This is a genomic window from Microbacterium sp. T2.11-28 (assembly GCF_950097975.1).
In the GTDB taxonomy this organism is placed as follows: domain Bacteria; phylum Actinomycetota; class Actinomycetes; order Actinomycetales; family Microbacteriaceae; genus Microbacterium.
In genome coordinates, this window is sequence record NZ_CATNHF010000030.1 from 112,243 (window position 1) to 167,603 (window position 55,361).

The following is a 55,361-nucleotide window of genomic DNA, read 5'->3' on the forward strand; positions in this document are numbered from 1 at the left end:
ACCTGGCTCACGCACACCTCCCCCGCCGACGTCCCCGACCTCGCGTCGACGACGTCGACGACGGCACCGACGGAGCCGACGGAGGCGACCGAGCTGACGGCACCGAAGCCGAAGCCGTACGGACCGCACTGGTCCGCGACCCTCGGTCCCGGCGCGCTGACTCCCGACGGCTACCAGGACGCCGTCCGGGCCGGACTCGATGCGATCGCCGCGGGCGAGGTCGCCAAGGTGGTGCTCGCCCGCGACCTCGCCGGCACCGTGCCTGCCGGGGCCGACCTCCGCCGCCTCGTGCGGGCGCTCGCATCGTCGTACCCCGACACCTGGACCTACGCGATCGACGGCCTCATCGGCGCGAGCCCCGAGACCCTCGTCACCGTCTCGGGCGGCACCGTGACCGCGCGGGTGCTGGCCGGCACGGCCGCGCGCGGAGCCGACGCCGACGCCGACACCGCCGCGTCGGTGGCGCTCGCCACGAGCACCAAGGACCTCGACGAGCATCAGTTCGCCGTCCAGAGCGTGCTCGGCGCCCTCCGGCCGCACACTTCCGCGCTCGTGTCGGAGGAGCAGCCGTTCATGCTGAAGCTGCCCAACGTCTGGCACCTCGCCACCGACGTCGAGGGGACGCTCGCCGGGCACGCCTCCGCGCTCGACCTCGTCTCGGCCCTCCATCCGACGGCGGCCGTCGCCGGCACGCCGACGCCTGCGGCGATCGGGATCATCGCGCGCCTCGAGCCGTTCGATCGTGGACGCTACGCCGGCCCGGTCGGCTGGATCGACGCCGACGGCGACGGCGAATGGGCGATCGCGCTGCGCTGCGCCCAGTTCCACCTGGCTGCCTCGTCGCCCGCGACGGTCCCGCTGACCGCGTATGCCGGCGCCGGCATCGTGGCGGGCAGCGATCCCGAGGCGGAGATGCTGGAGACGCGCGTGAAGTTCCGGCCCATCGTCGATGCTCTCGCCTGACCCCCTGCCGCGCAGGAACGCCCGGGCGTAGACTCCGCGCCATGTCGTTCCCGGGCGTGACGGCCTACGACGAGTTCATGGGGCGTTTCTCCGCGCCTCTCGCCGTGGCGTTCGCCGACTGGGTCGCCCTGGATCCGTGGGCGCGGGTGCTCGACGTCGGAAGCGGGCCCGGTGCCCTGACGGCCGTCATGGCGGCGCGGAACACCCCGCGCCGGGTCACCGCGATCGACCCGTCCGAGGACTTCATCGCCGCCCTCCGCGAGCGGTTGCCCGATGTCGCAGCGGTGGTCGGCACCGCCGAGGCGCTCCCGTTCCCCGTGAACTCCTTCGACGCCGCGCTCAGCGAGCTCGCGGTCCACTTCCTCACCGATGCCCCCGCCGGCATCCGCGAGATGGTGCGCGTCACACGACCCGGCGGCACCGTCGCGGCGTGCGTCTGGGACTTCGAGAACGATCGCGCGCCGCAGTCGGTGTTCCTGCGGGCGGCGCGCGAGGTCTCCGGAGCCTCCGCCCGTGACGGCAGACCCGGCACCCGGCGCGGACACCTCAAGCTGCTGCTGACCGAAGCGGGATGCCGCGACGTGGTCGGCGGCGAGCTGTCGGCGTCGGCGGCCTACGAATCGTTCGACGAGTGGTGGGATCTCCACCTGCTCGGGGTCGGCTCCGCCGCGGGCCGGCTCGATGGACTCGACGCCGCCGCGGTCGAAGAGGTCCGGCGACGCTGTCACGCCTCGCTCGGCGACGGCCCGTTCCGGGTCGAGGCCGTCGCCTGGACTGCCCGCGGCACGGTGTAGCGCCGCAGCCCGGCGCGAATGCCCCGCAGCGCGATCAGGTCGCCGCCAGCCGCGCCTTCTCGGCCTCGACGTCGAAGGTCGCGGCCGGCCACTGCGGGTCGATCTCCTCCAGCACGTCCAGCAGGAGCGCCTGCACCGCCAGCCGCGCGTACCACTTGGCGTTGGCGGGGACCACATGCCACGGCGCCTCGTCGGTGGACGTGCGGTCGAAGACCCGCTGGTAGGCGTCCATGTAGGCGGGCCACAGCTGACGCTCGTCGACGTCGCCCGGGTTGTACTTCCAGTGCTTGTCGGGACGCTCGAGGCGCTCCATCAGCCGCGCTTTCTGCTCCTCCGGGGAGATGTGGAGCATGACCTTGACGATGTGGACGCCGCCGTCGGTCAGCCGCTTCTCGAAGTCCACGATCGCCCCGTAGCGGCGCTCGATCTCCTCGGGCGGGGCGAGCTCGCGCACCCGCCCGATGAGGACGTCCTCGTAGTGGGAACGGTCGAACACGCCGATGTAGCCGGCCTTCGGGACCTCCCGCTCGATGCGCCACAGGAAGTCGTGGGCGAGCTCCTCCTCGGTGGGCTTCTTGAAGGCCTTCAGATGGATGCCCTGCGGGTCGGTGGCGCCGATGACGTGACGGACGATGCCGCCCTTGCCCGCCGAGTCCATCGCCTGCAGCACCAGCAGGACCGACGCGGGCCGCTCAGCCCCGTCCGCCTCCTCCGCCACCCGGCTCTGTGCGAACAGCCGCTCCTGCAGCTCGTCGAACTGCTCCGCGCCGGTCTCGAGGTCCGCCTGGGCGTGCTTCTTCGCACCCTCGTAGCCGGGGGTGGCGTCGGGGTCGACGTCGGCCAGGCGGAATCCCTCGCCGACGCGCAGGAGCGTCGTCGGGTCGGCGGTCCAGTGATGCTGACTCTTCGCTGTCATGGACACATCATGTCGGACGGCGCCGTGCGCGTCACCGGGTGAGGGCGACCTCGATGACCTGGATGCCGGAGACCGCGCCGGTGAGCGCCTGATCCAGCGCCGTCCGGGTCTCGACGCGCTCGTACTGCGCGCCGTAGGCGGCGGCCAGCTGATCGATCCGCACCTCCTGCGGGGTGTACAGGACCCGCGTGCGCGCGGACTCCCCCGCCACCGCGGCCACCTCGAGCCCGTCGAAGATCGTGCCCCCGCCGTCGTTGCCCACGATGATCTGCACGCGCGGCGCAGTCTCGCCGACCGGCAGCAGCAGCGCGCCGACGTCGTGGAGGAGCGCGAGGTCGCCCACGAGCACGCGGGTCACTCCCGGCCGCCCGTCGCTCTGGCTGGCCAGCGCGACGCCGATGCCCGTCGCCACGGTGCCGTCGATCCCGGCGAGGCCGCGGTTGGCGTGCACCGGCACCTTCTTGCCGGGCAGCACCTCGTCCGCCACCCGCACGAGCCGCGACGCGGCGAACAGCAGCCGGTCGTGCGGCCAGGTCGCGCGCCACACCGCATCGACGAGGACGGCCCGGTCGATGGGGGCGCGGATGGCGCCGAGCTCGGCGGCGATCGCGCTCAGCCGCTCCTGCGGCACGGCGGACGCCAGCCCGTCGGCGTCGGGGGCGGGCGGGCTGAGATCCACGGCCTGCGCCCGCGACGCGCGCATCCAGGCCCCCAGCCACTCGCGATCGGCGTCGCCGGCCGCGGCGACGACCGCATCGGCGGGGATCGTGCACCCGTTGAGGTTGAGCGGCTCGCCGGGACCGCGCACCGCGATCACCTCCACCTCGGGCCGCGACAGCAGGGCGACGACCTCTCGGCTGAGCGTGGGGTGCCCGAACACGACCGCGCGCTCGACGCGGCCGCCGAGGCCGGCATCGGCGAGCAGCCGCCGGTAGCCGTGCACGAGATGACGGCCGAAGCGCGCGCCGCTGACGACCTCGGCCACCAGCGGCCATCCGCCGCGGTGGGCGAGTTCCTCCGCCGCGGGTCCGGCGTCGGCGCCCGCGACGACCACGGTGCGCGGTCCGCGCTCGAGCACGAGCGGATCGGTGTCGGGGTCGGTCGGCAGATCGGCCTCGCCGATCCCTCCGCCGCCCTGGTACAGCGCACCGGACGGGTCGGCCTCGACCGGGTCGGCGTCCACGCGGTCCTCGGCCGGCACGGCCGGCGTGTGCTCGTCCGCGGGCGCGCCGAGCCACGGCGGCACCGCGCCGGCGAGCGGCTCGCGGTAGGGAAGGTTCAGGTGCACGGGCCCGGCCTGGCGGGTGCCCGCTCCGAGGGCGGCGGCCATCGCGTCGTCGGCGACGCCGCGGAGCATGGCCGACTGCTCCCCCGTGCCGTCGTCGATGCTCTCGGGCACCGGCAGGTCCGCCTCGTACCGCGTGCTGAGGCTGTACATGCCCGGCTGGCGGGTGGTCTGGTTGGCGCCCACCCCGCGCAACTCCGGCGGACGGTCGGCGGTCAGCAGCAGCAGGGGCACCCCGGCGTGGTGGGCCTCCAGGGCGGCGGGGAGGAGGTTGGCCGTCGCGGTGCCCGACGTGCACACCACCACGGCGGGCGTCCGCGTCTCGCGCCCGATGCCGAGTGCGGTGAACCCCGCCACCCGCTCGTCGATGCGCACGTGCAGGCGGATGAGCCCGCGCGCCTCCAGCTCCGCGGCCACCAGCGCGAGCGCCTGCGAACGCGAACCGGGGCTGACGATCACATGGGCGACACCGAGCTCGACCAGTCGGCCGAGCAGCGCGGCCGCGGCGTCGGTCGCCGGCGCGCGTCCCGCCGTCGGATCCGCACCCATGTCAGCTGTGGGTGCCGCGGGGGCCCGGCGTGCCGTCGACATCGCCGTCCGCGGGCGGACCCGGATGATCGGTCCCGTCCTCATGACCGGCGTCGCCCGGCTCGTCGGCCTCGGAATCGAGTGCGGCGAGCTCCTCCTCCAGGCGGCGGATGCGCTCGTCCTGGTCGCTGATGGTGCCGATGCGCCCGAGGAACTCGGGGTCGTCGTCAGGCGCGCGGAACATGATCGCGCTCGCCCGGCGCGCACGGCCGATGGCGAACCAGAGGATCCCTCCCACCACGGGGAGCAGCACGACGATGACGAGCCAGACCGGCTTGCTCACGCCGCGGTGCCGCGTGGGCGGCTGGAGCGCGCAGTCGACGATGCTGTAGACCCAGAAAGTGATCGCCAACAGCGCCAGGATGAGGTACACACGCGCCACGTCTCCATCCTAGGCTCCGGGGGGAGACCCGGCCTCCGAAGACGCTGGGTGCTCGGCGTAAGCTGGAGGCATGCGTGCGCGGTCGGCTCTGGTGTACTCGGTCCTGCGACTCGCGGCCTTCTTCGTCCCGTTCGGGATCATGATGCTGATCCCGGTCATGCGGGAGCTGTACTGGCTGTCGGCCATCTTCGCCGCCCTCATCGGGCTGAGCCTGTCGACCCTGTTCCTGCGCCGGCCGCTCGACGACCTGTCGGCCGACCTCGCGGCCCGCCGCTCCCGGCGACCGGAGGGCGCGCGGCGGCGCGAGCCCAGCGACGAGGACGTCGAGGACGCCGTCGGCGACGACAGTCCGGCGCACTGACGCCCTGCGGACACCGCGAGACGGCTGCGCGGGCGGTTCCCGCGCGTCAGCCGACGAAGGCCCAGAACAGGAACCCGGCGTAGGCGAGCGATGTCAGCGACGTGACGCTGAGCGCGACGACCAGCTCCCGCGGGTCGCGGTAGGTCCACACGATGAGCACCGCCGCCAGCGCCGGCAGCAGCCCCAGCAGCGACAGCCACGCGATCGGGTACACCAGGGCCAGCACCGCCGCGATCGCGAAGGGCACCAGGATCAGCACGGTGAACAGGATCTGCGTGGCGCGCTTGCCGATCAGCACCGACAGCGTGCGCTTGCCCGCGAGGCGGTCCTGCTCGAGGTCGCGGAGGTTGTTGGCCAGCAGCACCGCGCAGGCGAGCAGCCCCGCTGCGACCGCGCCGAACCACGCCTCATCCGGCACGGCACCCGCCTGGACGAAGGTCGTGCCGAGCGTGGCCACGAGCCCGAAGAAGACGAAGACGAACAGCTCGCCGAGGCCGTAGTAGCCGTACGGGCGCTTGCCGCCGGTGTAGAACCAGGCGGCGACGATGCACACGGCCCCCACGAGCAGGAGCCACCAGTGGCCGGTGCGCACGACGATCGCGATGCCCGCTGCGGCGGCGATCCCGAAGAAGGCGAGGGCGACGGCGAGGACGGCGCGCGGGCTCGCCTTGCGCGATGCGGTCAGCCGCGCCGGACCGACCCGGTGGTCGTCGGTGCCGCGGATGCCGTCGCTGTAGTCGTTGGCGAAGTTGACGCCGATCTGCAGCGCCAGGGCCACGACCAGGCACGCGAGCGCGATGACCCAGTGGAAGCGGTTGTCGATGACCCGCGCCGCACCCGTGCCGATCACGACCGGGGCGATCGCCAGCGGCAGGGTCCGCAGGCGTGCCGCGGCGATCCAGTCGCCGAGCGTCGCCGGGTCGACATGACGCGGGTCGCCGGAGGCCTGCGCCTTCTGCGGGTTGCCGCGCGGACGCTGCTTCTTCGCGCCGCCGGACTTCTTCTTACGGGTGCTCGCTGCCACGATCGATCATCCTATTGCGCCGCCGTATGGGCGCCCGTTCACACCGCGGCGCGGGCCGCCGCCGCCCGCAGCGCTGCCCGGTCCGGCTTGCCCGAGGGCAGCAGCGGGATCGCCGGCACCGGCAGGATCGCGCGCGGGCGTGCGGGGGCGCCGAGCGCCTCGCCGACGGCGGACCGCACCTCGCGCAACAGGGCGACGACGTCCGTCCCGGCGAGATCCGCCGCGGGGACGGCGATGACGGATGCCTCCCCCCACCGCTCGTCCGCCACCGCGACCACGACGGCACCGCTGAGGCCCGGGAGCGTGCGCACCAGCCGTTCGACGCGGTCCAGCGACACGTTGACGCCGCCCGAGACGATCACGTTGTCTCGGCGACCGGTGACCCGCAGCACGCCGTCGAAGGTGCCGAGGTCGCCCGTCCGGTACCACCGCCGCCCCGCGGCGTCGTGCACGAAGGCCGCCGCCGTGCGCTCCGGCTCGCCCAGGTAGCCCTCGGCCAGCACGGGTCCGGCCACCTGCACCTCGCCGTCGTCGATGCGGACCGCGACACCGTCCAGGGGCACGCCGTCGTACACGCAGCCGCCGCTCGTCTCGCTCGCCCCGTAGGTGCGGACCACCCGGACACCCGCCGCCTGCGCACGCTCGGCCAGCGGCGCCGCCAGGGCCTGCCCGCCCACCAGCACCGCCTCGAAGCGCCGCAGGCCCGTGCGGACGCCGTCGTCCTCGGCGTCGAGGAGGGTCTGCAGCTGCGCCGGCACGAGCGAGGTGTACATGGGCACGGCGGCGCCACCGTCGCTGGAGGCCATGGCGCCCGCGGCGGCGGCGAAGGCGTGGGCGGAGAACGAGCCCGCCAGGATCGCGGGCTCCCTGCCCGAGACGAGCGCGCGCACGAGCACCTGCACGCCGGCGATGTAGCCGGCCGGGAGCGCGAGGAGCCAGGCACCCGAGCCGATCCGGTCCGCCGTGGCCAGCGCACTGGAGGTCAGCGCCGATCTGCTGAGCACGACCGACTTGGGGTGACCGGTCGACCCCGACGTCGTGACGATGACGGCCGTGCCGGAGGGCACCTCACCGGCCGGCACGCCGCCGCCGAGGGTGATCGCCGGACCGGCGCCGAGGACCGCCCCGCGCAGCCCGCGGAGCACCGCGCGAGGGTCGTCGCCCTCGACCGGCTCCGCTCTCATCGCCTGCGCCCCATCCCGCCCCGCCTCAGTAGTGGTACGGGAACGCGGACCAGTCCGGGTCGCGCTTCTCGAGGAACGAGTCCCGCCCCTCCACGGCTTCGTCGGTGCCGTAGGCCAGGCGCGTGGCCTCGCCCGCGAACACCTGCTGGCCGACGAGACCGTCGTCGACGGCGTTGAACGCGAACTTGAGCATGCGGATGGCGGTCGGGGACTTGGTGAGGATGGTCCGCGCCATCGCGAGCGCCTCCCGCTCGAGCTCCGCGTGCGGGGCGACGCGGTTCACCGCGCCCATCTCGTAGGCGCGCTGGGCGGAGTACTCCTCCGCGAGGAAGAAGACCTCGCGGGCGAACTTCTGACCGACCTGGCGGGCCATGTAGGCCGAGCCGTACCCCGCGTCGAACGAGCCCACGTCGGCATCGGTCTGCTTGAAGCGCCCGTGCTCGGCCGAGGCGATCGACAGGTCGCAGACGACGTGCAGGGAGTGCCCGCCCCCGGCCGCCCACCCCGGGACGACGGCGATGACGACCTTCGGCATGAAGCGGATGAGGCGCTGCACCTCGAGGATGTGGAGCCGTCCGGCCCGGGCGGGGTCGGTGACCGCGTCGGTCTCGGAGTACTTGTAGCCGTCCCGTCCCCGGATGCGCTGGTCCCCGCCGGAGCAGAACGCCCAGCCGCCGTCCTTGGGACTCGGACCGTTGCCGGTGAGGAGGACCACGCCGATCCGGGGATCCTGCCGGGCGAGGTCGAGCGCCCGATAGAGCTCGTCGACGGTGTGCGGGCGGAAGGCGTTGCGCACCTCGGGGCGGTCGAAGGCGATGCGCGCGACGCGGCCGTCGAGCGAGACGTGCGACGTGATGTCGGTGTACGCGTCGCTTCCCGGCGCCGGCGCCCACTCGGCCGGATCGAACAGCTCGGAGACGGACGAAGACGCGGAGTCGGCCATGTCCCCAGCCTACGCGGAGCGTCACGCGGCGACGCGGCCGGGCCGCCACGCCCTACCCTGGACCGGTGACCCTGCAGACCCGCCTCCTCGCCCTGGCCTCGGCCACCGCCCTCGCGCTCTCCCTCGCCGCCTGCACCGCGACGACCGAGCCCGCAGAGACGCCCACCCCCACGACCGCTGCGGCGGTGACGGAGGGCGCCTGCGCGGACGACTCCGGCGTGACGCTGTCGGTCGACGCGTCGGCCCTGCCCGGAGGTTCGGCGCAGGAGTGGTGCCGCCCGGCCGACGAGCAGATCGCGGTCGCCGACCTCCTGGAGGATGCCGAGGTCACCCTCCAGGGCACCGACGAGTACCCGGACTTCATCTGCCGTGTGAACGGGCTGCCGTCCGCCGACGAGCCGCTGGGGTCGACGGAGGATCCCGAGTACGTCGAGACGTGCGCCAGCACTCCCCCCGGCTTCGGCTACTGGGCGCTGTGGGTCAAGCCCGCCGGCGGTGAGTGGGCGTACGCCGAGGAGGGCGTCGCCACGCTGCGCGCCCAGCCCGGCGAGAGCATCGGCCTGCTGTTCACCCTCGACGGTGCGCCGGCCGCGCCCACGTCGTGAGCTTCCGACCCGGACCGCTGCGAGCGGCGGCCGCACTGGCCGTCGGCTTCATCGCGGTCCGGGTCGTCTACCGGGTGCTGTTCCACGGCGCCGACGGCGCGGGGACGCTCCTGCTCGACCTGCCGGCGCTGCGGCTGCCCCCGCCCCTCGGTCACGTGGAGCTGTTCGGGCCGGTGACCTCGGGCGGGCTGTGGACGGCCGCGTCGTCGGCGCTGCCGATCGCGGGCGTCATCCTCGCCTTCGGAGTCCTCAACGCCCTCCTCGACGTGCCGCGGCTGCTGGCCCGCGGCGCGCGCACCGGCCCGCTGCGCGGTCTCGCCCGCGCGCTCTCGGTCGCGTGGGCGACGCTGCCGGCGCTCGTGGACGCGGTGCGCGCGGTCCGCTTCGCGCAGCGGCTGCGCGGCGAGCGCCCGGGGGCGCGGATCCTCGCGCCGGTGCTGGAGCGCACGATCGAGCGCGCCACGGCCGTGGCGGCGGCGCTGGAGCTGCGCGGCTACGCGGGGCGGGCTCTCGACGGGGACTGCGCGCACCCCGTCGACGTCACCGAGCTCCGGGCGGGATTCGACGGCCGCACGCGCGGCGGGAGTCGCCGAGACGGCACGGTCGTGCATGCCCCCGCCCTGGCGCTCGCCCCGGGCGAGATGGTCGTGCTCGGCGGACCGACCGGATCGGGCAAGTCCACGCTCCTGCGCGCCCTCAGCGGCCTGCACTCCCACGTCGACGGCGGCACGCTCTCGGGCGAGGTCCGCGTCGTCGGCCACGACCGCGCGACCACGCCCCCGCGCGACACGGCGCGGACGGTGGGCGTCGTCCTCCAGCATCCGCGCGAGGCGTTCGCCACCGAGCGGGTGGACGACGAGATCGGACTGAGCCTGGAGCTGCGGGCGGTCGCGCCGGTCCTGCGCGCCGCGCGCGTGCGCGAGGTCGCCGCCCGGGTGGGGATCGTCCCGCTGCTCGGGCGCCGCGTGCGCGGGCTCTCCGCCGGCGAGGCGACGCTCGTCGCGATCGCCGCCGCGATCGTGGAGCACCCCGTGCTGCTGCTGGTCGACGAGCCCCTCGCCGACCTCGACGCGGCCTCCCGGCGGCGCATCGTCACCCTCCTCGGCGCGCTCGCGCACGAGGCGGGCATCTGCGTCGTCGTCGCCGAGCACCGCACCGACGCGCTCGCCGGCGTCGCCGACCGGGTGCTGTGGATCGACGGCGGCGACGTCGGCGAGCGCGCGCGCACGGACAGCGGCGTGCCGCATCCGGAGCCGGGGGTGCGTCCTCGCGAGGCGGACGCGGCGGATGCGGAGGTGCTCGAGGGTGCGGGGGTGCGCGAGGGTGCAGGGGTGCTCGAGGGTGCAGGGATGCTCGAGGGTGCAGGGATGCTCGAGGGTGCGGGGGTGCGCGAGCGTCCCGTGGTGCTCGAGGGTGCAGAGGTGCTCGAGCGTCCCGTGGTGCTCGACGCGCCCGGCGTGACCGTGCGGCACGGCGACCGGCTGGCCGTCGACGGCGCCGCAGTGACGCTCCGCGCCGGCGAGCGCGTCGCCCTCGTGGGCGCGAACGGCGCCGGCAAGTCGAGCCTGCTGGCCGCGCTCGCGACCGGCACCGGCGGCGCTCCCTCCCCCGGGCGACGGGTCGCGCTCGTCCCCGACGCGTCCGACGACCTGTTCGTCCGCGAGATCGTCGGCGCGGAGTGCCGTCGCGTCGACCGGCGCGCCGGCGCGACGCCGGGCACGACGCTCTCCCGGTTCGCTGCGCTGCTCGGCCGGGACGACGACGCGCGCACGCTGAGCACACGGCACCCGCGCGACCTCTCCGCCGGCGAGCGCCGCTGTCTCGCGATCGCTCTGCAGACGGCTCACCGCCCGGCCGTGCTCCTCGTCGACGAGCCGACGCGCGGACTCGATCCCGCCGCCCGCGACCTCGTGCAGCGCACCCTGCGGGCAGCGGCGGATGCCGGGACGGCGGTGATGTTCGCCACCCACGACGCGGCCTTCGCCGCCGGCCTCGCCGACCGCGTGATCACGATGACGTCCGGAGCGCTGACGTCCGGAGCGCTGACGTCCGGGGCGCTGACGGCGGATGCCGAGGGGCCGCTGTGGGACGATGCGGCGCCCGAGTCCCACGCCGCGGCGCAGGAAGCCGAGGCTGAGGCGCGGGATCGCCCGGTGCAGGCGCGGGATCGCCCGGTGCAGGCGCACGACCGCCCGGTGCCGGCGCACGCGCCGACCGCGGCGGCGGCGACCCCCACGCCCGTCCGGGGCCCGCGCCGACGGGGGCTGCGCGGGCGCGCGATCGCCCTCGTCGGCGCCCAGCTGGTCGCGGTCGCCGCATTCCTGTGGCCGCTCGTGGCGTCGGCCGTGCCCGCGCAGGCACAGGCGGCGGTGCCCTACATCGCGCTGTCGCTGGCGCCGCTGGCGGTCGTCCTCGTGCTCGCCGCGCTCGATGCGTCGGTGCGCTCGGCGCACACGCTCGCGCTGCTGGCAGTCCTGGCCGCCGTCGGCGCGGCCGTACGGATCGCGAGCACCGGAGTCGGCGGCGTCGAGGCGCTGTTCGTGCTGCTCATCCTCGCCGGCCGCGCCTTCGGCCCGCGCTTCGGGCTGCTCCTCGGGGCGGCGGCGATCGCACTGTCCGCGGTCATGTGGGGCGGGATCGGTCCCTGGCTGCCGTTCCAGATGTTCGCCTGCGGCTGGGTCGGGGCGGGCGCCGGCCTGCTGCCGCGGCGCGTGCGCGGTGCGGGGGAGATCGCCATGCTGTGCGCCTACGGCATCGTCTCGTCGTACCTCTTCGGCCTGGTGATGAACATGTGGTTCTGGCCGTTCGCCGTCGGCGCCGGGACGAGCATCTCGTACGTGCCGGGCGGGTCGCTTGCCGAGAACCTCGGCAACTTCCTGGTCTACTCGCTCGTCACCTCCACGGCGACCTGGGACACCCTGCGCGCCGTCACCACCGTGATCGGTCTCCTGCTCGTCGGCCGCGCGGTGCTGTCGTCGCTGCGCCGCGCGAAGCCCGTGGTCTCCCCTGTCGTCTCCTCGGTGGCCTCCCCGGTCGTCTCCTCGGCGACCTCCCCGGTGACGCGACAGGCCTTCACCCGCCGGTGACCGCCGGGTAGCGTGGCCGTCGGAGGCGCCATGCTCACCATCGGATCGATCGTCATCCGCGTCGACGACCTCGCCGCGGAGATCGCGTTCTGGACGGCCGCGCTCGACTACGTCGCCCGCGAGCCGATCGACGAGGACTTCGCCCTGCTCCACCCCGCCGCGGGACCGGGCGCCGGCCCGAACATCTCGCTCGACGCCGTGGCCGCGCCGCGTATCCTCCCGCCGCGCATCCACCTGGATCTCTACGCCGAGGACCAGTCCGCGGAGGTCGCGCGCCTGAGCGCCCTCGGCGCCCGCGAGGTGCACTGGGACAAGCGGCCTGCCGATGCCGATTACGTGATCATGGAGGACCCAGAGGGCAACCGGTTCTGCGTGATCGACGCCGCCGACTGGTCGGGCTGGACGGCGCACCGTGGGAAGCTGGAGGGGTCATGAAGATCAGGAACTCCTCCGACTGGCGCGATGCCATCCCGTTCGACACCCCGCTGCGCGCGTCGGAGGCGGTTCCTGGCGAAGCGACCCGGTGTGCGACCTGCGGCCCGTCCTCCGAGGTGCGGGAGCGCGAGGAGCTCTGGGTCGTCAAGCATCGGCACCCCAACAACCCGGCGGGCTTCGTCCGTCTCTACTGCCTGGCGCATCGCCCGGTGATCGCCACCCGGCCCGAACCGGCGGCGAAAGCTCCGCGCGAGCGCCGCGCGCCACGAGCCGCCTCGTCCACCCGGGTCGCGGCTCCGACCGTCCCGGAACGGCCGGCGGTCTTCTGCCCGGACTGCTTCGTCGAGGTGCCGGCCACTGGCGTGTGCGGCATGTGCGGTCAGCGGGTGGGCTGAGCGTCAGTCGTCGGGCGCCGGGGTCGAGGGCCCCGGTGACGGGCGTGAGGTCGCGCCGTCGTCGACCGGCCGTGCGCCGTCGAAGGGCGTCAGCGTGGTCCAGCCGGACTCGGCGCGTGTGAGGAACAGGCGCAGCGGCTCGGCCTGCAGCATCTGATCGCCGTCGCCGTAGGGCCGGCCCGAACAGGAGTCGGCCGTCGATCCCACGCGCAGGCTCGTGCCGGCACCGCCGTCCACCGTGCCCTTCTCGACCTCGGCGACGCGCACGGTGTAGGCATTGGCGTCGTAGCCGAGGATCGACATCGTGCCGTCGCGCTCGATGCCGGTCGCGACGATCACGAGGTCTGCGGCGGCCGCCCGCTGCTCGTCGGTCTCGTAGGCGACCCATGACGCGCAGGCCACTCCCTCGCCGACCAGCGGTGCGGCGCTGCATCCGGCGACGGCGCACAGCGCTCCGGCGATCAGCGCCGCGGTCAGGATCCTTCGCATTCTCCGCCTCCACGAGGACAGTGTCGCGACCACCGCCGACATCTCGAAAGAGTGCCGACGAGTTATCCACAGATCGAACAAATCTTCGAAACTCGGCTCCTCGAGGCGCGAGGATGGGGTCATGACGAACACCGGATCCGGCCTCGAGGGCCACACCGCCGCGGCGGACGCGTTCGTCACGCGCGCAGTCGAGGCGCACCGTGCGGTTGCGCGGTCGCAGGCCGCGCTGACGGCGGTGTTCGCAGAGGCGCATCACTGGGCGCGCGAACTGGCCGAGTCGTTGCCCGGCGCCTCTTCGAGAACAGGTGACCTCGAGCTGCGCGACCTGGCGGCGCAGCTCGGCGCGGCACTTCACCTGTCCGACCGCACCCTCCAGGGGCAGCTCGATGCCGCAGCCTCACTGGCGCACCTGTTCCCCGCGACGCTGGCCGCGTGGAGCGCAGGAGAGGTCAGCCGCGCACACGTCGCCGCGATCGTCGAGGCGGGTGCCCCCGTGGTCGACGATGCGGCGCGCGAATGGTTCGAGACGCGGGCGCTCGCCCTGGCTGTCGACGTGACGGCCGCGCAGCTCCGACCGGCCGCGCGAGCGCTGGCCGAGCACGCGCACCCGGAGTCACTCCACGACCGTCACGAGCGCGTCCGCAGCGGTCGCCGAGTGGTCGTGAACGATCTCGACGACGGCATGGCGCGCATCCTGGCGGATCTTCCGGCGGTGCTGGCCTACGGAATTCGGGATCGACTGACGGCGATCGCACACGAGGTCGACGCGGCCGAACGCGTGGCGGACGGACACGGCGACGATGGCGGCATGGCCGGGACCGACGAGACCGACCAGATCGACGACGACGGTGAGAACCGCTCGGGCGAAGCCGGACGCCGGACGATGGACCAGCTGCGCGCCGACGTGTTCGCCGACCTCCTGCTCGGCGGCGCTCCCACCGCCCACAACACCGCCCACGGCACCGGGCATGCCGACGCCGGCGGCGACCTGGGTCGCATCACCGCGCAGGTGCAGGTGACGGTGCCGGTGCTGACGGTCCTGGGAGCGTCTCGGGAACCCTGCCTGCTCGCGGGCTACGGTCCGATCCCTCTCTCGCAGGCGCTCGAACTCGCCGGTGCCGCGTCGGGATGGGATCGCGTGATGACGAGCCCCGTCGATGGATCGGTGCTCGCTGTCGATCGCTACCGCCCCTCCGAGCAGCTGCGCCGTTTCCTGCGGGCCCGCGACGAGCACTGCCGGTTCGTCGGGTGCCGCCAGCCGGTTCATCGCTGCGACGCCGATCACACGGTCGACCACGCGCACGGCGGCGGGACCAGCGAAGACAACCTCGCGACCCTCTGCCGTCGGCACCACGTGCTGAAGCACCGATCGCAGTGGCGTGTCGAACAGCTCGGCCGCGGGCGGCTGCGATGGCAGAGCCCCGCGGGACGGTCGTATGTGGATCGGCCCGCACCGACCGTGCGGTTCGTCGCCGACGCCGACCCGCCACCCGGTCTCCAGGACTGAGCACCGGGCCGGGCCCCGTACAGTCGAGCCATGGCCTCCAGCTCGCCCACGTACGTCTTCTCCGCTGACACCGAACGCGTCGACCGCGCGCTCGTGCACCGGTGGCTCAGCGAGGAGGCCTACTGGGCGAAGGGTCGCCCGCGCGAGAAGCACGACGCCGCGATGGACGCCTCCCGCAACTACGGCGTGTACGACAGCGACACCGGAAGACAGGTCGCGTACGCGCGCGTCGTCACGGACGGCGTGTTCTTCGCGTGGCTGTGCGACGTCTTCGTCGACGCCGAGCTGCGCGGCCAGGGCATCGGCGCGCGGCTGATCGACGGCGTGATGGCCGAACTGGACGGCCTCCGCATCCGACGGGTGCTGCTCGCCACCGCCGACGCACAGGGCGTCTACCGGCCGTTCGGGTTCGACGAGCTGTCCGGGCCGCTCGCCTGGATGATCCGCACCCGCGAGGGATAGCGCGAGGGATAGCGCGAGGGATAGCGCGTGGATAGACCGGGACCTCAGACCGAGAAGTACTTCGCCTCGGGGTGGTGGAAGACGAACGCATCCGTCGACTGCTCCGGGTGCAGTTGCAGCTCCTCGCTGAGCTCGACGCCCATCCGCTCCGGGCGGAGCAGCTCGACGACCTTGCGACGGTCCTCCATGTCGGGGCACGCGGGATACCCGAGCGAGAAACGCGCACCGCGGTACTCCAGTTTGAAGAGACCGGCGGTGTCGGCGGGATCCTCGGCCGCGAAGCCCAGTTCCGAGCGGATCCGTGCGTGCCAGAACTCGGCGAGCGCCTCCGTCAGCTGCATCACGAGGCCGTTGAGCTCGTAGTAGTCGCGGTACCGGTCCTCGGCGAACAGTTTCGCGGTCACCTGATCGATGCGCGCCCCAGCGGTCACCAGCTGCACCGGGAGCACATCGACGGCGCCGGACTCCCGCGAGCGCACGAAGTCCGCCAGGCACAGGTGGCGATCGCGCCGCTGCCGCGGGAAGTGGAAGCGCAGCCGGTCCTCTCCCGGCGCGCCGCCGGACCCGCCGTCCGGTGCGAGCAGTCCGCGGGCGCCGATCACGCCCGCCGGGTCGTCGCCGTGGTGGAGCACGACGAGGTCATCGCCCTCCGCCACCACCGGGAAGTAGCCGTAGGCGACCGAGGCGTCGAGCATGCCCTCGGCGAGGATGCGGTCGAGCCAGTAGCGCAGCCGCGGGCGCCCCTCCGTCTCGACCAGCTGCTCGTACGAGAGCCCGTCCTCGCCGCGCCCGGGCTTCAGGCCCCACTGCCCCATGAAGGTGGCGCGCTCGTCGAGGAAAGCCGCATAGTCCGCCAGCGCGATCCCCCGCACGATCCGCGTCCCCCAGAAGGGCGGGGACGGCACGGCGTTGTCGGAGGCGACGTCCGACCGCGCCGGCATCGCCTCCGGCTCGGTGAGGGTGAGCAGCGACCCCTCGCGATGGATGCGCTTCTTCAGCGGCGGAAGGCCGACCGCGTCGGGGCTCTCGCCCCGCGCCACCCGCACGAGCGGCTCCATCAGCGCGAGGCCCTCGAACGCGTCCTTGGCGTACCGCACCTCGCCGTCGAACTGCCCTGCCAGGTCGTCCTCGACGTAGGCGCGGGTGAGCGCCGCGCCCCCGAGGAGCACCGGCCACCGGCCGGCGAGCCCCCGCGCCTGGAGTTCCTGCAGGTTCTCCTTCATGACGACCGTCGACTTCACGAGCAGCCCCGACATCCCGATCACATCGGCGTCGTGCTCCTCGGCGGCGGCGATGATGTCGGCGATCGGCTGCTTGATGCCGAGGTTGACGACGTCGTAGCCGTTGTTGGTCAGGATGATGTCGACGAGGTTCTTGCCGATGTCGTGGACGTCGCCGCGCACCGTCGCCAGGACGATCCGTCCCTTGCCCGACGCGCTCGACTTCTCCATGTGCGGCTCGAGGAGGGCGACGGCGGTCTTCATGACCTCCGCGGACTGCAGCACGAACGGCAGCTGCATCTGCCCGGCGCCGAACCGCTCCCCCACGACCTTCATCCCCTCCAGGAGGTGGTCGTTGATGATCTGGAGCGGCGCGATCCCGTCCGCCCGGGCGAGGTCCAGGTCGGCCTCGAGGCCCTTCAGCTCCCCGTCGATGATCCGCCGCTGCAGCCGCTCGCCGACCGGGAGCGCGGCGAGCTCGGCCGCCCGCTGATCGCGCAGCGCCGCCGTGTCCACACCCGCGAACATGTCGAGCATGACCGCGAGCGGGTCGTAGGTGAGGTTGCCGTCGGCGTCGTACTCGCGCCGATCCCACACGAGGTCCAGCGCCACCCGGCGCCGGTCGTCGGGGATCGAGGCGAGCGGGACGATCTTGGCGGCGTCGATGATCCCGGAGTCCAGCCCGGCCTGCGTCGCCTCGTGGAGGAACACCGAGTTCAGCACCGACCGGGCGGCGGGGTTGAGCCCGAACGACACGTTCGACACGCCGAGGGTCGTATGGATGCCGGGGTACTTCGCGACGAGTCCGCGGATGGCCTCGATCGTCTCGATCGCGTCGCGCCGGGTCTCCTCCTGCCCGGTCGCGATCGGGAACGTGAGGCAGTCGACGATGATGTCCTCGACCCGCATGCCCCACTCGCCCACGAGCGCGTCGACGAGCCGCGACGCGATCCGCAGCTTGTCCTCGGCGGTGCGCGCCTGACCCTGCTCGTCGATCGTCAGCGCGATGACGGCCGTGCCGTGCTCCTTGACGAGCGGCATGATCCGGCCGAACCGGGACTCCGCGCCGTCGCCGTCCTCGTAGTTGACGGAGTTGACGACCGGCCGGCCGCCGATGAGCTCCAGGCCCGCCTCGATGACGGCGGGCTCGGTGGAGTCGATCACGAGAGGCAGGGTCGACGCCGAGGCGAAGCGCGAGACGACCTCGCGGATGTCGGCGACCCCGTCGCGGCCGACGTAGTCGACGCAGACGTCCAGCAGGTGCGCGCCGACGCGGATCTGGTTGCGCGCGATCTCGACGCAGTCGTCCCAGCGCCCGTCGAGCATCGCCTCCCGGAAGGCCTTCGAGCCGTTGGCATTGGTCCGCTCGCCGATCGCGAGGTACGACGCGTCCTGCTGGAACGGCACGTGCTGGTACAGCGACGCCACGCCCGGCTCCACCGTCGTCGCGCGCCCGGCAGGCGCCGGGAGCGGACGGAGCCGCTCGACGACCGCGGCGAGATGCTCGGGGGTGGTGCCGCAGCAGCCGCCGACGAGTCCGATGCCGAACTCCCGCACGAACTGCTCGTGGGCGGTCGCCAGCTCGGCGGGGGTGAGCGGGTAGTACGCGCCGTCGGCCGTCAGCACCGGCAGGCCGGCGTTGGGCATGCACGCGATCGTGACGGTCGAGTGCTTCGACAGGTGCCGCAGGTGCTCGCTCATCTCCGCCGGGCCCGTCGCGCAGTTGAGGCCGATGGCGTCCACGCCGAGCGGCTCGAGCGCCGTCAGCGCCGCGCCGATCTCGGAGCCCATCAGCATCGTCCCGGTGGTCTCGACGGTGACCTCGACGAAGATCGGCAGCCGCACGCCGCGGGCGACGATGGCCTGCTTGCACCCGTTGACGGCCGCCTTGGTCTGGAGGAGATCCTGCGAGGTCTCCACGAGGAAGGCGTCGGCGCCGCCGTCGATCAGCCCCTCCGCCTGGAGCGCGAAGGTCTCCTTCAGGTGCGCGTACGACGTGTGGCCGAGCGAGGGCAGCTTGGTCCCGGGCCCCATCGAGCCGAGCACCCACCGCATCCGGCCGTCGACGGCCTCGGCCGCTTCGCACCGCTCCCGCGCGATGCGGGCGCCCGCCTCGGCGAGCTCGTGGATGCGGTCGTCGATGCCGTAGTCCGACAGGTTCGACCAGTTCGCGCCGAAGGTGTTCGTCTCGATCGCGTCGATGCCGACGGCCAGGTAGTCGTCGTGGATCCGCGCGATCAGGTCGGGGCGCGAGACATTGAGGATCTCGTTGCAGCCCTCGAGCTGGCGGTAGTCCTCGAGCGTCGGCTCGTAGCGCTGGAGCATCGTCCCCATCGCCCCGTCGGCGATGACGACGCGCGACGCCAGGGCGTCCAGGAGCGCCTGCGACCGCTCCGGCCGCGGCGCCGCGTCGATGTCGAGCGGGTGGCGGAGCGGAACGGTCGAAGTCACCGGCCGATTCTCCCACGCTGGCGAGAGGCCGCGGCGTGGGAGAACCGGCCGGTGACGTCGCGTGTCGGACCGGCAGCCGGCGGCGGCAACGTGGCTGCCTGCTGCGAGGGACAGCGGGCCGGCGTCGCCGCGAGGCGGCGCACGACTTCTGTCGCTCCGATGCCTCTCACCAAGCGGTCAATGCCGACAGGTCAAGGGCGAGCCGGTTGCGGGATTTCGCAAGGCGCTCGCTCAGACTCGCGACTTCCCGGCGTTGCGCGGATGATCCCCGACCAGCACCATGCAACCGAGGCAACGCAACCGCCCTCCACGCGCGACATCTGGGAGCTAATCATGACGACGCGCACTCTTGCGATGACCGCGCCCGGGACCGCCAACTCGACTATCCGGCGCCGCCTGAATGTCGCCTTGGCCAGCGTTGTGCTCGTCGCGGGCTTACTGTTCACCCCGACAGCGGCACAGCAGTTGGCGATCCAGAAGTGCGTGACATCCCTGGGCTACACATGGCTCACTGCGGTCGCGGGCGGGCCATTCGGTTTTACGATCGGCGGCGTGGCAATTGCGCTCTGGGGGTGCTCATGAACGGGAAGGCATCACCATCGGACTACGGACCCCGCATGATCATCGCGGCAGTCGGCCTCGCCCTCGCGGTCGTGCTCGGCATCGCATCGCGGGACGTCGTCTGGGCGATCGGCCTCGCGACCCTGTCGATCGCGTGGGGCGTGTACGCCGTCGTGAGGCGCCGGCGCGACTCCGCGCGGCCGCCCCGGCCACCCGAGCCGCCCGAAGAAGGCGGGTGACTCAGCGTGCGCGGCGCGCCTTCAGGAACCCGTCGATCGTGTCCCAGAGGGCGATGGCGCCGATGCCGAACCCGGTGAGCACCGACAGGATGCCGTAGACCTTCTCGGCATCCGGCGCGGGCACCACCGTGAGCCAGAAGTCCTGGTTGAGCAGAGCGTCCTGCGACAGCAGCCAGATCGCCGGCACGACGACCACGAGGTTCAGCACCGTGTTGGCGACGGCCAGACCCGCCGTCCAGCGCCGGCTGATGTACAGCACCACCTGGAACGCCGCCTCGATGGCGAGGACGAGGAGGAGCCCGCCCATCCACCAGGGCCACAGTCCGGGGTCGAGGAACGACATCCAGCGCTCGTCGACGTAGACGAGCCCCACGAGCTGATCCCAGACGAGGACAGCGGCGGCGAGCGCGAGGAACACCAGGCTCACGACCATGTCCGCGAACCGCGCGCGGGTGGCGTGGATCTCCGGCAGATCGTCGAGCGTCCACGGGCTCGTCACGCCGTCCGCCTTCGTGCCGGCTCCCTCGGACCGCTCGATGATGAAGAACACGAGGGCCGTCCAGAACGCGAGGTGCACGACGACCGTCAGCGTGCCCCCGATGGTCGAGCCGATCACCGCGCCGAGCGGTGCACCGGCGAGCGTCTGCCCGAGCGCGATCCCGAACGCCGCGATCGGCGGCACGATCCACAGGAGCAGCTTCAGCAGCCGCCACCAGTCGAGGTAGTAGCGCGGACCGATGAGGTGCAGCGGGCGGTCGATCATGCCGGCGGCGAGCTTGTCGGGGTCGCCGAGTGCGGTGAGCACGGCCCGCTCTGCCGTGTCCGCGGGCTCGCCCGACTCGATGCGGGCATCGAGCTGATCGGCGATCAGGCCGCGCAGCTCGGCGGCGACGTCGCCCCGCTGCGACTCCGGGATGGAGCGGGTCACCGCCTGGACGTAGCGCTCGGTGAGCGTGGCCGATGCCGGCGGGGTACGGGTGTCGTTCATGTCAGTCCTCCTCGGGGAGTGCGTCGATCGCGACCGCGATCGCGCGGAAATCGTCGGTGAGCGCCTGGGCCAGGCGCCGCCCCTCGGCGGAGGTGCGGTAGAACTTCCTCGGCCGCGCCTCGTCGGTGTTCCACTCGCTGGTCAGGTGCCCCTGCTTCTCCAGGCGGCGCAGCAGCGGGTACAGCGTGTTGGCGTCGGTGTCGAAGCCGCGCGCCTGGAGCGCTTCGAGGAGCCCGTAGCCGTACCCGGGCTCCACCAGCAGCCGCAGGCATGCCAGCACCACCGTGCCGCGGCGCAGCTCCTGCAGGTGGATCGTCTGCCCGTCGACATCGGGCATGTCCTCATCGCTCATGGTTCACACTGTACTGTGTGTCACACACTATCGTCAAGGACACAGTGCTGTGTGTGCGAAGCACGCCAGGATGGGTGCATGAGCATCCCCCCGCTGACCGAGCTGCGCGACGCCGCGCACGTGGTCGCCCTCCCTCTCACCTCCCGCTTCCGCGGCGTCGATCTGCGGGAGGCCCTGCTCGTGGAGGGACCCGAGGGATGGACCGAGTTCTCCCCGTTCACCGAGTACGACGACCACGAGGCGGCCACATGGCTGAGCGCGGCCATCGACTTCGGCTGGCGTCCCCAGCCCGCGCCCGTGCGCGACGCCGTGCGGGTCAACGCCACGATCCCGGCCGTCGAGGCGGGACGCGTGCCGGCGGTGCTCGCTCGCTTCGAGGGATGCCGGACCGCGAAGGTGAAGGTGGCCGAGCGCGGTCAGCACCTCTCCGACGACGTCGCGCGCGTCCGCGCCGTGCGCGACGCGCTCGGGGCCGAGGGGCGCATCCGCGTGGACGCCAACGGAGGCTGGAACGTCGACGAGGCCGAGCGCGCCCTCCACGCGCTCGCCGAGTTCGACCTGGAGTACGCGGAGCAGCCCTGCGAGAGCGTGGGCGAGCTGGCCGAGCTCCGCCGGCGTCTCGCCGACTGGGACATCCCGATCGCCGCCGACGAGAGCGTCCGCAAGGCCTCCGACCCGCTCGAGGTCGCCCGCGCCGGGGCGGCGGACCTCCTCGTCGTCAAGGTGCAGCCGCTCGGCGGCATCGCCCGCGCGCGCGCCATCGTGGAGGCCGCCGGCCTCCCCGTGGTGGTCTCCAGCGCCCTCGACACGAGTGTCGGACTCTCGATGGGGGCCATGCTCGCGGCGTCGCTGCCGGACCTCGACTACGACTGCGGCCTGGGCACCGCCGCCCTGCTCGCCGCCGACGTGACGGCCGACCCCCTGCTCCCCCGGGCCGGCCGGATCGAGGCGCGTCGCGTTGAGGTCGACAAGGACCTGCTGGCGCGCCACGCGGCCGATCCGGCTCGGCGCGAGTGGTGGCTGGCCCGGCTCGAGCGGTGCCACGCGCTCCTCGCCGCGGGTGAGGACGCGGGCTAGACGCCGGGCGCCTCGACGAGCGCGACCACCAGCCGCTCCAGTCGGGCGTTGAGCAGCTCGTTGATCTCGGCCTGCGAGCGGCCTTCGAGGGTGGCCCGCGTGCAGGTGTCGTCCGACACGTCGAGCAGGAGCTGCGCCGTCTCGCCGAGGGGCAGGCGCAGGCGCAGTCCGAAGCCGTCGACGACGTGGGAGATGATGCCCTCGACGCGGTCGCGCATCGCCTCCTGCCACGCCAGGTACGCGGATACCAGGCGCTCGTCGCGCAGCGCCTGCGTGCGGATCTCGCTGATCAGCTGCGGCTCCATGCGCTCGCCCAGCGAGGCGCCGACCACCTGACGCACGAGCCCTGACGGGTCGGCGAGCCCGGCGGGATCGAGGTCCCGCACCCGGCCGGCGACCTCCTCGAGCTTGGCCTCGGCCAGCTGAGTGATGAGGGCGAGGAAGAGCTCCTCCTTCGACTCGAAGTTCGAGTAGAAGGCGCCCCGGGTGAACCCCGCCCGCTCGCAGATCGTCTCGACGGACGCCGCGTCCATGCCGACCTCGGCGAACACCTCGTGGGCGGCGTCGAGAAGGCGCGCCCGCGTCTGCTCGCGGCGGCGGGATGCCGGACGCTCACCGATGTCGGTCATGCGTGCCTCCCACCCCGTCGTCGTCGCTTCCACTTTCTCACCTCATCCTCAGCCTTGCGGCCTCGCACGCCTCTACGATACATCTATGTATCGGATACATCGCTGTATCGATTCGTCCTGATCCGATCACCTCCGGAGCGCTCGTGTCCACACTGCTGTACTCCCTCGGCCGCTGGTCGTACCGTCACCCGTGGCGCGTCCTGGTGTCCTGGCTCCTCCTGCTCGCCGTCGTCGGCGGAACCGTCGGCGTCGGCATGGCCACCGGCTTCGTGAAGGGCACCGACAACTCGTTCTCCATCCCCGGCACCGAGGCCCAGGAGGGCATCGCACTGCTGGACCGCACCTTCCCGCAGGCCAGCGGCACCAGTGCGCAACTGGTCGTGGTCGCGCCCGAGGGCGAGCGCGTCGACGAGGCCCCGGTCGAGGGCGTGATCGCCGACGCGATCGCCGACTTCGACGCACTCGACGGCGTGCTGGCCGTCACCGACCCGTTCGACGAGATGGTCGACGGACTCGTCTCCGACGACGGCCGGGCGGCCATCGTGCGCCTGCAGTTCGACGGCCAGGCGACCGACGTGTCGGCAGAGACCAAGGACGCGCTCACCGCCGTCGCCGACCAGACACGCGCCGCCCTCCCGGACGGGTCGCAGGTGGCGATCGGCGGCGACCTCTTCTCCACCTCCGTGCCCGCCCTGAGCCTCATCGAGGCGGTCGGCGTGCTCATCGCCCTGTTCGTCCTCATCGTCACGTTCCGCTCGCTGGCGGTGGCGTGGTTCCCGCTCGCGAGCGCCCTCATCGGCGTCGCTCTCGCGATCGCGCTCATCTACGTCTCGACCGCGTTCGCCTCGATCTCCTCCACCACCCCGATGCTCGCGATCATGCTCGGTCTGGCGGTGGGGATCGACTATGCGCTGTTCATCGTCGCGCGCCACCAGGACCAGGTGCGCACCGGCGTCGATCCGGAGGAGTCCGCGGCGCGCGCCACCGGCACCGCCGGCTCCGCGGTCGTGTTCGCCGGCGTGACGGTGCTGATCGCGCTCATCGGGCTCGGCTTCGCGGGCATCCCGTTCCTCACCACGATGGGCATCGCCGCCGCGGTGGCCGTCGCGATCGCCGTCGTCGTGGCCCTCACGCTGACCCCCGCGCTGCTCGGGTTCGCGAAGGGCCGCGTGACGGGCTGGCCGCGGCCCTCCCGCCGCACCTCCCGGCGAGCGGCGGCCCGTGCCGCGAAGCCCGCGCGCGGGTTCGCCGAGCGCTGGGTCACGGCCGTCACGCGGCGCCCCGTCGTCACCACGCTCGCCGTGGTCATCGGCCTGGGCGTCGTGGCGGTCCCGGCGGCCAGCCTCCACCTGGCGCTGCCGAACGCGGGGGTCCAGCCCCCTTCCAGCGAGGCGCGCCAGGCCTACGACCTCACCGCCGAGCATTTCGGGCCGGGCAGCAACGGCCCGCTCATCATGACGGGCACGATCGTCACCTCGACCGATCCGCTGGGGCTGATGGCCGACCTCAAGGCCGAGATCGAGAAGGTGCCCGGGGTCAAGGAGGTCGCCCTCGCGACCCCCAACGAGACGGCCGACACGGGACTCATCCAGATCGTCCCCGAGACCGCCCCCGACGACCCCGCCACCGCAGACCTCGTCCGCGAGCTGCGGGCGCAGCACGACCGGCTTCTCGACGAGTACGGCGTGGACCTCAAGGTCACCGGCTTCACCGCCGTCGGCATCGACATCTCGGACCGCCTCGGCGCCGCGCTCCTGCCCTTCGGCCTCTTCGTCGTCGGACTGTCGCTCATCCTCCTGATGATCGTGTTCCGCTCGATCTGGGTCCCCGTCAAGGCCGCCGCCGGCTACCTGCTCTCGGTCGCGGCCGCGTTCGGCGTGGTCGCGGCGGTCTTCGAGTGGGGCTGGTTCGCCGACCTCTTGCACGTGACGCGGACAGGCCCCGTCATCAGCTTCATGCCGATCATCCTCATGGGCGTGCTGTTCGGGCTGGCGATGGACTACGAGGTGTTCCTCGTGTCCCGCATGCGGGAGGACTTCGTCCACACCCGTCGCGCCCGCGGCGGCCGTGCCGAGCGCGCCACGGCCATCGCCGCGGTCCGGAGCGGGTTCACCGCCTCGGCGCGGGTGGTCACCGCCGCCGCGGTGATCATGTTCGCAGTGTTCGCCGCCTTCGTGCCCGAGGGCGACTCCTCCATCAAGCCGATCGCGCTCGGGCTGGCCGTCGGCATCGCCGTCGACGCCTTCCTCGTGCGGATGACGCTCGTCCCGGCCGTCATGACCCTCCTGGGCGAGCGGGCGTGGTGGATGCCGCGCTGGCTCGACCGCGTCCTGCCCCACTTCGACATCGAAGGCGAAGCCGTCGAACGCGAGCTCGCGCTGGCCCACTGGCCCGAGGACGCCGGTACCACCCCGCTCGTCGGCGAGGACCTGGCGGTGCGCGCCGCGGAGGTCCGCGACGCCGGCGAGGTGACCCTCTTCTCGGGGGTCTCGTTCCGGCTGGCGCACGGTGGCACGCTGCTCGTCACCTCCCCCGACCCGCGCGCGGCACGCGCCTTCGCCCTGATGGTCGGCGGACGGCTCGCCGCGGGCGGCGCCACCCAGGTGACGGGCCGCCTCCGGGTCGCCGGCCACCTGCTGCCCGGTCGTGCGGCCTGGGTGCGCGCGCACGTGGGCGTCGCCCTGCTGGAGGGCTCGCCCGAGCCCGTGCGCGAGCTGCGGCGGGCGCTGGCCGGCGGCACGCGCCTGGTGGTCGTCGACGGCCTCGACAGCCTCACCGGCGCCGATCGCGACCAGGCGGCGGCGCTCCTGCGGGATGCGGCCGTCGCCGTGAGGGAGCGGCGCGGCGACGCCGGCTCGCCGCTCACCGTGGTCGCCACGGCCCGGCGCGACGGACCCGCGCTCGACCTCCTCGCCGATGCGCACCGCCCGACCGTGACGCCGCTCGCGCTGTCCGCCGCGCCCGTCGTGCTCCCCACCCCCGAACCGCCCTCCTCTGCACAGGTGATGTCATGACTGCTCTGCCCGCGACGACCCTCGAGCGCGCCCGGTCGCGCCGACCCGTGACCTGGGTGACGCTGCTCGGCGTCGTCCTGCTCCCCGTCGTGATCGGCGGCATCCTCATCGCCGCGCTCTACAACCCGGTCGACCGCCTCGACGGCATGCGCGCCGCCATCGTCAACAACGACGAGCCGGTCACCATCGACGATCAGTACGTCCCCCTCGGCCGGCAGCTCACCGCGGGTCTCGTGGAGGGATCGGACGACCTGGAGAGCAACCTCGACTGGACGATCTCCAACACCGACGACGCGCGGGAGGGCCTGGCCGACGGCACCTACGACGCCGTCATCACCATTCCCGAGGGCTTCTCCGCCGCGGCCACCTCGACCGCACCCGGCGGCACGCCCGAGCAGGCGACCATCTCGGTCGCCACCGCGCCCGACAGCCTCATCGTCGACGACGCCATCACCGCGCAGGTGACGCAGACGGCCGCCACGATCATGGGGCGCCAGCTCTCGGAGACCTACCTCGAGAACGTCTTCATCGGCTTCACGACCCTCGGCGACCAGCTCGGCGAGGCCGCCGACGGAGCGACCCAGCTCGCCGACGGCGCCGGAGACGCCGCCGACGGCGCGGTGTCGCTGGCCGACGGGATCACCCGGCTCGCCGACGGCACCGGAGACCTCGCCTCGGGCATCCACGATCTGTCCGATGGCGCGGCCGAGCTCGGCGACGGCGCCCAGGGCGTCGCCTCGGGAGCGTCGGGCATCGCCGACGGCGCCGGCCGGATCGCCGGGGGCGTCTCCGGCGTCGCCGACGGCGCCGGTGCCCTCGGCGACGGACTCGACCAGCTCGCCGCCGCCACGCGCGACGCGCAGGGCGGTGCCACGCGGATCGCCGACGGGGTCGACGGCGGCGCCGACGAGCTGCTCGCGACCGGCATCGTGCCCGCCGAGCTCACCGACCTGGCAGCCCAGACCACCGCCACCGCCACGACGGCGGCCGGCGCAGCATCCGGCGTCGCGGGCGGCCTCAGCCAGCTCGCGGACCAGTGCGCGGCGTCCGGCGCCGATCCCTCGTTCTGCGATCAGCTGGCCGGACTCGAGGCCGCCGCCGGCGGCGCCGCGCAGGCGGCCGCGGGCACGCAGACCCTGGCCGAGTACAGCCAGGGCGGGCTCGGCCAGCTCGCCGACGCCGCCCCGCAGGAGCTCGCCGCCCAGCTGACCACGATCGCCGACTCGGTGCGAGCTCTGGGATCCGGGCTCGGGCAGATCGCCGGCGGCCTCGACGAGTCCGTCGACGGTGCCGACCAGCTCGCCACCGGCGCCGATCAGCTGGCCTCCGGGGCGAGCGGGCTCGCCGACGGCGCCGACCAGCTGTCCAGCGGCGCCTCCCAGCTGTCCTCGGGCGCGGCGGCCTTCGCCGACGGCGCCGGCACCGCCGCCTCCGGCGCCGACGAACTCGCCTCCGGGGCGGGCGACGCCGCCGGCGGAGCCGACGATCTCGCGGGCGGGGTCGAGCAGCTCGCCGACGGCACGAGCTCCCTGGCCGACGGTCTCGACCAGGCGGCGACCGCCGTCCCGTCCTACACCGACGCCGAGGCGACCGACCTGGCCTCCGTCGTCGCCGACCCGGTGGCCGCGGAGGGCATCGGCTCCTCGCTGTTCGGAGCGTCGGCCGTGCCGCTGCTCGCGACGCTCGCGCTCTGGTTCGGCGCTCTCGGATCGTTCATCGCGCTGCAGGCGGTGCCCCGTCACGCGCTGAGCTCACGGCGATCCTCCGCGGTCCTCGCGCTGCGCAACCTCGCGCCCGCGGCCGGGATCGGCGCCGCGCAGGGGCTGCTGGTGGCCGGGGTCGTCCAGCTCGCCGCGGGCTACGAGTGGGGCGACTGGGCGGTGTTCGCCGTGCTCGCCGTCGTCGCCGGCGTCGCCTTCGCCGCCGTCAACCAGGCGCTCGTCGCCGTGTTCGGCGGTGCGGGCCGCTGGATCTCGGCGCTCGTGGGGGTCCTGGCCGTCGCCACCGGCGTCGTGTCGACCGTCCCCGGGGTGCTGTCCTCGGTCGCCGGCCTCATGCCGACGAGCCCCGCCTACACCGCCCTGCTGGCGGCCCTGACTCCCGCGGGCGGCGTGACCGCCGGCTTCGTCGGGCTGCTCGTGTGGGCCGGCCTCGCCCTCCTCGCCACGATCGTGGCGGTCGCGCGGCGGCGGACGACCAGCGCGCGGGCGCTCCTGTCCGCCCCCGCGCTCGCCTGAGCCAGGTCCGGCACCTCCGCCGAGCCGACATCCCACGACCCAGCCGACACGGTTCGCGCGCACGCGACGTGTCGGCTGGGTCGGAGCTTGTCGGCTCGCGGTGCCGGGTGCGGGGCGGACGCGGGGTCAGCTCAGGCCGCTGTAGGCGTGCAGCCCCTTGAAGAACATGTTCACGATGACGAAGTTGAACAGCACCGCCGAGAATCCGACGATCGAGAGCCACGCCGAACGGCTGCCGCGCCATCCGCGGGTCGCGCGGGCGTGGATGTAGCCGGCGTAGAGCACCCAGATCACGAAGGTCCAGACCTCCTTCGTGTCGAAGCCCCAGTACCGGCCCCACGCGTCGTTGGCCCAGATCGAGCCGGCGATCAGGGTGAAGGTCCAGAAGATGAAGCCGATGATCGCGAAGCGGTAGGCGAGGGACTCGAGCGCGTCGGCGCTCGGGATCGTGCGCAGGAACCGCATCCGTCCGCGCGCGTCGGGAGCATCCGCCGCGGGGGCCGCCTCCGCCGCCGAGGCGGGCCCGGCGGCCGCGAGCGAGGACGACTGCGCGAGCCGCTCGCGCCGCTCCTGGAGCAGTTGGAGCACCGAGAGCGCGAAGGCCAGGGCGAGGAAGGCGGTGGCCAGCGAGGCGACGAACACGTGGATCACGAGCCAGACGCTCTTGAGCGGATCGGCCAGCGGCGTGACGTCGACGTGGAAGGCGAGGGCGGCGCCGCCGAGGAAGACGGCGACGAGCCCCGTGATGAACGAGCCGAGGAAGCGCAGGTCGTAGCGGAGGAGCACGGCCAGGTACACCGCGACGATGAGGAGCGTGCCGGTCAGCGCGAACTCGTAGTTGTTCGCCCACGGCACCCGCCCGGCCGCGATGCCGCGCAGCACGTCGCCGCCGAGGTGGAACAGGAACCCGAGCACGGTCAGCGAGGTGCCGATCCGCGCCCACACGTACCGCTTGCGCGCACCGAGCGGCGCCTCGAGGTCGGCCAGCGCGGCCGCCTCCTGTGCCCGCATCTCGTCGATCGCCGATCCGGCGCCGCCGCGGCCGGACCCCGCGGTCGATGCCGTCGCGCCCACGAGCACGCGCTGCCCGGCGGACGGCTGGGCGGCGTCCTTCGCCTTGACGGCGAGGTCGCTGCGACGGGCGAGGTCGACGGCGTAGGCGATGAACGCCAGGGCGTAGATGGCGACGGCCGTCCAGACGAGCAGGAACGAGACGTCTTCGAGCGACAGACCGGAGTCGGGCATGCGGTTCAGTCTACTTTCGGGTCGGGGTCGGAAGCGGGGCCGTCGGGGACGGGCCGGTCGTCGGAGCCGAGCACGTCGGCGACCGCGGCGCCGTGGGAGCGGGCGAGGTCGGCGACCGCGGCGGCGATCGCGGGATCCTCGCCGCGTGCCAGGCCCGCGTACTCGATCCGCAGCGCCTCAGCTCCGGTCGCCGTCGTCTCGGGGGTCGCCTTCACCCACAGCCGACGACGCGGCACGAAGAGGGCGGCCAGGAGGCCGGCGAGGGCGAGGATCGCGAACACCAGCACGAACGGCGCCCCGACGTCGCGGTGCACCGACAGCGAGACGTAGCGCTTCACGGCCTCGGGCGCGCCGTCGGCGGTCGCATCCTCGAAGGTCACGGTGCCGAGGCCGTTCGGCAGGTCGACGGTGTCGCCGGGCGCGAGCTCGAGCGAGTCGACGTCGATGGCGCGACCCGTGAGCTGCTCCATGCCGCCCGTGTCGAGCGCGTAGACCGATCGCGGGGTCCCGTCGTCGATCCCCAGGTCGCCGACGTACACGTCGAGGGTGAGGACGGGATTCAGCAGGTCACCGAAGGCCGAGGTCAGCGCGCCGCTGTGCAGCGACGCCGCACTCGGGTAGAAGAAGCCGACGAGCCCCATCTGCTCGGGGAGCCCGTCGGGCACCTTCACGACGCCGAGCGAGGTCATGTTGGCATCCTGCGGCAGGAACTCGACATCCTCACGGAAGACGATCTCGCCCGCCGCGTCGCGCACGGTGATGGTCGGGGCGTAGCCGTTGCCCATCAGGTAGATGCGGTCTCCGGCGAGCTCGAGCGGGTGGTTCACCCGCACGACGCCCGGATGGGGCTGCTGCCCGGGCTCGGTGACGGTGAGGTGGGCCGCGAAGTCGCCTGCCTGCCCCTGGCCGGCCTCGCCGAGGGCGGTGTAGGTGACGTCGAAGCGGTCGAGGGTGAGCGCGTACGGCGACAGGTTCTCGACGTCGACGAAGCGGCCCGGGTTGAAGGACGTGTAGCCGAGACCGATGGAGTTGACGAAGCTGTCGCCCTCGGTGATGACGGTCTGCCCGGTGTAGGTCAGCCCACCGCCGATGCCGACCGACAGCAGGACCCCGACGAGCGCCCCGTGGAAGACGAGGTTGCCCGTCTCGCGGAGGTACCCGCGCTCCGCCGAGACCGATGCGGTCGTCCCCGTGTCGTAGCGCTCGACCCGGTAGCCGGAGGAGCGCAGCTGCGCCTCGGCGAGCGCCACGGCATCGGCCGCGACGGCACCGGCGTCCGCGTCGCGCGGCAGCTCCACGACCGTCTCGACATGGTCGTCGAGACGCGACAGCCGCACGGGCGTGCGCGGCGGGCGCGCCTTCATCGCGTTCCAGTGGTGCTTCGTGCGCGGGATGACGCACCCGATCAGCGAGATGAACAGGAGGATGTAGATCGCCGAGAACCACACCGACGTGTACACGTCGAACAGCTGCAGCCCGTCGAGCACGGGATACAGGTCCGGGTTGTCGGTGCGCCACTGGGTGACGCCGTTCGGGTCGGCGGTCCGCTGCGGCACGATCGACCCCGGGATCGCGGCGATGGCGAGCAGCAGGAGCAGGACGAGCGCCGTCCGCATGCTGGTCAGCTGGCGCCACCCCCACCGCAGCCAGCCGACGACCCCGAGCCGCGCCGAGGCGGCACCGCGCCGTCCCGCGTCGCCCGCGTCGGCGGAGTCCGCGTGGTCGTCGGGGCGGAGCGGGTCGGACTCGCCGGACTCGCCGCGGCCGGTGCGGGTGGCTTCAGAGCGGGAGCTGGACACTGCCGATCACCCCCGTCAGCGACGACATGACGGCGGTCCACGCGCCGGTGACCATGAGCAGACCCAGCACGATGAGGAGGACCCCTCCGACGATGTTGACGACGCGGATGTGGCGGCGGAAGAACGCGGTCGACCGAGCCGCCCAGCCGACGCCGAGCGCGATGAGCAGGAACGGGATCCCGAGCCCGAGCGAGTAGGCGACGGCGAGCACGACCGCCCGCCAGGGATCGGCCTGGGTCAGCGAGATGGACAGGATCGCCGTGTACGTCGGTCCGATGCACGGGGCCCACCCGATGCCCATCGCGACGCCCAGGAGCGGGGCCCCGATGAGCCCGAGCCCGCCGCGCACCTGCGGCTTGAGGGTGCGCTGGGCCATCCCGAACACGCCGAGGAAGACGAGCCCCATGAGGATGACCACGACGCCGAGCACCCGGGTCAGGAGATCGCCGTACACGACGAAGAACCGGCCGACGGTGCCCGCGAGGACCCCCATCGCGACGAAGACGAGCGTGAACCCGAGGATGAACAGCAGCACCCCCAGCAGCAGCCGCCCGCGGCCGTCGCGGGCGCCGGAGCCGCGCGGTGCCGAGGCCGTCGTGGCGCCGCCGAGGAAGCCCAGGTAGCCCGGGACGAGCGGCAGCACGCACGGCGAGAGGAACGACACCAGGCCCGCCAGCAGGGCGATCGGCAGGGCGAGCCACAGCGCTCCGTCGAAGACGACGGCTCCGGGGTTCACGCGTCCTCCGCGAGCACGTCGTCGACGATCGTGCGGAGGATCGACTCGCTCTGCACCGCGCCGATGAACCGCGCCGCGACCCGTCCCTGCGTGTCGAGGACGAGCGTGATCGGCACCGCGCTGAGCGGGGTCCACGCGGCGAAGGCGAGCTTGAGGTCCGCGTCCTCGCGGGCCAGCAGCGACGGATAGGTCACGCCGTAGGTCTTCTCGAACGCCGTCGCCTGCTCCGGGCCGTCGTAGATGTTCACCCCGAGGAAGTGCGCTCCGGCATCGGCGGTCTGCCCGGACACCGACTCCAGGAGGGGAGCCTCGACACGGCACGGGCCGCAGCCGGCGTACCAGAAGTTCAGCACCAGCACGTCGCCGGCGAAGTCCTCGTCGCTCACCGTCGAGCCGTCCACGGCCGTGCCGGTGAACGTCAGCGACTCGCCCCGCTCGGACACGGGGATCTCCTGCACGCTGCCGTCGCCGCTGACGTAGCCCTGATTCGTGCCCTGCTTGTAGCCCTCGGCGATCCCGGTGGCCGTGTTGCTGCATGCGGCGAGGGTCGTCGCGAGCACGAGGGCGGCGACGGACGCGGTGAGGCGGCGGTGCCTGACGGAACGGGAGATCCTGCTCATCACACGGCCCCCACGTCGATCGCGCCGGAGGTCGTCGCCGGACTCGCGTAGGCGACCTCGCGCCAGCCCTCGCCGTCGCGCTCGAACGTCGTCACCGACGACAGCGCGCAGCGCCGCTGGCGCGGGTCGTGCCGCAGCGGCTGGCCGGCGACCGCGAGGTGCGTGATCCAGATCGGCAGCTGATGCGAGACCAGCACGACGTCGGCGTCGCCGGGCGCCGCCTCCCACGCGTCGCGCATCGCGGCGTCCATCCGTGCCACGACCTCGAGGTAGGGCTCGCCCCAGCTCGGGAGAGCCGGCGCGCGCAGGTGGTGCCAGTTGAGCGGGTTCATGAGCGCGCGCCGCATCCGTCGCCCCTCGAACACGTTCGTGGGCTCGATGATGCGCTCGTCGATCACCGGCTCGAGCCCGAACAGCTCCGCGAACGGCTCCGCGGACTCGCGGGCGCGCTGCAGCGGCGAGACCGTCAGCGACGCCACCGGGCGGCCCAGGTCGCGGACGTGCTCCGCGGCGGCCCGCGCCATGCGGCGGCCGTCATCGCTCAGCCGGAAGTTCGGGAGCCGCCCGTACAGCACGCGCTGCGGGTTGTGGACCTCGCCGTGGCGCACGAGGTGGAGGCGGTGGGCGGGCACGCCTTCAGTCTACGGCGGCGCGTTCTGTGGGCGGGCTGGGAGCGGGTCAGGCGGGGTCCGCGCGCCGGTCGCGCAGCTGGCGCACCCGCGTCACGAGGAACCACCCGACACCCGCGACCGTTCCGACGATCACCACGTACTGGAGGATGTCGGCGTAGGTCTCCACGACGTGCCAGGACTCGCCGAGGAGGAATCCCGCCAGGACGAACACGGTGTTCCAGACCGCCGATCCGGCCAGGGTCAGCAGACCGAACCGCCACATCGGCATCCGCACGACGCCCGCCGGGATCGAGATGAGGCTCCGGAAGATCGGGATCATGCGTCCGAAGAACACGGCCTTGCCGCCGTGGCGGGCGAACCAGGCCACCGTGCGGTCGATGTCCTCGACATGCAGCAGGGGAACCCGCGCGGCGAGGGACCGCAGCCGGCCGAGACCGAGCCACGCGCCGATCCCGTAGAGGAGGAACGCGCCGACGACCGATCCGGCCGTCGTCCAGGCGAGCGCCTCGACCAGGCTGAAGGAGCCGCGCGATGCCGCGAGCCCCGCCATCGGCAGGATCACCTCGCTCGGCAGCGGCGGGAACAGGTTCTCGGCCGCGATCGCGATGCCCGCGCCCGGGGCGCCGATGACGTCCATCAGGGAGACGACCGCGTCGACGAGCGTCGTGAGCCAGGATCCGTCCGATGCCGCCGCCATGCCCTCGACGGTAGAGGTCGAAGGTTTCCAGAACCTGTACAGGAGCCGTGCACCGGCGGGCGGGCCGGGCGCGCCCCGCCGCGTAGACTGGCCGATTGTGAGTGAACGCGTTCTCGTCAGCCAGCTGCAGTCCCGTGAAGACGGCGCCGTCTCGGTGTCCGGATGGGTGGAGACCGTCCGCGATCAGAAGAAGGTCCAGTTCGTCATCCTGCGCGACGAGACCGGAGCCGTGCAGCTGGTCAACCCCGCGACCCGTCCCGACCCCGAGAACTCCGCCCAGGACGCCGACGCGCTCGCGCTCACGGCGCTCATCTCGGAGCTGACCACCGGCACCTTCCTCACCGTCACCGGCGACCTCAAGCACGACGAGCGCGTCAAGCTCGGCGGCGTGGAGATCAAGATCGGCGCGCTCGAGATCGCCGCCGCCGCGCTCCCCGAGACCCCGATCGCCGCCGACAGCGGGCTCGACAAGCGCATGGACTGGCGCTTCCTCGACCTGCGTCAGCGTCGCAACAACCTCGTCTTCCGCGTGCAGACGACCCTCGAGCACGCGATGCGGTCCTACTGGATCGAGCGCGACTACATCGAGATCCATTCGCCGAAGCTCATGGCCTCGGCCTCGGAGTCCAACGCCGAGCTGTTCGAGGTGCCCTACTTCGAGGACAAGACGGCCTACCTCGCGCAGTCGCCGCAGTTCTTCAAGCAGATGGCGCAGTCGGCCGGCTTCGGCAAGATCTTCGAGATCGGCGACGTCTACCGCGCCGACCCGTCGTTCACCAGCCGTCACGCGACCGAGTTCACCTCGATCGACGCCGAGATCAGCTGGATCGACTCGCACGAGGACGTCGCGGTGATGCAGGAGGAGCTCCTGCAGACCGCGATCCAGGCCGTCAAGGACAAGCACGGCGACGAGATCAAGGAACTGTTCGACATCGACGTGGTCGTGCCCGCCGTGCCGTTCCCGCGCATCCCGCTGGCCGAGGCGCGCGAGATCGTGAAGGCGCGCGGGTACGAGATCCCCCGCACCGACGGCGACCTCGACCCCGAGGGCGAGCGGCAGATCTCGGCTCACGTCGAGGAGACGTACGGGCACCAGTTCGTGTTCATCACCGACTACCACCCCGAGATCCGCGCGTTCTACCACATGCGCGACCCCGAGACCGGGCTCACCAAGTCGTACGACCTCCTCTACAAGGGCGTCGAGATCACGACCGGCGCGCAGCGCGAGCACCGCGTGGACGTCCTCGAGGTGCAGGCGCGCGAGAAGGGGCTCGACCCCGAGCACCTCGCGTTCTACTTCGACTTCTTCCGCTACGGCGCGCCGCCGCACGGCGGGTTCGGCATGGGCCTCGCCCGCGTGCTCATGCTGCTGCTCGGTCAGGACTCCATCCGCGAGGTCACCTACCTCTTCCGCGGTCCGACACGCCTCGCTCCCTGACGTCCGCGACCCGTCAGCGGACGGTCACCGCCGGTTCACCCGACGCGCCTCCGGTGGTCACCCGGCGTCCGTAGCTTCCTCTCGTCCCCGCACGAGCAGCGCCTTCCGGCGCGCGCCCGTGCGACACCCGAGAGGAACCACATGTCCACCACCCGTGCGCGACGCCTGGGCGTCGCCCTCGCCCTGACGACCGCCGCCGCCCTCGCCCTCGCGGGCTGCGCCACCGATGCCGGCACGCCCGGCGCCGGCTCCACCGACGGCGCCGCCACCTCGGACGCCGCCACGGCGACGAGCCTCGCCGACTTCGGCACCCTCGCCGACCTGGAGGCCGCCGCGAAGGCCGAGGGCAAGCTCAACGTCATCGCCCTTCCCCGCGACTGGGCAAACTACGGCGAGATCATCGATCTGTTCACCGAGCGCTACCCCGAGATCACGGTCACCGAGCAGTCGCCCGACATCTCCAGCGCCGAGGAGATCCAGGCCGCGCAGACCAACGAGGGGCTCGACACGGCGCCCGACGTCTTCGACCTCGGACTCACGGTCGCCCTCCAGAACACCGACGTCTTCGCTCCGTACAAGGTGCAGACCTGGGACGACATCCCCGAGGCCCTGAAGGAGCCCTCCGGGCTGTTCGTCGGCGACTACGGCGGCTACATGTCGGTCGGCTACGACTCGAGCCGGTTCGACGAGCCGGCCGAGCTCACGGACCTCCTCGGCGCCGCGTACAAGGGCTCCGTCGCCATCAACGGCGATCCCACCCAGGCCGGAGCCGCCTTCGCGGCGGTGGGGCTCGCGACCGTGCAGAGCGGCGGGACCCTCGACGACTTCCAGCCCGGCATCGACTTCTTCGCCGAGCTGCAGAAGGCCGGCAACCTGCTGAAGGTCGACGTCACGACCGGCACGATCACCAGCGGCGAGACCCCGGTCGTCTTCGACTGGGACTACCTCAACGCGACCCACGCGACCACCAACCCGGCATGGAAGGTGCGCGTGTTCGACGGCACCGGGTACGCCGGGTACTACAACCAGGCCATCAACAAGGACGCGCCGAACCCTGCCGCCGCGCGCCTCTGGCAGGAGTTCCTCTACAGCGACGAGGTCCAGAACCTCTGGCTCAAGGGCGGCGCCCGCCCGGCCCGCATGGAGGCCATGACCGCGGCCGGAACGATCGACGCCGACCTCGCCGCCGCCCTGCCCACGGCGCCGGCGACGACGGTCGTGCCGACCGAGGCGCAGAGCACCGCGGCCGGCACGCTGCTCGGCGAGAAGTGGGCGTCGGCGGTCCAGTGACCTCCGACGTCCTGACGACGCCCACGAGCGTGCGCGCGGTGCGCGTGCGCTCGTGGGCGTGGCTCGGCCTCGCGCCGTTCGCCGTGTATCTCGCGCTGTTCCTGGCTCTCCCCACGATCCTCGCGATCTCCACCGGCTTCCTCGACGGCGACGGCGCGTTCACCTGGGCGAACATCACCGCCCTCGCCGACCCGGTGATCGTCACCGCCTTCGCGAACACGACGTGGCTGTCCCTGCTGACGGCCGCCATCGGCGCCGTGGTCGGCGCCCTCGTCTGCTACGCCGCGCTGGGGCTGCCGCCCACCGGCGCCGTCCGCAGCACCCTGGACGCCGCCACCGGCGTCCTCGCCCAGTTCGGCGGCGTCATGCTCGCCTTCGTGTTCATCGCCACCCTGGGCGTGCAGGGCGTGGTGACGGTCCTGCTCCGCGACGGGCTGGGCATCGACATCCAGCCGGGCGCCTGGCTCTACTCGCTCCCCGGGCTGATCCTCCCCTACGTCTACTTCCAGGTGCCGCTCATGGTGATCACCTTCCTCCCGGCGCTGTCGGCGCTGAAGCCGCAGTGGACCGAGGCGAACCTCGTGCTGGGCGGCACCCGCGCGAGCTTCTGGATGCGGGTGGGCCTTCCCGTCCTCGCGCCGTCGTTCCTCGCGAGCTTCCTGCTGCTGTTCGCCAACGCGTTCTCCTCGTACGCGACGGCCGCCGCGCTGGCCAGTCAGGGCTCCCAGATCGTCCCGCTGCAGATCCGCGCGGCGCTCACGAGCGAGACCGTCCTCGGCCGCGAGAACCTGGCCGGCGCGCTGGCGCTCGGCATGATCGTCGTGGTGGGCCTCGTCATGTGGCTCTACACGGCCATCCGCTCGCGGGCGGCACGGTGGCAGTCGTGAACGCCACGACCGCCTCCGGCAGGGCGCCGCGCGGACTCGAGCCGGCGCGCGCCACCCGCTGGGCCATCGGACTGACCGTCGGCGTCCTCTTCGCCGTCCCGCTCCTCGCGACGCTGCTGTACACGTTCCGCGACCCGCTCACGGGCGGTCTCTCGACGGCCAACTGGATCCGGGTCTTCGACCCGGGCAACACCCAGGTGCTGGCACCGATCTGGACCGGCCTCGGCAACTCGCTGGTCCTGGCGGTCGTGACCGTCCTGATCGTCCTCATCGTGCTGCTGCCCACGATGATCCTGATCGAGCTGCGCTACCCGCGGCTGGGGGCCGCGTTCGAGTTCGTCGCCCTGCTGCCGATCTCGATCCCGGCGATCGTGCTGGTGGTCGGACTCGCCCCGATCTATCTGCAGATCGGGCGGGCACTGGGCACCGGTGCCTGGACCCTCGCCTTCGCCTATGGCATCACCGTGCTGCCCTTCGCCTACCGGTCGATCCGGGCGTCGATCGGCGCGGTCGACCTCAAGACCCTCGCCGAGGCGGCCCGCGCGCTCGGCGCGAGCTGGCTCGAGGTCATCGTGCACGTGCTGGTGCCGAACCTCCGTCAGGGCCTGCTCGCCGCCTCGCTCATCTCCGTGGCCGTCGTGCTGGGCGAGTTCACGATCGCCTCGCTGCTGAACCGCCAGGTCCTCCAGACCGCGCTGGTCGTCGCCAACAAGATCGATCCCTACGCCTCGGCGATGTTCACCCTGCTGTCCCTGCTGTTCGTCTTCCTCCTCCTCCTCGCGATCTCCCGCGCCGCACGGTCACGCACCGGAAGGACCCTCTCATGACCGCCACCGACCTGCCGCCCGCCGCCGGGACGATCCGCGCTCTGCCCCGCACCTCCGACAACCTCCTCCTGGCCGACGCCGGCGAGGGCACCCGCGTGGAGTTCCGCGGGGTCACGAAGGACTACGGCCCGACCCGCGTCCTCCACGATTTCCGTCTCGACATCGCCCCCGGGGAGTTCGTGTCGCTGCTCGGCCCCTCCGGCTGCGGCAAGACGACGGCCCTGCGCGTGCTCGCGGGGCTGGAGCCCTCCTCGGGCGGCGCGGTGCTCCTCGGCGGCCGCGACGTCTCCGGCATCCCGACCAACCGGCGCGACATCGGCATGGTGTTCCAGTCCTACTCGCTCTTCCCGCATCTGCGCGTCATCGACAACGTGGCCTTCGGGCTCCGGCGTCGCCGCGTCGCGAAGCGGGAGGCCGCCGGGCGCGCCGACGACGCGCTCGCGCTCGTGGGCCTCGACCACCTGGCGGACCGCTACCCCCATCAGCTCTCGGGCGGCCAGCAGCAGCGCGTGGCCCTGGCCCGCGCCCTGGTCACCGAGCCGCGCGTGCTCCTGCTCGACGAGCCGCTGTCGGCACTCGACGCGAAGGTCCGTGTGCAGCTGCGCGACGAGATCCGCCGCATCCAGCTCCGGCTCGGCATCACCACCGTCTTCGTGACCCACGACCAGGAGGAGGCGCTCGCCGTCTCCGACCGGATCGCCGTGATGAACGCGGGTCGCATCGAGCAGATCGGCACGCCGGAGGACCTCTACCTCCGTCCCGCCACACCCGGTGTCGCCGCGTTCGTGGGGGTCTCCAGCCTCGTGCCCGGCATCGTGCGCGGACGGGAGGTGCACGTGTGGTCGGAGCGCCTGCCGCTGCAGTTCGCGCCGGCGGACGACGGTCCCGTCGAGGTCTTCGTCCGCCCCGAGAACGTCCGGCTCGTCGCGACGGGCGGGGTCACGGCGACGGTGCAGGAGAGCACGTTCCTGGGCAGCTTCCGCCGAACGCTCGTCCGCACCGGCGACGGCACGCTCGTGACCGTCCAGCACGCGGCCGACGAGCGCGCCGACTACGACGACGTGGTGCGCATCGCGTTCACGGACACCCCCGTGGTCGTCCGACCCCGTGTCGAGGTCGATGCACCGGAGGCGTCCGCTCACTAGCGAGCTCTTCACCGACAAGGGCGGTCAGTGGCGCTTCGACCTCACGGCGTCGAACGGTCAGGTCATCGCGTCCAGTGAGGGGTACGCCTCGAAGGCGAGTGCCCTGAACGGCATCGAGTCCGTCAAGACGAACGCACCGGTCGCGGAGGTCGTCGACCGCGCGTAGCCGCCGCGGCGGCCTCCTAGACCTCGAAGTCGACCGCCATCCGGTCGCCGACCACGCTGCGGATGTAGGCGGCGACCTCCTGGTGGGCGGGATGGGTCTGGTAGTCGTCGAGCCCCTGCACGTCGTCGAAGTCGATGACCACCGCCACGTCGACGTTCTGGTGCGCGTAGGCGGCGTTCGGGCCCGCCGACAGGGAGCGGATCGACGGGACGACGCCCACCAGCCCGGTGAGGCGCCGCGCCACCTCCGCCGCCTGCGCCGCGCGCGTGTCGGGATCCTCCGCGGTCAGCTTCCAGGCCACGACGTGTCGGATGGTCATCGGGATCTCCCTCGTTGGTCGGTCGGTCGGGCGGGGCGGGGTCAGGTCAGGACGGCGCGCAGCCGCTCGGGCGAGACGCGCCAGTGCGCGTGGAAGGCGCCGTCCACGAGGACGACCGGGATCTTCTCCCACCACTGCGCATGGAGTGCGGGGTCGTCGAGGATGGAGAGCTCCTCGACGTCGATGCCCTCCGGCTCGGGAAGCTCGGCCACCACGGTCTCGACGATCTCCCGCGCGACGTCGCACAGATGGCAGTCGGGCTTGGTGATGATCGTCACGCGCGTCACGGTTCCATCCTCGCGCATCCTCCCCCCGGGCGGGGTCGCCGGCGGGTCGGGTTTGCGTCCGGGTGGGGTGCTCTGCTTACGGTGGCTCCCCGCGCTCGCGGGCCGAGAGAGGATGAGCCGATGTGGGATGAGTGGATGCGGTTCGGCATCACCCTGGCGATCTGCCTGATCGTCGCCGCCGTGACGGTGATCGTGGTGACCGTGGTGACCGGGAGGCTCGGCGCTCGGAAGGCGTGGGCGACCGCGCTGACCCGCCGCGCCCGGCGGCCGTTCCGCGCGCTCGCGGCGCTCCTGGCCGTCTGGGTGGCGTTCGTGCTCGCCTATCCCGCCGAGGCGCCCGCCGCCGGCGTGATCGCCCACGCGATCGGCATCGTCGCGATCGCGCTCGTCGCCTGGATGCTCGTGAGCCTGGACCTCGTGGCCACCGACGCGATGCTCGGCCGTTTCCGCATCGACGTCCCCGACAACCGCCAGGCCCGCCGCATCCGCACTCAGACGCTGATCGTCCGGCGCCTGAGCATCGCGCTCATCATCGTGGTGGCCGTCTCGGCCGTGCTCCTCACGTTCCCCGCCGTCCAGACCGTCGGCGCGAGCCTGCTGGCATCCGCGGGGATCGCCTCGATCGTCGCCGGCCTCGCCGCGCAGTCGGTGCTCGCGAACGTGTTCGCGGGCGTGCAGCTCGTCTTCAGCGACGCGCTGCGCGTCGACGACGTGGTGGTCGTGGACGGCGAATGGGGCCGGGTCGGGGAGATCACCCTCAGCTACGTCGTCGTCGACCTCTGGGATCAGCGCCGCCTGGTGCTGCCGTGCACCTATTTCACGACCCAGTCGTTCGAGAACTGGACGCGCCACGGGAGCGAGATCCTCGGCACCGTGGACCTCGACCTCGACTGGCGCGCCCCGGTCGACCGCATCCGCGCGCGTCTCGGCGAGGTGCTCGCCGAGACGCCGCTGTGGGACGGGCGGACCTCGGTGGTGCAGGTCACCGACGCCACCGCCGGGTCGATCCGGGTGCGGGTGCTCGTCAGCGCCGCGGACTCGGGGCAGCTGTTCGACCTGCGCTGCCTCATCCGCGAGGAGCTGGTCACCTACCTCCGCACGACCGCGCCCACCGCGCTGCCGGCCCAGCGGGTGCTCGTCGCCGAGAACGCGGAGAAGCCGTCGCGCGCCCCGCAGTCGTCCGCGCCCGCCGAGGGCGTGTTCAGCGGCTCGCCCGAGGCCGAGGAGCGCCACCGCGCTTTCACGCAGGCGATCCCCGTCGTCACCGACCCGCACGCCTGAGCGGCGGTCCCGGGGCAGGTGGCCGCGGAACACGAAGCGCCCCTCGATCCGCGAGGATCCGGGGCGCTCGGTGTTTCGGCCGCGACTTACTTCTTGTTGCGGCGCTGGTGGCGAGTCTTGCGAAGCAGCTTGCGGTGCTTCTTCTTCGCCATGCGCTTGCGGCGCTTCTTGATGACAGAACCCACGGAAAACCTCACTACGTCAGGGGTCTGGACGCGATCGTTTCGCGTCCGGGATCAGGCAATGAGAAAAATGCCTCGTGACAGTCTAGCCGACGTCGGCAATGGGACGTTGCAGGGCAGCGGTGACCGCCGTCTCCGGCACGCGGTAGCTGCGACCGAAGCGGACGGCGGGCAGTTCGCCGGCGTGCACCAGTCGGTACACGGTCATCTTGGAGACGCGCATGAGATCGGCCACCTCCGCGACCGTCAGAAAGCGCACGTCAGACAACTCCGGCATCCCATCTCCCCAGCTCAACCCAGTAGTGCTGTGTCTTGCAGCACCGATTTTCCCAGTCGTGCTGTGCGCCCCAGCCTAGGGGGTCGGTGGGACGCGTGTAAACCTCTGTGGTCCGTGTGATGAACGGGGAGCGGGCGTCGCCGCCGAACTCCCGGGCGACGCGACGCCGGCAGGTCTACCGACCGGGGATGCGCTTGAGGACGTTCTCGAACGCGTGCTTGGTCGTCGCCGCGGCGCGTCCGACCAGATCGGCAGCTGCGGCGGCAGGCTCGGGGAGGGTGACGCCGGCGGTGGCAGAGGACTCCTCCTCCAGCACGAACGGCATCAGCCACTCGTCGACGGCGTCCAGCGGCGCCGGCGACAGGCTGTAGTAGCGGTGCTGGCCCTCCTCGCGCACCGAGACCAGCTCCGCCTCGCGCAGCACCTTCAGGTGCTTGGACACGGTGGGCTGGCTCACCCCGAGCTCGGCGACGATCTGCGACACGCTGGTCCCCCGGCCGTTGCCGCGCTCGCGCAGCAGCTGCAGGATGTCCCGACGAGTGCCGTCGGCGATCACGTCGAAGATGTCCGCCATGCCCTTAGGTTAGCCCGCGCGCGCGTCGGAGTACCATGACAACGATTCTTTCGGCGAGAGGGGCGCGACATGGCGGGCGAGACCGTCGTCGTACGCGCGCTGCGCCGCCTGCGACGCAGGTGGCAGGGCCTGCGGGATCTCACCACCTCGTCGCCCTCGCGGTTCGCCGTGCTGGTGTTCAGCTCGCTCATCCTGCTGTTCACCGCGCTGTTCTCACTGCCCGCGGCCGCCGCCGACGGCCGGCCGACGCCGCTTGCGGATGCGCTGTTCACGGCCGTCTCGACGATCTGCGTCACCGGTCTCGCCACCGTGGACATGGGCACCCATTGGTCTCCGCTCGGGCACGTCTTCGTGTTCATCGGCGTCAACGTCGGCGCGCTCGGCGTGCTGACCCTGGCCTCGATCCTCGGCCTCGTCATCTCCAAGCGCCTGGGACTGCGCGCCAAGCTGATCGCGGCCGGCGACTCGAACCCCATGCGCGCCCACGGCGGACCGGTCAACGAGGGGCAGACCGTGCGGCTCGGCGAGGTCGGCCAGCTGCTGTCGACCGTCGCGCTGTCGACCCTCATCATCGAGGCGGCGCTGGCCGTCCTCCTCTACCCCGCCCTGCTCATCAACGGCGTCGACCCGCTGACGGCTCTGTGGGAGGCGCCGTACTACGCCGCCATGTCGTTCACCAACACCGGCTTCGCCCCCAACGCCGAGGGCCTCACCCCGTTCGCCCAGGACTACTTCCTGCTGACGGTGCTCATGGCGGGCGTGTTCCTCGGGTCGATCGGGTTCCCCGTCATCTTCACGCTGTGGCGGCACCAGTGGCACGTGCGCCGCTGGTCGCTGCACACCAAGCTCACCCTGATCACGACGGTGGTCCTGTTCTTCGCCGGGGCGGGCGTCTTCCTGCTGCTCGAGTACGAGAACCCGGAGACGTTCGGATCGATGGACGCGTGGGACACCACCTTCCAGGCGCTCTTCCTGTCCGCCATGACGCGCTCGGGCGGCTTCTCGGTGATCGACATCAGCGAGCTCAACGGCTCGTCGCTCGTGGTCGGATCGATGCTCATGTTCGTCGGCGGCGGGTCGGCGTCGACGGCCGGCGGCATCAAGGTGACGACCCTGGCCGTCCTGGCCCTCGCCGTCTTCTCGGAGGCGAAGGGACGCCAGAGCGTCGAGGCCTTCGGTCGCCGCATCCCCAGCGACGTGCAGCGCGTGGCCCTGTCGGTCGTCGCGTGGGGAGCCACGATCGTCGCCGTGTCGACGATCACCATCGCGCAGCTGACGAAGGCGCCCGTGGAGTTCGTGCTGTTCGACGTCATCTCCGGCTTCGCCACCGTGGGCCTGTCGACGGGGCTGACCGCCGAACTCCCCGACTCCGCCTCCTACGTGCTGGCGGCCACCATGTTCATGGGTCGCGTTGGTACAGTGACCCTCGCCGCGGCCGTGGCCGCGACCAGCCGATCGCAGCACTACTCGCTGCCCGTGGAAAGGCCGATCGTTGGTTGAACAGATCCGCAATGATGCGCCGGTGCTCGTCATCGGCCTCGGCCGCTTCGGCGCCGCCTGCGCGGGCGAGCTGGACCGGCTCGACCGCGAGGTGCTCGCCATCGACGCGAACCTCGAGCTCGTGCAGAAGTGGTCCGAGCGGGTCACGCACGCCGTGCAGGCCGACGGCCGCAACATCGAGGCGCTGAAGCAGATCGGCGCGCAGGACTTCCAGGTCGCGATCGTCGCCACGGGATCCTCGATCGAGGCCTCGGTGCTCATCACCGCGAATCTCGTCGACCTCAAGGTGCCGCAGATCTGGGCGAAGGCGGTCTCGCAGTCCCACGGCAAGATCCTCGCCCGCGTCGGCGCCAACCACGTCATCTATCCCGAGCGGGAGGCCGGCGAGCGGGTCGCGCACCTGGTGAGCGGGCGCATGCTGGACTTCATCCGCTTCGACGACGACTTCGTGCTGGCCAAGATGTATCCGCCCAAGTTCATCCGCGGCGTCGGTCTCAACGAGTCCGGGGTGCGGACCAAGTACAACGTCACGGTGGTCGGCGTGAAGAGCCCCGGCAAGCCGTTCCGCTACGCCGAGGCGAACACGGTCGTCACCAACCACGACCTCATCATCGTCTCCGGCACCAACTCCGACATCGAGCGCTTCGCGGCCCTGGACCGCTAGCCGAGGACCCGCGTCAGGACCCGGCGGCGAGCTCGCGGGCGCGCGCGAGGGCGGCGTCGGTCGCCTCGGCGAACAGTCCCGCCAGGTTGGCTCCCTGGAGCACGGCGATCGCGCGCTCGGTCGTCCCCTTCGGGCTGGTCACCCGGCGACGCAGCTCCGCGGGGTCCTCGCCGGTCGCGTCGAGCAGCGCGGCGGCGCCGATGAAGGTCTGCTCGGCCATGAGGCGCGCATCGGCCTCGGAGAAGCCCTTGCCCCTGGCCGCCTCGGTGAGCTCCTCGATCAGCAGGAACACGTAGGCGGGGCCGGAGCCGGAGATGGTCGAGAGCGCGTCGATGCCGTCCTCGGCCACCTCGATGACCACGCCGCAGGTCTCGAAGAGCCGGCGCACGACGGCGAGGTCGTCCGCCGACGCCGACGGCCCGGCCGCGAGGCCGGTGACCGCCTTGCCGACGACGGCGGGCGTGTTCGGCATCGACCGGATCACCGGGATGCCCTCTCCGACGATCGACTCGAAGGTGGAGATCGTGACCCCGGCGGCGAGGCTCACCAGCACCGTGCCCGGGCGCAGCACCGGCGCGATCTCCCGGAGCAGGTCGGGCACCATGAGGGGCTTCACCCCGATGAGGACGATGTCGGCGGAGGCCGCCGCGACCGTGTTCGCGTCGGGGGTGGTCTCCAGCGCCAGGCTCGTCACGCCGGGAAGGTCGCCGACGCCGGCGGCGCGGGCGGCGGTGCGGTTGGTGACGGTCACCGAGGGCGCCGCGCCGGAGCGGACCAGACCCTGCAGGATCGCACCGCCCATCGAGCCGGCACCGAGGATCGCGACCGCGGGGAGAGAGTGATCAGCCATCCCGCCATCCTCTCATCCGGCGGCGCCGCGCGGGCGGCGGTCACGTGAACGACGGGCGGCGGATCAGGAGGTCGCGAGGGGGTCGTGAGAGGTCCCTGAGAGCACCGTTCGCGGCGGCGGACCGCGGGCTATAGTCGGAACCGACGGCGGCGTGGGCGCCCCGTCGCGACTGCGAAGGACCTGGTCATGACACTCCTCGACGGCATCATCTCCCGCGTGATCGACACCGACCGGCTGGCGGTCGGGATCCTCGAGCGCGAGGGCGACGACGCGGCCACGCCCGCCGAGCGGACCGTCGTGCTGATCCACGGCAACGTGTCGTCCAGCCTGTTCTGGCAGGAGTTCATGCAGGACCTGCCGGCCGACCTCCGCGTCATCGCGATCGATCTGCGCGGCTTCGGCACGAGCGAGCACGCACCGGTCGACGCGACGCGCGGAGTGCGCGACTTCAGCGACGACGTCCACGCGGCCCTGTCCGCCCTCGGCATCCCCACCGCGCACCTCGTGGGCTGGTCCATGGGCGGCGGCGTCGTCATGCAGTACGCCCTCGACCACCCCGTGCTGTCGCTGACGCTGCAGGCCCCCGTCTCGCCCTACGGCTTCGGCGGCACCCGCCGTGACGGGTCGCGGCTGACCGACGACGACGCCGGCGTCGGGGGCGGCGGCGCCAACCCGGACTTCGTGCAGCGGCTCGCCGACCACGACACCACCGACGAGGCGCCGACCTCGCCGCGCAGCGTGTTCCGCTCCGGCTACGTGTCGGCCGACTACGACGGGGTCAACGAGGACCTGTGGGTGGAGTCGATGCTCACCACCTCCACCGCCGAGGGGAACTATCCCGGCGACGGCGTCGCGAGCGAGAACTGGCCCGGATTCGCGGCGGGGACCACCGGGGTGCTCAACACCATGGCGCCCCGCTACTTCGACACCTCGGGCATCGTCGACCTCCCCGTCAAGCCCCCGATCCTCTGGGTGCACGGCACGGCCGACGCGATCGTCTCCGACACGTCGTTCTACGACCTCAACCACCTCGGCGCGCTCGGCATCATCCCGGGATGGCCCGGCGAGGAGATCGCGCCCGCCCAGGAGATGGTGTCCCAGACGCGCGACGTCCTCGACGCGTACCGCGCGGCCGGCGGCGAGGTCGCCGAGCTGGAGCTCGAGGGCGTCGGTCACGCCCCCCACCTCGAGCGCCCGGGAGCCGTGCGGCAGGCCCTGCTGGCCGTCATCGGCTACATCGGCCAGCCCGCCTTCCCGGCGCCGCCGACCGAGGCGATCATCCTGAGCTCCTCCGACTGACGCCGATCGCCCCGTCGCCGCGCCCGGCGATTTGCCACGGCTCGAACGGCGTCCGACGATCCGTCGCGCGCCCTACGCTCGACGGCATGACCGTCGCCGTCCTCGATGCCCCCGCTATCCGAGATGCTGTCGCCGAGGTGCTGTGCGAGGAGACCGAGACCCACCGCATCCTCGACGTGACCACCCGGTGGACCGCCGACGGGCTCGCCGTGGTGCTCGTGAGCGTCTCGTTCCCGCCCGACCTGCTCTTCGGCGAGGTCGCGCTGGTGCTCCGCGAGATCGAGGAGCGCGTGCACGAGCTCGTCCCGGGCGCCGAACGCATCGCCGTCGAGCCGCGGATCGGGCTGCCGTCCCGCGAGAGCCGTCCCGCCACCGAGACGATCGTCCTCTCCTCGAGCGACTGACCGGCCGCGGTTCAGGGGTCGCGGCGCGCGAGGAAGAACGCGCGCAGCAGCGCCGCCGCCTCCTCGGCCTCCACTCCCCCGACGACCTCGGAGCGGTGCGGCAGACGGCGGTCCCGGAGCACGTCGTAGAGCGATCCCGCCGCCCCCGCCTTGTCGTCCCACGCCCCGAAGACGACCCGGCCCACGCGCGCCTGCGAGATCGCGCCGGCGCACATCAGGCACGGCTCGAGGGTGACCACCAGCGTGCAGTGCTCGAGGTTCCACGACCCGAGGGTCTCCGCCGCCGCACGCAGTGCCACCACCTCGGCGTGCGCGAGGGGATCGTGGGTGAGCTCGCGGAGGTTGCGACCCTCGCCCAGGATGGTCCCGGACACGTCGGTCACCACCGCGCCCACGGGGATGTCGCCGTGCGCGGCGGCCTCGGCGGCGAGCTCCCTGGCCCGCGCCATCGCGGCGAGGTCGGTCTCCCGAGGGGGCAGACGGGCGGGCATGCTCACGCGCCCAGCGTACGCCCGGGTAGCCTGTGATCATGCGTGTGCACGTGGCCGACCACCCTCTCATCACCCACAAGCTGACCGTCCTGCGCGACCAGCGCACCCCGTCGCCCGTGTTCCGGCAGCTGACGGAGGAGCTGGTCACCCTGCTCGCCTACGAGGCGACCCGCAGCGTGCGCGTCGAGGACGTCGACATCCAGACCCCGGTGACCTCGACCACCGGTGTGCGGATCAGCGAGCCGCGGCCTCTCGTCGTCCCCATCCTCCGCGCGGGCCTGGGCATGCTGGACGGCATGGTGAAGCTGCTGCCGACCGCCGAGGTCGGCTTCCTGGGCATGGCGCGCGATGAGGAGACGTTCCAGCCGGTCACCTACGCGGAGCGCCTCCCCGCCGACCTCAGCGACCGTCAGTGCTTCGTGCTCGACCCCATGCTCGCCACCGGCGGCTCGCTCGGCGCAGCGATCGACTTCCTCTTCGCGCGCGGCGCGCAGGACGTCACGGCGATCTGCATCCTCGGCGCCCCCGAGGGCGTCGCGGCGATCGAGAAGCAGGTCGGGGACCGCGACGTCACCCTCGTGCTCGGTGCCCTCGATGAGCGCCTCAACGAGAAGGGCTACATCGTGCCCGGTCTCGGCGACGCCGGCGACCGCCTCTACGGCACCGTCTGAGCGACCGCGGCACCGTCTGAGCGACCGCGGCACGGGCTCGCGGGATCAGGACGGAGCGTCGCCGGTGCGGCGGCCGTTCTCGCGCTCCCAGAACTCCAGCTGCTGCGTGAGCGCCTTGGCGAGCTCGAACACCTGCTCCGGGGGGATCCGCACGCGCTGCACGACACGGCCCGGCACGACGGTCACGGTCGTGCCGTCGGCATCGGTCGCCTCGTGCGGCGGGCGCACGAGCGAGACGAAGTCCATGACGAACACGTCGGACGTGTGCCACACGTTCGCGAAGTCCGCGTAGCTGCCGGTCACCGCCTCGGGCGGCATCTCGATCTCGAACTGGCGGGGCGCCTCGTCGGTCATGCGCCGAGTCTACGGAACCGTGGCATCCGCCAGGTGGCCGCCGTCAGGCCGCGCCGACCAGTCGCGCGAAGGCGCTCAGACGCGAGACGCCGTCGGGCGTGCGGGGCAGATCGTCGAGGAGTCCGGTGCCGTAGACGACGAAGGCGGTGTGCATCGCGCGCGAGACCGCGACGTTCAGGCGGTTCTGCAGCAGCAGGAACTCCAGGCCGCGGGGGGCGTCGCGCCCCGACGAGGCCGCCAGCGAGACGATCGCCACCGCGGCCTCCTGCCCCTGGAACCGGTCCACCGTTCCGACCGGCACATCGCCGAATCCGGCAGCGACGAGCGCCTCCTCGACGAGGAGCTGCTGGGCGTTGTACGGCGTGACGACGATCAGGTCGTCGGCGCGCAGCGGACGCGGCGGAGCTCCCTCGGCAGCCGTCCACTCCCGCCCGACGAGGTCGCGGACGATCTGGACGACGCGCTCGGCCTCCTCGGGCGACTGCGTGGCATTGCCGGTGTGGCCGAGCGGCACGGTGACCACTCCGGCAGGCACGCCGTCGATGCGCCGGCCCGCCGTGTCGGGATGGGCCTCGAGCTTGCCCGCGTACGACAGCTGCGAGACCGGCGCCGCCACCTCGGGGCGCATGCGCCGGGACTGCGCGAGGAAGTAGCCGCGGTCGGCGGCGATCACCGGCGCCCCGTCCATGATCCAGCCGAGCGCCGACGTGTCGACCGGCTCGGGATGCGTCCCCTGGCTCACCTGCGGGAGCTGCTGCGGGTCGCCGAGGAGCAGCACCCGCGACGCCGACGCCGTCACCGCGATCGTGGACGCGAGCGAGAACTGCCCCGCTTCGTCGATGACGAGCAGGTCGAGGCCGCGGCGCGCGACCCGCCCCGTGTGACTGAAGTCCCAGGCGGTCCCGCCGACCACGAACCCGCCCTGCTGCTCGCCGATGTACGCGGCCATCGCGTTCTTGGCGATGGGCGTGAACGATGTGCCGCCGTCGCCGTCGCCCGCGGCCGGCGAGGACTTGGGAGCCTTCGCGACCTGGGCACGCGGCACGCCCGCCTCGACGATGCGGTCGAGCATGTTCTCGACCACCGCGTGCGACTGCGCCACCACTCCCACCCGGAACCCGTGGTCGCGCACGAGCGCCGCCACGACGTGGGACCCCACGTAGGTCTTGCCCGTTCCGGGCGGTCCCTGGACAGCCAGGTAGCTGCGGTCGAGGTCGAGCAGGGACGCGGTGATGTCGGCGACGTCGGAGCCCCGGCCGCGCGCGAGCGCACCCGTGCGGGTGCGCGGCGCCCGGCGCAGGAGCAGGTCGCCGGCCGGATCGGGCGGAAGGGCGGGCACCTCGCCCGCCGCGGCGGCGAGCACCGCATCGGCCCACTCGTCGATCGCCGCCTGCTGACTGCCCGCCTGCGGCGGGGCGGCGGGGGTGAGGGCGACCGGAAGATCGCGCCAGGTCATGCCCTGCACCGACGTCTCCTCGACGACCGCGCCGTCCTCGAGCACCTCCACCACCTTCACGGTGCGCGCGGCGTGGATCCAGCGGGGGTTGGTCTCCACCGGGAACGGGGCGGGGATCTCGTAGACGGCGAACGGCGAGCCGTCGACACTCAGGCGCGTGCCCGGCGCGAGCTCGCCGCGCAGCTCGACCACGCGTCGCTGGACGCGCGCGCCCTCGGGCAGGTGCCAGTCGGTCACCACCCGGCAGCGGTCCGCGTCGACGACCATGACGTCGCGGGTGTCCTCCCACACCGAGACCGGTTCGCGCAGGCGCAGGAAGTGGGTCGCCCAGAAGGTCTTGACCTCGCGCGGGTAGTAGTCGATCGCGGCCGCCCCGAGCCGCAGCGCCTCGCCCACGGCCACAGCCTCGTCGCCGGCGGTCGAGACGCCGCTGTCGGGGACGGCTGCCGCCAGGCGCGAGAGCGCCTCGGCGCGGGGCGACGGCTCGTACGCGAACTCCGCGGCCTCCGCATCGATCGAGGGCCGCAGGTTCGCCTCGCGCGCCCGGTCGACGAGCCAGTCGCGCAGCTTCAGGGTGGAGACGCAGTCGTAGCGGTTGTAGTCGGCGAGGTCGTCCAGGACCGCCGCGGCGGCGTCGTCCTGACCGGCGTCGGCGTAGGCGCGCGCCTCCACGTAGCGGACGATCGAGTCGTCGCCGCGCTGCACGTCGCTCGTGCGGACATCGGCTCCCATGTAGAGCGGCTCGAGCTTCTTGATCGAGTAGGAGCGCGACCCCACCCGCAGGGCCCGCCGCACGATCGGGTAGAGGTCGACGAAGACCCCTTCGCGCAGGAGCCGGTCGACCGCCCCTTCGCCCACGCCGTGCCGCGCGGCCATCGCCAGCAGGTGCGTGGGCTCGTACGGCGCGTAGTGGTAGATGTGCATGCCCGGATGCGCGCGCCGCCGCAGCTCCACGAACGCCAGGAAGTCCTGGAGGGCGGCCTTCTCCTCGGCGAACGTGTGCGCCCACAGCGGGGTGTAGCGGCTGGCCGTGTCGACCCAGCCGAAGAGGTAGTCGATCCCCCACTGCGCCGCCGCTCCGGGAGCGGGCGTCTCGGTGTACAGCGGGTCGCCTTCGAAGTCGAAGAAGAGATCGCCGTGGTCGGGTCGGGGAAGCGCGCCCAGCGCCTTCGGGAACACCACCTCGAACGTCGGGACCGGCGGCTGCGGTGTCGCGGGCGGCGACGCGGCGTCGGCGGGCGCCGCGGGCGTGGCCTCGACCCCGCCGGCGGGACTCGTCAGCTGCAGCCGCGCCTGCGTGCGGAGGTTGGCGAAGGTGTCGCCCGACATGCGGGGCGGGGCCTCGACGGCCGCCGCGAGGTCGTCGATCGTACGGATGCCGACGGCGCGCAGGCGGTCGCGCTGCACCGGACGGATGCCTGCCACGAGCAGGAGGTCGCGCTGGGCGACGACGTCGAGGTCGCACGTGGCGCAGCGGCCGCACGCGACGACCCGCAGCGCGCCGCGGTCGTCGCCCCAGGCGATAGGCGCGCCGGCCGCCCCCGCGGCCAGGTCGCGGTCGGCGATCAGCGCGCGCAGGCGCGCCCGGCGGAGCGAGAAGACGGGCAGCAGGTCGCGCACCTCGTGCGCGGAGATCGATCCGTCGCCGAGGAGCAGCTCGACGCGCCCCGAGCGCGGCACGCCGAGCCGGTCGAGCTGGTCGACGTAGGCCGCCAGCTGCATGAGCGCGGTGACGCGGGCGTGCCGGGCGAGCTTGGTGTCCTGGACCAGCCACGGGGCGCCCGGCAGCGTCGTGTCGCGCACGAGGAAGTCGGCGAACCCGACGAACTCGTCGGTGGCGAAGGCCGCCTGGTAGACGACGGCCGCGTCGGGATCGGCGAGCGCCTCGATCGTCCGCGCCACCGCCGATGCCAGCGCCCCGGCATCCGACGACCGCGCCGCGGCGATCTCGACGACGCGACCCGGGAACGCGGCGCGGTACTCGTCGAGCACCCGCAGCTCGTGCTGCGTGCCGAGGCGACCCGCGCGCTCGAGGGTGGCGTCCTCGGGGTCGTCGACGGCGGCGACCCGTCCGAGCTTCGCGTCGATCGCGCGCAGCCACGCGAACTCGCACTCCGCGGCGGCCTTGAGGTCGCTCGCGCTCCAGACGATCCGGCCCTCGTCTTCGATGTATCGCATGTCACCCTTCCGTCTCCGACCCTAACGGCGGTCCCCGACACCGGCGGCGAGCGCTCGAGGCGTGCGGAACCCGGCTGCTCCCGTGCCCTGTCGCACCGCGGATGCCAGACTGGTCCCGTGAGCCAGTCCCTGCCGTTCGAGAGCGCCTACCGCCACGGCTACGCGCGCGTGGCCGCCTGCACCATCCCCGTCGCGATCGCCGACCCCGTCGCCAACGCCGACGCGGTGCTGGCCGCCGCACAGGAGTGCCACGACGACGCGGTGGCGGTGGCCGTCTTCCCCGAGCTGTGCCTCACCGGCTACGCGATCGACGACCTCGTCCTGCAGGACGCCGTCCTCGACGCCGTGCTGGCCGCCGTCGACCGGATCGTCGCGGCCTCGACCGGGCTCCGCCCGCTGCTGGTGATCGGCGCTCCGCTGCGGATCGGCTCGCGCCTCTACAACTGCGCCGTCGCGATCCACCGCGGCCGGGTGCTCGGCGTCGCCCCGAAGTCGTACCTGCCGACCTACCGCGAGTTCTACGAGCACCGCTGGTACGCCCAGGGTACCGACGCACCCGACACCGTCACCCTCGCCGGCGCCGAGGTCCCCGTCGGCACCGACCTGCTCTTCGAGGCGACCGACGTCCCGGGCCTCGTGGTCCACGCCGAGGTGTGCGAGGACTTCTGGGTGCCGATCCCGCCGTCCTCCTCCGCCGCGCTGGCCGGCGCGACGGTGCTCCTGAACCTCTCCGGCAGCCCCATCACGATCGCGCGCGCCGAGGACCGCCGCATCCTCGCGCAGTCGCAGTCCCTCCGGTGCCTGGCCGCCTACGTCTATGCCGCCGCCGGGCAGGGCGAGTCGACCAACGACGTGTCGTGGGACGGCCAGACCATGGTCTACGAGGGCGGCACGCTGCTCGCCGAGACCGAGCGCTTCCCCGACGGACCGCGCCGCGCCGTCGCCGACGTCGACCTCGACCGCCTGCGCCAGGACCGCCTGCGCCAGGGCACGTTCGACGACAACCGCGTCGAGCGGTGGACGGGCGGGCAGCGGATCGCCTTCGCCGTCGACCCGCCGGCGTCCGACATCGGCCTCCGCCGCCCGGTCGATCGGTTCCCCTTCGTGCCCGACGACCCGGCGCGCCTGGACCTCGACTGCTACGAGGCCTTCAACATCCAGGTCTCCGGGCTCGAGCAGCGCATGCGCGCCATCGGCTCGCCGCGTCCCGTCATCGGCGTCTCGGGAGGACTCGACTCGACGCACGCGCTCCTGGTCGTCGCCCGCGCGATGGACCGCATGGGGCGCCCCCGCAGCGACATCCTCGCGTACACGATGCCCGGCTTCGCCACGAGCGACCACACGAAGTCCAATGCGATCGCGCTGGCCGAGGCGATCGGCGCCCGCATCGAGACGATCGACATCCGCCCGATGGCCACCGAGATCCTGAAGGGGATCGGACACCCGTTCGCGGGCGGCGAGCCCGTCTACGACGTCACGTTCGAGAACGTGCAGGCCGGCGCCCGCACCGATTTCCTGTTCCGGCTCGCCAACCAGCACGGGGGGTTCGTGGTCGGCACCTCCGACCTCTCGGAGCTCGCCCTGGGGTGGGCGACCTACGGCGTCGGCGACCACATGAGCCACTACGCCGTCAACGCCGGAGTCCCGAAGACGCTCATCCAGCACCTCATCCGCTGGGTGATCGCCCACTCCGCCGACGACGAGACGGGCACCTCGCTCAGCGACGAGGCCAAGCGGGTGCTGCAGTCGGTGCTCGACACCGAGATCAGCCCCGAGCTCGTGCCGGCGGGTCAGGACGGCAAGGTCCAGTCCACCGAGGACACCATCGGCCCCTACGCGCTCCACGACTTCGCGCTCTTCCACGTGCTCCGCTACGGCTTCCGGCCGTCGAAGATCGCGTTCCTCGCCGAGCGCGCCTGGGCCGACGCCGAGTCCGGCGCGTGGCCCCCCGGCTTCCCGGCGGAGGAGCGCTACGCGTACGACCTCGACACGGTGGCGCGGTGGCTGCGGGTGTTCCTGAGCCGGTACTTCGGGTTCGCCCAGTTCAAGCGCTCCGCGATCCCGAACGGCCCCAAGGTGACGGCGGCGGGCTCGCTGTCGCCCCGCGGCGACTGGCGTGCGCCGTCCGACGGCAATGCCGCGGTCTGGCTCGCCGATCTCGACGCGGCGCTCGCCGACGCGGGGCTCGCCGACGCGGGGGCGGGCGCGCCGGGCGCCTAGGCGCGGCCTCAGCCGGCGGGGAGGATGCCGGACGCGATCGTGATCACCCAGCCGTCGCGCGAGGCGTCCACGAGCGCGTACTTCATGTTCCGGTCGGGGATCCACCCCTTGAGGCGTCCGGCGTCCAGGCGCACGTGCTCGGGAGCCACGCGGACGCCGCGGCCGTCGGCCTCGAGCACCGCCTGCACGCGCGTCCAGTGCTGGAGGAGGTCGGGGATGTTGTTCTCGTCGAACAGCCGCGAGTGCTTCTGCATCTGCTTGATGTCGGCCCGCTCCGGGTTGAGGTCGCGGATGTCGATGCCGACCGGCAGGCCGGGGTCGCAGATGGCCACCGCCGTGGCGGCGCGATAGCTCGCCGTCACGATCGCGATGGGCAGCTCCGCCCCGTCGCGGGAGGCGATGAGGCGGGTGTGGTAGCCGAAGCCCCGGGGCGCCTCGCGCTCGATCCTGACGTCCGTCGTGGCGCAGCCGAGCTTGGCGGCGATGAGCTCCTTGGCGATGAGACGGCGGCGGTCGTGCACGGTCGTTCCGGGATCCCACCCGAGCCGTGCCGAGATCCCCGTGGGGGTGTCCAGCGGAACCGTGTTCAGAGACATGTCTCTCCCTCGCCGTGCGTCGACGTCTCCATCTTGGCTCACCGGCGGCTCGGCCGACCATCCCCTCCGTCGTGAGAAACCCGCCCCAC

The 55,361-nt window shown here is 72.6% G+C and carries 54 protein-coding genes (1 of these 54 running past the window's edge); 27 read left to right on the forward strand and 27 right to left on the reverse strand.

The features are described 5' to 3' along the window. Both QQZ13_RS14360 and QQZ13_RS14365 read left to right on the forward strand, forming a co-directional pair. On the forward strand, positions 1–963 hold the 3' portion of the coding sequence (locus tag QQZ13_RS14360) for an isochorismate synthase MenF (protein ID WP_284530087.1). The gene continues 351 nt to the left of window position 1, outside the view; only the last 963 of its 1,314 coding nucleotides appear in the window; its start codon lies off the left edge, out of view; its stop codon occupies positions 961–963. A 41-nt stretch (positions 964–1,004) separates the two neighbouring features. Further along, the gene (locus QQZ13_RS14365; protein ID WP_284530088.1) at positions 1,005–1,757 is read left to right on the forward strand and encodes a class I SAM-dependent methyltransferase; all 753 of its coding nucleotides are present in this window, start codon (positions 1,005–1,007) and stop codon (positions 1,755–1,757) included. Positions 1,758–1,791: 34 nt separating this feature from the next. Here the strand turns inward: QQZ13_RS14365 and QQZ13_RS14370 are convergent, their stop codons facing one another. From QQZ13_RS14370 to QQZ13_RS14380, 3 genes are read right to left on the reverse strand one after another with little or no spacing between them, the layout of a single operon-like run. Beyond that, positions 1,792–2,673, reverse strand: a complete 882-nt coding sequence (locus QQZ13_RS14370) for a PPK2 family polyphosphate kinase (RefSeq protein ID WP_284530090.1) — start codon at positions 2,671–2,673, stop codon at positions 1,792–1,794. 31 nt (positions 2,674–2,704) lie between these two features. Beyond that, positions 2,705–4,507, reverse strand: coding sequence for a 2-succinyl-5-enolpyruvyl-6-hydroxy-3-cyclohexene-1-carboxylic-acid synthase (gene menD, locus QQZ13_RS14375; protein ID WP_284530092.1), 1,803 nt, complete (start codon positions 4,505–4,507; stop codon positions 2,705–2,707). A 1-nt stretch (position 4,508) separates the two neighbouring features. Further along, entirely contained in the window at positions 4,509–4,928 is a 420-nt protein-coding gene (locus QQZ13_RS14380) for a PLDc N-terminal domain-containing protein (RefSeq protein WP_284530093.1), read from the reverse strand. 70 nt (positions 4,929–4,998) lie between these two features. Between QQZ13_RS14380 and QQZ13_RS14385 the strand changes: the two genes are divergently transcribed. After that, positions 4,999–5,289, forward strand: a complete 291-nt coding sequence (locus QQZ13_RS14385) for a DUF4229 domain-containing protein (RefSeq protein WP_284530094.1) — start codon at positions 4,999–5,001, stop codon at positions 5,287–5,289. Positions 5,290–5,335: 46 nt separating this feature from the next. Here QQZ13_RS14385 and QQZ13_RS14390 read toward each other — a convergent pair whose 3' ends face one another. The 3 genes from QQZ13_RS14390 to QQZ13_RS14400 are packed head-to-tail and all read right to left on the reverse strand — an operon-like array spanning position 5,336 to position 8,440. Then, the gene (locus tag QQZ13_RS14390) at positions 5,336–6,313 is read right to left on the reverse strand and encodes a 1,4-dihydroxy-2-naphthoate polyprenyltransferase (RefSeq protein WP_284530095.1); all 978 of its coding nucleotides are present in this window, start codon (positions 6,311–6,313) and stop codon (positions 5,336–5,338) included. 38 nt (positions 6,314–6,351) lie between these two features. After that, positions 6,352–7,497, reverse strand: coding sequence for an AMP-binding protein (locus QQZ13_RS14395; protein ID WP_284530096.1), 1,146 nt, complete (start codon positions 7,495–7,497; stop codon positions 6,352–6,354). 25 nt (positions 7,498–7,522) lie between these two features. Continuing rightward, entirely contained in the window at positions 7,523–8,440 is a 918-nt protein-coding gene (locus tag QQZ13_RS14400; RefSeq protein WP_284530097.1) for a 1,4-dihydroxy-2-naphthoyl-CoA synthase, read from the reverse strand. 65 nt (positions 8,441–8,505) lie between these two features. Between QQZ13_RS14400 and QQZ13_RS14405 the strand changes: the two genes are divergently transcribed. Genes QQZ13_RS14405 through QQZ13_RS14420 form a run of 4 tightly spaced genes read left to right on the forward strand, consistent with a single transcriptional unit; the run spans position 8,506 to position 12,961 of the window. Next, complete coding sequence (locus tag QQZ13_RS14405) at positions 8,506–9,045, forward strand: hypothetical protein (RefSeq protein ID WP_284530098.1); 540 nt, start codon at positions 8,506–8,508, stop codon at positions 9,043–9,045. After that, complete coding sequence (locus tag QQZ13_RS14410) at positions 9,042–12,131, forward strand: ATP-binding cassette domain-containing protein (protein ID WP_284530099.1); 3,090 nt, start codon at positions 9,042–9,044, stop codon at positions 12,129–12,131. The genes QQZ13_RS14405 and QQZ13_RS14410 overlap by 4 nt, the downstream gene beginning before the upstream one ends. A 30-nt stretch (positions 12,132–12,161) precedes the next feature. Next, positions 12,162–12,566 carry a VOC family protein gene (locus QQZ13_RS14415; protein ID WP_284530100.1) on the forward strand — a complete coding sequence of 135 codons (405 nt, stop codon included), beginning with the start codon at positions 12,162–12,164 and terminating at the stop codon, positions 12,564–12,566. After that, on the forward strand, positions 12,563–12,961 hold the full coding sequence (locus QQZ13_RS14420; RefSeq protein WP_284530101.1) for a glucose-6-phosphate dehydrogenase: 399 nt from the start codon (positions 12,563–12,565) through the stop codon (positions 12,959–12,961). Before QQZ13_RS14415 ends, QQZ13_RS14420 begins: the two co-directional genes overlap by 4 nt. Positions 12,962–12,964: 3 nt before the next feature. Here the strand turns inward: QQZ13_RS14420 and QQZ13_RS14425 are convergent, their stop codons facing one another. Beyond that, positions 12,965–13,450 carry a hypothetical protein gene (locus QQZ13_RS14425; RefSeq protein WP_284530102.1) on the reverse strand — a complete coding sequence of 162 codons (486 nt, stop codon included), beginning with the start codon at positions 13,448–13,450 and terminating at the stop codon, positions 12,965–12,967. Positions 13,451–13,571: 121 nt separating this feature from the next. Between QQZ13_RS14425 and QQZ13_RS14430 the strand changes: the two genes are divergently transcribed. Beyond that, positions 13,572–14,957, forward strand: coding sequence for an HNH endonuclease signature motif containing protein (locus tag QQZ13_RS14430; protein WP_284530103.1), 1,386 nt, complete (start codon positions 13,572–13,574; stop codon positions 14,955–14,957). Positions 14,958–14,987: 30 nt separating this feature from the next. Then, positions 14,988–15,419 carry a GNAT family N-acetyltransferase gene (locus QQZ13_RS14435; protein WP_284530104.1) on the forward strand — a complete coding sequence of 144 codons (432 nt, stop codon included), beginning with the start codon at positions 14,988–14,990 and terminating at the stop codon, positions 15,417–15,419. Positions 15,420–15,463: 44 nt separating this feature from the next. On the opposite strand, the gene metH is transcribed toward QQZ13_RS14435, so the two are convergent. Further along, positions 15,464–19,090: a methionine synthase gene (metH, locus tag QQZ13_RS14440; protein WP_284530105.1), complete on the reverse strand. Its 3,627-nt coding sequence runs from the start codon at positions 19,088–19,090 to the stop codon at positions 15,464–15,466. 333 nt (positions 19,091–19,423) lie between these two features. Here metH and QQZ13_RS14445 point away from each other — a divergent pair, with 333 nt between their 5' ends. Continuing rightward, entirely contained in the window at positions 19,424–19,672 is a 249-nt protein-coding gene (locus QQZ13_RS14445; protein WP_284530106.1) for a hypothetical protein, read from the forward strand. A gap of 35 nt (positions 19,673–19,707) precedes the next feature. After that, positions 19,708–19,890, forward strand: a complete 183-nt coding sequence (locus QQZ13_RS14450; RefSeq protein ID WP_284530107.1) for a hypothetical protein — start codon at positions 19,708–19,710, stop codon at positions 19,888–19,890. Between the two features lies 1 nt (position 19,891). Here the strand turns inward: QQZ13_RS14450 and QQZ13_RS14455 are convergent, their stop codons facing one another. Beyond that, positions 19,892–20,878 (reverse strand): permease prefix domain 1-containing protein, encoded by a 987-nt coding sequence (locus tag QQZ13_RS14455; RefSeq protein ID WP_284530109.1) that lies wholly within the window; start codon positions 20,876–20,878, stop codon positions 19,892–19,894. Position 20,879: 1 nt separating this feature from the next. Beyond that, entirely contained in the window at positions 20,880–21,230 is a 351-nt protein-coding gene (locus tag QQZ13_RS14460) for a PadR family transcriptional regulator (RefSeq protein ID WP_284530111.1), read from the reverse strand. A 78-nt stretch (positions 21,231–21,308) separates the two neighbouring features. On the opposite strand from QQZ13_RS14460, the gene QQZ13_RS14465 reads away from it, so the two are divergent. Then, complete coding sequence (locus tag QQZ13_RS14465) at positions 21,309–22,307, forward strand: o-succinylbenzoate synthase (protein ID WP_284530113.1); 999 nt, start codon at positions 21,309–21,311, stop codon at positions 22,305–22,307. On the opposite strand, the gene QQZ13_RS14470 is transcribed toward QQZ13_RS14465, so the two are convergent. After that, entirely contained in the window at positions 22,304–22,936 is a 633-nt protein-coding gene (locus tag QQZ13_RS14470; protein ID WP_284530115.1) for a TetR/AcrR family transcriptional regulator, read from the reverse strand. The two genes, QQZ13_RS14465 and QQZ13_RS14470, sit on opposite strands and share 4 nt — an antisense overlap. A gap of 143 nt (positions 22,937–23,079) precedes the next feature. Here QQZ13_RS14470 and QQZ13_RS14475 point away from each other — a divergent pair, with 143 nt between their 5' ends. After that, positions 23,080–25,950, forward strand: coding sequence for an MMPL family transporter (locus tag QQZ13_RS14475; RefSeq protein ID WP_284530116.1), 2,871 nt, complete (start codon positions 23,080–23,082; stop codon positions 25,948–25,950). Next, on the forward strand, positions 25,947–28,187 hold the full coding sequence (locus tag QQZ13_RS14480) for a YhgE/Pip domain-containing protein (RefSeq protein ID WP_284530117.1): 2,241 nt from the start codon (positions 25,947–25,949) through the stop codon (positions 28,185–28,187). Before QQZ13_RS14475 ends, QQZ13_RS14480 begins: the two co-directional genes overlap by 4 nt. A gap of 126 nt (positions 28,188–28,313) precedes the next feature. Here the strand turns inward: QQZ13_RS14480 and ccsB are convergent, their stop codons facing one another. Genes ccsB through QQZ13_RS14510 form a run of 6 tightly spaced genes read right to left on the reverse strand, consistent with a single transcriptional unit; the run spans position 28,314 to position 33,916 of the window. Then, complete coding sequence (gene ccsB / locus QQZ13_RS14485; protein ID WP_284530118.1) at positions 28,314–29,432, reverse strand: c-type cytochrome biogenesis protein CcsB; 1,119 nt, start codon at positions 29,430–29,432, stop codon at positions 28,314–28,316. A 5-nt stretch (positions 29,433–29,437) separates the two neighbouring features. Continuing rightward, positions 29,438–31,231 (reverse strand): cytochrome c biogenesis protein ResB, encoded by a 1,794-nt coding sequence (locus QQZ13_RS14490; RefSeq protein ID WP_284530119.1) that lies wholly within the window; start codon positions 31,229–31,231, stop codon positions 29,438–29,440. Further along, a complete protein-coding gene (locus tag QQZ13_RS14495) occupies positions 31,212–31,967 on the reverse strand; it encodes a cytochrome c biogenesis CcdA family protein (protein WP_284530120.1) in 756 nt (251 codons plus the stop codon). The genes QQZ13_RS14490 and QQZ13_RS14495 overlap by 20 nt, the downstream gene beginning before the upstream one ends. Beyond that, entirely contained in the window at positions 31,964–32,587 is a 624-nt protein-coding gene (locus tag QQZ13_RS14500; RefSeq protein WP_284530121.1) for a TlpA disulfide reductase family protein, read from the reverse strand. The genes QQZ13_RS14495 and QQZ13_RS14500 overlap by 4 nt, the downstream gene beginning before the upstream one ends. Beyond that, a complete protein-coding gene (locus tag QQZ13_RS14505; RefSeq protein WP_284530122.1) occupies positions 32,587–33,219 on the reverse strand; it encodes a histidine phosphatase family protein in 633 nt (210 codons plus the stop codon). Before QQZ13_RS14505 ends, QQZ13_RS14500 begins: the two co-directional genes overlap by 1 nt. Before the next feature lie 46 nt (positions 33,220–33,265). Continuing rightward, positions 33,266–33,916, reverse strand: coding sequence for a DedA family protein (locus QQZ13_RS14510; RefSeq protein ID WP_284530123.1), 651 nt, complete (start codon positions 33,914–33,916; stop codon positions 33,266–33,268). Positions 33,917–34,013: 97 nt separating this feature from the next. On the opposite strand from QQZ13_RS14510, the gene aspS reads away from it, so the two are divergent. The 6 genes from aspS (at position 34,014) to QQZ13_RS14540 (ending at position 39,669) form a co-directional block, all read left to right on the forward strand. Next, positions 34,014–35,354, forward strand: a complete 1,341-nt coding sequence (gene aspS, locus QQZ13_RS14515; RefSeq protein WP_284530124.1) for an aspartate--tRNA(Asn) ligase — start codon at positions 34,014–34,016, stop codon at positions 35,352–35,354. Positions 35,355–35,495: 141 nt separating this feature from the next. Continuing rightward, a complete protein-coding gene (locus QQZ13_RS14520) occupies positions 35,496–36,644 on the forward strand; it encodes an ABC transporter substrate-binding protein (protein WP_284530125.1) in 1,149 nt (382 codons plus the stop codon). Next, positions 36,641–37,531 carry an ABC transporter permease subunit gene (locus tag QQZ13_RS14525; protein ID WP_284530126.1) on the forward strand — a complete coding sequence of 297 codons (891 nt, stop codon included), beginning with the start codon at positions 36,641–36,643 and terminating at the stop codon, positions 37,529–37,531. The genes QQZ13_RS14520 and QQZ13_RS14525 overlap by 4 nt, the downstream gene beginning before the upstream one ends. After that, positions 37,528–38,358 carry an ABC transporter permease gene (locus tag QQZ13_RS14530; RefSeq protein ID WP_284530127.1) on the forward strand — a complete coding sequence of 277 codons (831 nt, stop codon included), beginning with the start codon at positions 37,528–37,530 and terminating at the stop codon, positions 38,356–38,358. The genes QQZ13_RS14525 and QQZ13_RS14530 overlap by 4 nt, the downstream gene beginning before the upstream one ends. Beyond that, the gene (locus QQZ13_RS14535) at positions 38,355–39,503 is read left to right on the forward strand and encodes an ABC transporter ATP-binding protein (RefSeq protein ID WP_284530128.1); all 1,149 of its coding nucleotides are present in this window, start codon (positions 38,355–38,357) and stop codon (positions 39,501–39,503) included. Before QQZ13_RS14530 ends, QQZ13_RS14535 begins: the two co-directional genes overlap by 4 nt. Further along, positions 39,478–39,669 carry a YegP family protein gene (locus tag QQZ13_RS14540; RefSeq protein ID WP_284530130.1) on the forward strand — a complete coding sequence of 64 codons (192 nt, stop codon included), beginning with the start codon at positions 39,478–39,480 and terminating at the stop codon, positions 39,667–39,669. Before QQZ13_RS14535 ends, QQZ13_RS14540 begins: the two co-directional genes overlap by 26 nt. Positions 39,670–39,685: 16 nt before the next feature. Here the strand turns inward: QQZ13_RS14540 and QQZ13_RS14545 are convergent, their stop codons facing one another. Both QQZ13_RS14545 and QQZ13_RS14550 read right to left on the reverse strand, forming a co-directional pair. Next, entirely contained in the window at positions 39,686–39,988 is a 303-nt protein-coding gene (locus tag QQZ13_RS14545; protein ID WP_284530132.1) for a Dabb family protein, read from the reverse strand. A gap of 41 nt (positions 39,989–40,029) precedes the next feature. Then, positions 40,030–40,275 (reverse strand): glutaredoxin family protein, encoded by a 246-nt coding sequence (locus QQZ13_RS14550; RefSeq protein ID WP_284530133.1) that lies wholly within the window; start codon positions 40,273–40,275, stop codon positions 40,030–40,032. Positions 40,276–40,395: 120 nt separating this feature from the next. Between QQZ13_RS14550 and QQZ13_RS14555 the strand changes: the two genes are divergently transcribed. Beyond that, on the forward strand, positions 40,396–41,556 hold the full coding sequence (locus QQZ13_RS14555) for a mechanosensitive ion channel family protein (protein ID WP_284530134.1): 1,161 nt from the start codon (positions 40,396–40,398) through the stop codon (positions 41,554–41,556). Positions 41,557–41,642: 86 nt separating this feature from the next. Here the strand turns inward: QQZ13_RS14555 and QQZ13_RS14560 are convergent, their stop codons facing one another. The 3 genes from QQZ13_RS14560 to QQZ13_RS14570 form a co-directional block, all read right to left on the reverse strand. Next, complete coding sequence (locus QQZ13_RS14560) at positions 41,643–41,741, reverse strand: AURKAIP1/COX24 domain-containing protein (RefSeq protein ID WP_003792170.1); 99 nt, start codon at positions 41,739–41,741, stop codon at positions 41,643–41,645. An 82-nt stretch (positions 41,742–41,823) separates the two neighbouring features. After that, complete coding sequence (locus tag QQZ13_RS14565) at positions 41,824–42,015, reverse strand: helix-turn-helix domain-containing protein (RefSeq protein WP_144806169.1); 192 nt, start codon at positions 42,013–42,015, stop codon at positions 41,824–41,826. Positions 42,016–42,190: 175 nt separating this feature from the next. Next, the gene (locus tag QQZ13_RS14570) at positions 42,191–42,589 is read right to left on the reverse strand and encodes a helix-turn-helix transcriptional regulator (protein WP_284530144.1); all 399 of its coding nucleotides are present in this window, start codon (positions 42,587–42,589) and stop codon (positions 42,191–42,193) included. 69 nt (positions 42,590–42,658) lie between these two features. Between QQZ13_RS14570 and QQZ13_RS14575 the strand changes: the two genes are divergently transcribed. Further along, positions 42,659–44,089, forward strand: coding sequence for a TrkH family potassium uptake protein (locus tag QQZ13_RS14575; protein WP_284530146.1), 1,431 nt, complete (start codon positions 42,659–42,661; stop codon positions 44,087–44,089). Beyond that, positions 44,082–44,753 carry a TrkA family potassium uptake protein gene (locus tag QQZ13_RS14580; protein WP_284530147.1) on the forward strand — a complete coding sequence of 224 codons (672 nt, stop codon included), beginning with the start codon at positions 44,082–44,084 and terminating at the stop codon, positions 44,751–44,753. Before QQZ13_RS14575 ends, QQZ13_RS14580 begins: the two co-directional genes overlap by 8 nt. A 13-nt stretch (positions 44,754–44,766) precedes the next feature. Here QQZ13_RS14580 and proC read toward each other — a convergent pair whose 3' ends face one another. Continuing rightward, a complete protein-coding gene (gene proC / locus QQZ13_RS14585) occupies positions 44,767–45,603 on the reverse strand; it encodes a pyrroline-5-carboxylate reductase (RefSeq protein WP_284530148.1) in 837 nt (278 codons plus the stop codon). A 186-nt stretch (positions 45,604–45,789) separates the two neighbouring features. On the opposite strand from proC, the gene QQZ13_RS14590 reads away from it, so the two are divergent. Together QQZ13_RS14590 and QQZ13_RS14595 are read left to right on the forward strand one after the other, a co-directional pair. Beyond that, positions 45,790–46,902, forward strand: coding sequence for an alpha/beta fold hydrolase (locus QQZ13_RS14590; protein ID WP_284530149.1), 1,113 nt, complete (start codon positions 45,790–45,792; stop codon positions 46,900–46,902). An 86-nt stretch (positions 46,903–46,988) separates the two neighbouring features. Continuing rightward, a complete protein-coding gene (locus QQZ13_RS14595; RefSeq protein ID WP_284530150.1) occupies positions 46,989–47,306 on the forward strand; it encodes a hypothetical protein in 318 nt (105 codons plus the stop codon). A gap of 11 nt (positions 47,307–47,317) precedes the next feature. Here QQZ13_RS14595 and QQZ13_RS14600 read toward each other — a convergent pair whose 3' ends face one another. Beyond that, the gene (locus QQZ13_RS14600; protein WP_284530174.1) at positions 47,318–47,755 is read right to left on the reverse strand and encodes a nucleoside deaminase; all 438 of its coding nucleotides are present in this window, start codon (positions 47,753–47,755) and stop codon (positions 47,318–47,320) included. An 80-nt stretch (positions 47,756–47,835) separates the two neighbouring features. Between QQZ13_RS14600 and upp the strand changes: the two genes are divergently transcribed. Then, positions 47,836–48,468, forward strand: a complete 633-nt coding sequence (gene upp / locus QQZ13_RS14605; RefSeq protein WP_284530151.1) for a uracil phosphoribosyltransferase — start codon at positions 47,836–47,838, stop codon at positions 48,466–48,468. Positions 48,469–48,513: 45 nt separating this feature from the next. Here the strand turns inward: upp and QQZ13_RS14610 are convergent, their stop codons facing one another. Both QQZ13_RS14610 and QQZ13_RS14615 read right to left on the reverse strand, forming a co-directional pair. Further along, positions 48,514–48,822, reverse strand: a complete 309-nt coding sequence (locus QQZ13_RS14610) for a DUF3467 domain-containing protein (RefSeq protein WP_284530152.1) — start codon at positions 48,820–48,822, stop codon at positions 48,514–48,516. Between the two features lie 43 nt (positions 48,823–48,865). Further along, a complete protein-coding gene (locus QQZ13_RS14615) occupies positions 48,866–52,456 on the reverse strand; it encodes a bifunctional RecB family nuclease/DEAD/DEAH box helicase (RefSeq protein ID WP_284530153.1) in 3,591 nt (1,196 codons plus the stop codon). Between the two features lie 117 nt (positions 52,457–52,573). Between QQZ13_RS14615 and QQZ13_RS14620 the strand changes: the two genes are divergently transcribed. Beyond that, the gene (locus tag QQZ13_RS14620) at positions 52,574–54,676 is read left to right on the forward strand and encodes an NAD(+) synthase (RefSeq protein ID WP_284530154.1); all 2,103 of its coding nucleotides are present in this window, start codon (positions 52,574–52,576) and stop codon (positions 54,674–54,676) included. Between the two features lie 8 nt (positions 54,677–54,684). On the opposite strand, the gene QQZ13_RS14625 is transcribed toward QQZ13_RS14620, so the two are convergent. Then, positions 54,685–55,272: a hypothetical protein gene (locus tag QQZ13_RS14625; protein WP_284530156.1), complete on the reverse strand. Its 588-nt coding sequence runs from the start codon at positions 55,270–55,272 to the stop codon at positions 54,685–54,687. Between the last annotated feature and the right edge of the window lie 89 nt (positions 55,273–55,361).

What these genes read in the sequence shown, in the direction of transcription:
- QQZ13_RS14480 (WP_284530117.1), top strand. Translation starts at nt 25,947, where the DNA reads ATGACTGCTCTGCCCGCGACGACCCTCGAGCGCGCCCGGTCGCGCCGA.
- QQZ13_RS14570 (WP_284530144.1), bottom strand. Translation starts at nt 42,589, where the DNA reads ATGGCGGACATCTTCGACGTGATCGCCGACGGCACTCGTCGGGACATC.
- QQZ13_RS14465 (WP_284530113.1), top strand. Translation starts at nt 21,309, where the DNA reads ATGAGCATCCCCCCGCTGACCGAGCTGCGCGACGCCGCGCACGTGGTC.
- QQZ13_RS14460 (WP_284530111.1), bottom strand. Translation starts at nt 21,230, where the DNA reads ATGAGCGATGAGGACATGCCCGATGTCGACGGGCAGACGATCCACCTG.
- QQZ13_RS14600 (WP_284530174.1), bottom strand. Translation starts at nt 47,755, where the DNA reads ATGGCGCGGGCCAGGGAGCTCGCCGCCGAGGCCGCCGCGCACGGCGAC.
- QQZ13_RS14415 (WP_284530100.1), top strand. Translation starts at nt 12,162, where the DNA reads ATGCTCACCATCGGATCGATCGTCATCCGCGTCGACGACCTCGCCGCG.
- QQZ13_RS14425 (WP_284530102.1), bottom strand. Translation starts at nt 13,450, where the DNA reads ATGCGAAGGATCCTGACCGCGGCGCTGATCGCCGGAGCGCTGTGCGCC.
- QQZ13_RS14365 (WP_284530088.1), top strand. Translation starts at nt 1,005, where the DNA reads ATGTCGTTCCCGGGCGTGACGGCCTACGACGAGTTCATGGGGCGTTTC.
- QQZ13_RS14385 (WP_284530094.1), top strand. Translation starts at nt 4,999, where the DNA reads ATGCGTGCGCGGTCGGCTCTGGTGTACTCGGTCCTGCGACTCGCGGCC.
- QQZ13_RS14500 (WP_284530121.1), bottom strand. Translation starts at nt 32,587, where the DNA reads ATGAGCAGGATCTCCCGTTCCGTCAGGCACCGCCGCCTCACCGCGTCC.
- QQZ13_RS14590 (WP_284530149.1), top strand. Translation starts at nt 45,790, where the DNA reads ATGACACTCCTCGACGGCATCATCTCCCGCGTGATCGACACCGACCGG.
- QQZ13_RS14430 (WP_284530103.1), top strand. Translation starts at nt 13,572, where the DNA reads ATGACGAACACCGGATCCGGCCTCGAGGGCCACACCGCCGCGGCGGAC.
- ccsB (WP_284530118.1), bottom strand. Translation starts at nt 29,432, where the DNA reads ATGCCCGACTCCGGTCTGTCGCTCGAAGACGTCTCGTTCCTGCTCGTC.
- QQZ13_RS14400 (WP_284530097.1), bottom strand. Translation starts at nt 8,440, where the DNA reads ATGGCCGACTCCGCGTCTTCGTCCGTCTCCGAGCTGTTCGATCCGGCC.
- QQZ13_RS14615 (WP_284530153.1), bottom strand. Translation starts at nt 52,456, where the DNA reads ATGCGATACATCGAAGACGAGGGCCGGATCGTCTGGAGCGCGAGCGAC.
- QQZ13_RS14535 (WP_284530128.1), top strand. Translation starts at nt 38,355, where the DNA reads ATGACCGCCACCGACCTGCCGCCCGCCGCCGGGACGATCCGCGCTCTG.
- QQZ13_RS14575 (WP_284530146.1), top strand. Translation starts at nt 42,659, where the DNA reads ATGGCGGGCGAGACCGTCGTCGTACGCGCGCTGCGCCGCCTGCGACGC.
- QQZ13_RS14555 (WP_284530134.1), top strand. Translation starts at nt 40,396, where the DNA reads ATGTGGGATGAGTGGATGCGGTTCGGCATCACCCTGGCGATCTGCCTG.
- QQZ13_RS14435 (WP_284530104.1), top strand. Translation starts at nt 14,988, where the DNA reads ATGGCCTCCAGCTCGCCCACGTACGTCTTCTCCGCTGACACCGAACGC.
- QQZ13_RS14565 (WP_144806169.1), bottom strand. Translation starts at nt 42,015, where the DNA reads ATGCCGGAGTTGTCTGACGTGCGCTTTCTGACGGTCGCGGAGGTGGCC.
- QQZ13_RS14540 (WP_284530130.1), top strand. Translation starts at nt 39,478, where the DNA reads ATGCACCGGAGGCGTCCGCTCACTAGCGAGCTCTTCACCGACAAGGGC.
- QQZ13_RS14595 (WP_284530150.1), top strand. Translation starts at nt 46,989, where the DNA reads ATGACCGTCGCCGTCCTCGATGCCCCCGCTATCCGAGATGCTGTCGCC.
- QQZ13_RS14370 (WP_284530090.1), bottom strand. Translation starts at nt 2,673, where the DNA reads ATGACAGCGAAGAGTCAGCATCACTGGACCGCCGACCCGACGACGCTC.
- QQZ13_RS14445 (WP_284530106.1), top strand. Translation starts at nt 19,424, where the DNA reads ATGACGACGCGCACTCTTGCGATGACCGCGCCCGGGACCGCCAACTCG.
- QQZ13_RS14395 (WP_284530096.1), bottom strand. Translation starts at nt 7,497, where the DNA reads ATGAGAGCGGAGCCGGTCGAGGGCGACGACCCTCGCGCGGTGCTCCGC.
- QQZ13_RS14510 (WP_284530123.1), bottom strand. Translation starts at nt 33,916, where the DNA reads ATGGCGGCGGCATCGGACGGATCCTGGCTCACGACGCTCGTCGACGCG.
- QQZ13_RS14450 (WP_284530107.1), top strand. Translation starts at nt 19,708, where the DNA reads ATGATCATCGCGGCAGTCGGCCTCGCCCTCGCGGTCGTGCTCGGCATC.
- QQZ13_RS14520 (WP_284530125.1), top strand. Translation starts at nt 35,496, where the DNA reads ATGTCCACCACCCGTGCGCGACGCCTGGGCGTCGCCCTCGCCCTGACG.
- QQZ13_RS14625 (WP_284530156.1), bottom strand. Translation starts at nt 55,272, where the DNA reads ATGTCTCTGAACACGGTTCCGCTGGACACCCCCACGGGGATCTCGGCA.
- menD (WP_284530092.1), bottom strand. Translation starts at nt 4,507, where the DNA reads ATGGGTGCGGATCCGACGGCGGGACGCGCGCCGGCGACCGACGCCGCG.
- upp (WP_284530151.1), top strand. Translation starts at nt 47,836, where the DNA reads ATGCGTGTGCACGTGGCCGACCACCCTCTCATCACCCACAAGCTGACC.
- QQZ13_RS14470 (WP_284530115.1), bottom strand. Translation starts at nt 22,936, where the DNA reads ATGACCGACATCGGTGAGCGTCCGGCATCCCGCCGCCGCGAGCAGACG.
- QQZ13_RS14420 (WP_284530101.1), top strand. Translation starts at nt 12,563, where the DNA reads ATGAAGATCAGGAACTCCTCCGACTGGCGCGATGCCATCCCGTTCGAC.
- QQZ13_RS14455 (WP_284530109.1), bottom strand. Translation starts at nt 20,878, where the DNA reads ATGAACGACACCCGTACCCCGCCGGCATCGGCCACGCTCACCGAGCGC.
- QQZ13_RS14610 (WP_284530152.1), bottom strand. Translation starts at nt 48,822, where the DNA reads ATGACCGACGAGGCGCCCCGCCAGTTCGAGATCGAGATGCCGCCCGAG.
- QQZ13_RS14545 (WP_284530132.1), bottom strand. Translation starts at nt 39,988, where the DNA reads ATGACCATCCGACACGTCGTGGCCTGGAAGCTGACCGCGGAGGATCCC.
- proC (WP_284530148.1), bottom strand. Translation starts at nt 45,603, where the DNA reads ATGGCTGATCACTCTCTCCCCGCGGTCGCGATCCTCGGTGCCGGCTCG.